The 57,340-nt window shown below is 54.5% G+C and carries 52 protein-coding genes, 1 tRNA gene and 1 other RNA gene (1 of these 54 cut by a window edge); 31 read left to right on the plus strand and 23 right to left on the minus strand.

Annotated elements, in window-relative coordinates:
- Positions 1-525: 525 nt before the first annotated feature.
- The 7 genes from nrfA to AC2A1E_RS17780 are packed head-to-tail and all read left to right on the plus strand — an operon-like array spanning position 526 to position 6,837.
- On the plus strand, positions 526-1,959 hold the full coding sequence (nrfA, locus tag AC2A1E_RS17750; RefSeq protein ID WP_484384845.1) for an ammonia-forming nitrite reductase cytochrome c552 subunit: 1,434 nt from the start codon (positions 526-528) through the stop codon (positions 1,957-1,959).
- A 42-nt stretch (positions 1,960-2,001) separates the two neighbouring features.
- Complete coding sequence (gene nrfB, locus AC2A1E_RS17755; protein WP_484384846.1) at positions 2,002-2,571, plus strand: cytochrome c nitrite reductase pentaheme subunit; 570 nt, start codon at positions 2,002-2,004, stop codon at positions 2,569-2,571.
- Positions 2,568-3,239, plus strand: a complete 672-nt coding sequence (gene nrfC, locus AC2A1E_RS17760; protein WP_484384847.1) for a cytochrome c nitrite reductase Fe-S protein — start codon at positions 2,568-2,570, stop codon at positions 3,237-3,239. Before nrfB ends, nrfC begins: the two co-directional genes overlap by 4 nt.
- Positions 3,236-4,183: a cytochrome c nitrite reductase subunit NrfD gene (nrfD, locus tag AC2A1E_RS17765; protein ID WP_484384848.1), complete on the plus strand. Its 948-nt coding sequence runs from the start codon at positions 3,236-3,238 to the stop codon at positions 4,181-4,183. The genes nrfC and nrfD overlap by 4 nt, the downstream gene beginning before the upstream one ends.
- A 31-nt stretch (positions 4,184-4,214) precedes the next feature.
- Entirely contained in the window at positions 4,215-5,900 is a 1,686-nt protein-coding gene (locus tag AC2A1E_RS17770; RefSeq protein ID WP_484384849.1) for a heme lyase CcmF/NrfE family subunit, read from the plus strand.
- Positions 5,888-6,274 (plus strand): heme lyase NrfEFG subunit NrfF, encoded by a 387-nt coding sequence (gene nrfF / locus AC2A1E_RS17775; protein ID WP_484384850.1) that lies wholly within the window; start codon positions 5,888-5,890, stop codon positions 6,272-6,274. The genes AC2A1E_RS17770 and nrfF overlap by 13 nt, the downstream gene beginning before the upstream one ends.
- Entirely contained in the window at positions 6,250-6,837 is a 588-nt protein-coding gene (locus AC2A1E_RS17780; RefSeq protein ID WP_484384851.1) for a TPR domain-containing protein, read from the plus strand. The genes nrfF and AC2A1E_RS17780 overlap by 25 nt, the downstream gene beginning before the upstream one ends.
- Before the next feature lie 6 nt (positions 6,838-6,843).
- Here AC2A1E_RS17780 and AC2A1E_RS17785 read toward each other — a convergent pair whose 3' ends face one another.
- The 8 genes from AC2A1E_RS17785 to AC2A1E_RS17820 form a co-directional block, all read right to left on the minus strand.
- A complete protein-coding gene (locus AC2A1E_RS17785) occupies positions 6,844-8,037 on the minus strand; it encodes an ABC transporter substrate-binding protein (RefSeq protein ID WP_484384852.1) in 1,194 nt (397 codons plus the stop codon).
- Complete coding sequence (locus AC2A1E_RS17790) at positions 8,034-9,074, minus strand: CobW family GTP-binding protein (protein ID WP_484384853.1); 1,041 nt, start codon at positions 9,072-9,074, stop codon at positions 8,034-8,036. The genes AC2A1E_RS17785 and AC2A1E_RS17790 overlap by 4 nt, the downstream gene beginning before the upstream one ends.
- The gene (locus AC2A1E_RS17795) at positions 9,071-9,382 is read right to left on the minus strand and encodes a hypothetical protein (RefSeq protein WP_484384854.1); all 312 of its coding nucleotides are present in this window, start codon (positions 9,380-9,382) and stop codon (positions 9,071-9,073) included. Before AC2A1E_RS17795 ends, AC2A1E_RS17790 begins: the two co-directional genes overlap by 4 nt.
- A 14-nt stretch (positions 9,383-9,396) precedes the next feature.
- A complete protein-coding gene (locus tag AC2A1E_RS17800; RefSeq protein WP_484384855.1) occupies positions 9,397-10,143 on the minus strand; it encodes an SDR family NAD(P)-dependent oxidoreductase in 747 nt (248 codons plus the stop codon).
- A gap of 19 nt (positions 10,144-10,162) precedes the next feature.
- A complete protein-coding gene (locus AC2A1E_RS17805) occupies positions 10,163-10,939 on the minus strand; it encodes an SDR family NAD(P)-dependent oxidoreductase (RefSeq protein WP_484384856.1) in 777 nt (258 codons plus the stop codon).
- Between the two features lie 49 nt (positions 10,940-10,988).
- Positions 10,989-12,329 carry an MFS transporter gene (locus AC2A1E_RS17810; protein ID WP_484384857.1) on the minus strand — a complete coding sequence of 447 codons (1,341 nt, stop codon included), beginning with the start codon at positions 12,327-12,329 and terminating at the stop codon, positions 10,989-10,991.
- Between the two features lie 35 nt (positions 12,330-12,364).
- Positions 12,365-13,246 carry a polysaccharide deacetylase family protein gene (locus tag AC2A1E_RS17815; protein WP_459402461.1) on the minus strand — a complete coding sequence of 294 codons (882 nt, stop codon included), beginning with the start codon at positions 13,244-13,246 and terminating at the stop codon, positions 12,365-12,367.
- Between the two features lie 96 nt (positions 13,247-13,342).
- Entirely contained in the window at positions 13,343-14,731 is a 1,389-nt protein-coding gene (locus AC2A1E_RS17820) for an amidase (RefSeq protein ID WP_484384858.1), read from the minus strand.
- Positions 14,732-15,088: 357 nt separating this feature from the next.
- On the opposite strand from AC2A1E_RS17820, the gene AC2A1E_RS17825 reads away from it, so the two are divergent.
- The 9 genes from AC2A1E_RS17825 to AC2A1E_RS17865 all read left to right on the plus strand — a co-directional run bounded on the left by AC2A1E_RS17825 (position 15,089) and on the right by AC2A1E_RS17865 (position 23,776).
- A complete protein-coding gene (locus tag AC2A1E_RS17825; protein ID WP_484384859.1) occupies positions 15,089-16,099 on the plus strand; it encodes a GntR family transcriptional regulator in 1,011 nt (336 codons plus the stop codon).
- Positions 16,100-16,202: 103 nt separating this feature from the next.
- Complete coding sequence (yhfZ, locus tag AC2A1E_RS17830) at positions 16,203-17,108, plus strand: GntR family transcriptional regulator YhfZ (RefSeq protein WP_484384860.1); 906 nt, start codon at positions 16,203-16,205, stop codon at positions 17,106-17,108.
- Between the two features lie 9 nt (positions 17,109-17,117).
- Positions 17,118-17,477: a PRD domain-containing protein gene (locus tag AC2A1E_RS17835; protein WP_484384861.1), complete on the plus strand. Its 360-nt coding sequence runs from the start codon at positions 17,118-17,120 to the stop codon at positions 17,475-17,477.
- A 75-nt stretch (positions 17,478-17,552) separates the two neighbouring features.
- Positions 17,553-18,728, plus strand: coding sequence for a YhfX family PLP-dependent enzyme (locus AC2A1E_RS17840; protein WP_484384862.1), 1,176 nt, complete (start codon positions 17,553-17,555; stop codon positions 18,726-18,728).
- Positions 18,721-19,956 (plus strand): phosphopentomutase, encoded by a 1,236-nt coding sequence (locus tag AC2A1E_RS17845; RefSeq protein ID WP_484384863.1) that lies wholly within the window; start codon positions 18,721-18,723, stop codon positions 19,954-19,956. The genes AC2A1E_RS17840 and AC2A1E_RS17845 overlap by 8 nt, the downstream gene beginning before the upstream one ends.
- Positions 19,953-20,855, plus strand: a complete 903-nt coding sequence (locus tag AC2A1E_RS17850) for a phosphotriesterase-related protein (RefSeq protein WP_484384864.1) — start codon at positions 19,953-19,955, stop codon at positions 20,853-20,855. The genes AC2A1E_RS17845 and AC2A1E_RS17850 overlap by 4 nt, the downstream gene beginning before the upstream one ends.
- A 78-nt stretch (positions 20,856-20,933) precedes the next feature.
- Positions 20,934-21,296 (plus strand): DUF2620 domain-containing protein, encoded by a 363-nt coding sequence (locus tag AC2A1E_RS17855; protein WP_484384865.1) that lies wholly within the window; start codon positions 20,934-20,936, stop codon positions 21,294-21,296.
- A gap of 10 nt (positions 21,297-21,306) precedes the next feature.
- The gene (locus AC2A1E_RS17860; protein ID WP_484384866.1) at positions 21,307-22,656 is read left to right on the plus strand and encodes a YhfT family protein; all 1,350 of its coding nucleotides are present in this window, start codon (positions 21,307-21,309) and stop codon (positions 22,654-22,656) included.
- Between the two features lie 22 nt (positions 22,657-22,678).
- Entirely contained in the window at positions 22,679-23,776 is a 1,098-nt protein-coding gene (locus tag AC2A1E_RS17865; RefSeq protein ID WP_484384910.1) for an aminotransferase class V-fold PLP-dependent enzyme, read from the plus strand.
- Between the two features lie 64 nt (positions 23,777-23,840).
- Here AC2A1E_RS17865 and AC2A1E_RS17870 read toward each other — a convergent pair.
- Both AC2A1E_RS17870 and AC2A1E_RS17875 read right to left on the minus strand, forming a co-directional pair.
- Positions 23,841-23,963, minus strand: a non-coding RNA gene (locus AC2A1E_RS17870) — RtT sRNA.
- A 215-nt stretch (positions 23,964-24,178) separates the two neighbouring features.
- Positions 24,179-24,268, minus strand: a tRNA-Ser gene (locus tag AC2A1E_RS17875).
- A 215-nt stretch (positions 24,269-24,483) separates the two neighbouring features.
- On the opposite strand from AC2A1E_RS17875, the gene ghrA reads away from it, so the two are divergent.
- The 3 genes from ghrA (at position 24,484) to AC2A1E_RS17890 (ending at position 26,881) form a co-directional block, all read left to right on the plus strand.
- Entirely contained in the window at positions 24,484-25,425 is a 942-nt protein-coding gene (gene ghrA, locus AC2A1E_RS17880; protein ID WP_484384867.1) for a glyoxylate/hydroxypyruvate reductase GhrA, read from the plus strand.
- Between the two features lie 98 nt (positions 25,426-25,523).
- Positions 25,524-26,261: a PHP domain-containing protein gene (locus AC2A1E_RS17885; protein ID WP_484384868.1), complete on the plus strand. Its 738-nt coding sequence runs from the start codon at positions 25,524-25,526 to the stop codon at positions 26,259-26,261.
- A gap of 41 nt (positions 26,262-26,302) precedes the next feature.
- Positions 26,303-26,881 carry a TorD/DmsD family molecular chaperone gene (locus AC2A1E_RS17890; RefSeq protein WP_484384869.1) on the plus strand — a complete coding sequence of 193 codons (579 nt, stop codon included), beginning with the start codon at positions 26,303-26,305 and terminating at the stop codon, positions 26,879-26,881.
- A gap of 43 nt (positions 26,882-26,924) precedes the next feature.
- Here AC2A1E_RS17890 and AC2A1E_RS17895 read toward each other — a convergent pair whose 3' ends face one another.
- The 3 genes from AC2A1E_RS17895 to mdtH all read right to left on the minus strand — a co-directional run bounded on the left by AC2A1E_RS17895 (position 26,925) and on the right by mdtH (position 29,762).
- The gene (locus tag AC2A1E_RS17895) at positions 26,925-27,488 is read right to left on the minus strand and encodes a lipoprotein (RefSeq protein WP_484384870.1); all 564 of its coding nucleotides are present in this window, start codon (positions 27,486-27,488) and stop codon (positions 26,925-26,927) included.
- A 191-nt stretch (positions 27,489-27,679) separates the two neighbouring features.
- Positions 27,680-28,327, minus strand: coding sequence for a glutaredoxin 2 (grxB, locus tag AC2A1E_RS17900; protein ID WP_484384871.1), 648 nt, complete (start codon positions 28,325-28,327; stop codon positions 27,680-27,682).
- Positions 28,328-28,553: 226 nt separating this feature from the next.
- Entirely contained in the window at positions 28,554-29,762 is a 1,209-nt protein-coding gene (gene mdtH, locus AC2A1E_RS17905; protein ID WP_484384872.1) for a multidrug efflux MFS transporter MdtH, read from the minus strand.
- 345 nt (positions 29,763-30,107) lie between these two features.
- On the opposite strand from mdtH, the gene rimJ reads away from it, so the two are divergent.
- From rimJ to murJ, 4 genes are all read left to right on the plus strand, one after another.
- On the plus strand, positions 30,108-30,695 hold the full coding sequence (gene rimJ, locus AC2A1E_RS17910; RefSeq protein WP_484384911.1) for a ribosomal protein S5-alanine N-acetyltransferase: 588 nt from the start codon (positions 30,108-30,110) through the stop codon (positions 30,693-30,695).
- 8 nt (positions 30,696-30,703) lie between these two features.
- Positions 30,704-31,348, plus strand: coding sequence for a YceH family protein (locus AC2A1E_RS17915; RefSeq protein WP_484384873.1), 645 nt, complete (start codon positions 30,704-30,706; stop codon positions 31,346-31,348).
- Positions 31,341-32,258, plus strand: a complete 918-nt coding sequence (locus AC2A1E_RS17920; protein WP_484384874.1) for a Gfo/Idh/MocA family protein — start codon at positions 31,341-31,343, stop codon at positions 32,256-32,258. The genes AC2A1E_RS17915 and AC2A1E_RS17920 overlap by 8 nt, the downstream gene beginning before the upstream one ends.
- 243 nt (positions 32,259-32,501) lie before the next feature.
- Complete coding sequence (murJ, locus tag AC2A1E_RS17925; RefSeq protein ID WP_484384875.1) at positions 32,502-34,037, plus strand: murein biosynthesis integral membrane protein MurJ; 1,536 nt, start codon at positions 32,502-32,504, stop codon at positions 34,035-34,037.
- 289 nt (positions 34,038-34,326) lie between these two features.
- On the opposite strand, the gene argS is transcribed toward murJ, so the two are convergent.
- Entirely contained in the window at positions 34,327-36,057 is a 1,731-nt protein-coding gene (gene argS, locus AC2A1E_RS17930) for an arginine--tRNA ligase (RefSeq protein WP_459402480.1), read from the minus strand.
- A gap of 748 nt (positions 36,058-36,805) precedes the next feature.
- Between argS and AC2A1E_RS17935 the strand changes: the two genes are divergently transcribed.
- A complete protein-coding gene (locus AC2A1E_RS17935) occupies positions 36,806-37,369 on the plus strand; it encodes a VOC family protein (RefSeq protein WP_484384876.1) in 564 nt (187 codons plus the stop codon).
- Here the strand turns inward: AC2A1E_RS17935 and AC2A1E_RS17940 are convergent.
- A complete protein-coding gene (locus AC2A1E_RS17940; RefSeq protein WP_484384877.1) occupies positions 37,366-38,508 on the minus strand; it encodes a MalY/PatB family protein in 1,143 nt (380 codons plus the stop codon). The two genes, AC2A1E_RS17935 and AC2A1E_RS17940, sit on opposite strands and share 4 nt — an antisense overlap.
- Positions 38,509-38,602: 94 nt before the next feature.
- Between AC2A1E_RS17940 and cutC the strand changes: the two genes are divergently transcribed.
- The 3 genes from cutC (at position 38,603) to AC2A1E_RS17955 (ending at position 42,821) form a co-directional block, all read left to right on the plus strand.
- Entirely contained in the window at positions 38,603-39,361 is a 759-nt protein-coding gene (cutC, locus tag AC2A1E_RS17945; protein ID WP_473187386.1) for a copper homeostasis protein CutC, read from the plus strand.
- A 918-nt stretch (positions 39,362-40,279) separates the two neighbouring features.
- Positions 40,280-41,635, plus strand: coding sequence for an aromatic acid/H+ symport family MFS transporter (locus AC2A1E_RS17950; protein ID WP_484384878.1), 1,356 nt, complete (start codon positions 40,280-40,282; stop codon positions 41,633-41,635).
- Between the two features lie 10 nt (positions 41,636-41,645).
- Positions 41,646-42,821 (plus strand): 4-hydroxybenzoate 3-monooxygenase, encoded by a 1,176-nt coding sequence (locus AC2A1E_RS17955; RefSeq protein WP_484384879.1) that lies wholly within the window; start codon positions 41,646-41,648, stop codon positions 42,819-42,821.
- Between the two features lie 38 nt (positions 42,822-42,859).
- Here the strand turns inward: AC2A1E_RS17955 and AC2A1E_RS17960 are convergent, their stop codons facing one another.
- The gene (locus tag AC2A1E_RS17960) at positions 42,860-43,693 is read right to left on the minus strand and encodes an IclR family transcriptional regulator domain-containing protein (protein ID WP_484384880.1); all 834 of its coding nucleotides are present in this window, start codon (positions 43,691-43,693) and stop codon (positions 42,860-42,862) included.
- Positions 43,694-43,937: 244 nt separating this feature from the next.
- Here AC2A1E_RS17960 and AC2A1E_RS17965 point away from each other — a divergent pair, with 244 nt between their 5' ends.
- Together AC2A1E_RS17965 and pcaC are read left to right on the plus strand one after the other, a co-directional pair.
- Positions 43,938-45,299: a 3-carboxy-cis,cis-muconate cycloisomerase gene (locus AC2A1E_RS17965; protein WP_484384912.1), complete on the plus strand. Its 1,362-nt coding sequence runs from the start codon at positions 43,938-43,940 to the stop codon at positions 45,297-45,299.
- A 9-nt stretch (positions 45,300-45,308) separates the two neighbouring features.
- A complete protein-coding gene (pcaC, locus tag AC2A1E_RS17970) occupies positions 45,309-45,698 on the plus strand; it encodes a 4-carboxymuconolactone decarboxylase (protein ID WP_459402490.1) in 390 nt (129 codons plus the stop codon).
- Between the two features lie 4 nt (positions 45,699-45,702).
- Here pcaC and AC2A1E_RS17975 read toward each other — a convergent pair whose 3' ends face one another.
- The 4 genes from AC2A1E_RS17975 to AC2A1E_RS17990 all read right to left on the minus strand — a co-directional run bounded on the left by AC2A1E_RS17975 (position 45,703) and on the right by AC2A1E_RS17990 (position 48,867).
- Positions 45,703-46,635, minus strand: a complete 933-nt coding sequence (locus AC2A1E_RS17975) for a LysR substrate-binding domain-containing protein (protein WP_484384913.1) — start codon at positions 46,633-46,635, stop codon at positions 45,703-45,705.
- An 81-nt stretch (positions 46,636-46,716) separates the two neighbouring features.
- The gene (pcaG, locus tag AC2A1E_RS17980; RefSeq protein ID WP_484384881.1) at positions 46,717-47,343 is read right to left on the minus strand and encodes a protocatechuate 3,4-dioxygenase subunit alpha; all 627 of its coding nucleotides are present in this window, start codon (positions 47,341-47,343) and stop codon (positions 46,717-46,719) included.
- Positions 47,343-48,068 (minus strand): protocatechuate 3,4-dioxygenase subunit beta, encoded by a 726-nt coding sequence (gene pcaH, locus AC2A1E_RS17985; RefSeq protein WP_484384882.1) that lies wholly within the window; start codon positions 48,066-48,068, stop codon positions 47,343-47,345. The genes pcaG and pcaH overlap by 1 nt, the downstream gene beginning before the upstream one ends.
- Positions 48,069-48,219: 151 nt before the next feature.
- A complete protein-coding gene (locus tag AC2A1E_RS17990) occupies positions 48,220-48,867 on the minus strand; it encodes a TetR/AcrR family transcriptional regulator (protein WP_459402493.1) in 648 nt (215 codons plus the stop codon).
- A 214-nt stretch (positions 48,868-49,081) separates the two neighbouring features.
- On the opposite strand from AC2A1E_RS17990, the gene AC2A1E_RS17995 reads away from it, so the two are divergent.
- On the plus strand, positions 49,082-50,944 hold the full coding sequence (locus tag AC2A1E_RS17995; RefSeq protein ID WP_484384883.1) for a bifunctional sugar phosphate isomerase/epimerase/4-hydroxyphenylpyruvate dioxygenase family protein: 1,863 nt from the start codon (positions 49,082-49,084) through the stop codon (positions 50,942-50,944).
- Here the strand turns inward: AC2A1E_RS17995 and AC2A1E_RS18000 are convergent.
- Positions 50,941-51,828, minus strand: a complete 888-nt coding sequence (locus AC2A1E_RS18000) for a shikimate dehydrogenase (RefSeq protein ID WP_484384884.1) — start codon at positions 51,826-51,828, stop codon at positions 50,941-50,943. The genes AC2A1E_RS17995 and AC2A1E_RS18000 overlap by 4 nt on opposite strands.
- A 481-nt stretch (positions 51,829-52,309) precedes the next feature.
- Between AC2A1E_RS18000 and AC2A1E_RS18005 the strand changes: the two genes are divergently transcribed.
- Positions 52,310-53,722 (plus strand): MFS transporter, encoded by a 1,413-nt coding sequence (locus tag AC2A1E_RS18005; RefSeq protein ID WP_484384914.1) that lies wholly within the window; start codon positions 52,310-52,312, stop codon positions 53,720-53,722.
- A 70-nt stretch (positions 53,723-53,792) separates the two neighbouring features.
- Here AC2A1E_RS18005 and AC2A1E_RS18010 read toward each other — a convergent pair whose 3' ends face one another.
- Entirely contained in the window at positions 53,793-56,066 is a 2,274-nt protein-coding gene (locus AC2A1E_RS18010; RefSeq protein ID WP_484384885.1) for a M60 family metallopeptidase, read from the minus strand.
- Positions 56,067-56,581: 515 nt separating this feature from the next.
- Positions 56,582-57,340 carry the 3' portion of a tRNA 5-methoxyuridine(34)/uridine 5-oxyacetic acid(34) synthase CmoB gene (gene cmoB / locus AC2A1E_RS18015; protein WP_484384886.1) on the minus strand. It continues 213 nt past the right edge of the window, so the window shows 759 of its 972 coding nt (coding positions 214-972); its start codon lies off the right edge, out of view; it ends in the stop codon at positions 56,582-56,584.

Raw genomic sequence — 57,340 nt, forward strand, 5'->3', positions numbered from 1 at the left:
AGAGGGGTTCGAACCCTCGATACACTTACGCGTATACACACTTTCCAGGCGTGCTCCTTCAGCCACTCAGACACCTCACCGTTTCGTTGCGCGTTACTCAGTGCAACGGGGCGCTACTATAGGGAGTGACGGTGATCCGGTCAAGAATATTTTCTCGGTTTTAGTATAGGTGGTTAAGCTGTGTTCGCATTGCTGCAAACTCAGGCGGAAATAGCCGCTAGCCAGAATCCGAGCGTCACAAGCCAATCCTCAGAACGCAACGTTAACCAAAACCTCTCAGCCGCGTACAGCTCATCATATAACTCTTATTAGGTATTTGATTTCCAAGCACGTTCAGCGGTTTTGCGTCACTTCGCAAAAATCAATCGAAGTTGCGAATTAGCCCCTCTTAACTTGATTAAAGACAACAATTTTTATGTGGTCTATGTTATCCCTAGCGAGCGTGCAATACCGATGATATGTCCTTCGTGGATCAAATAACTAATAAGCCGCTGCTACCAAGCAGGTTAAATGGATGGGATGCTTATGACTAAGGTAAGCAATATATTGGCACTCTTTCTGACAGGGATCTGGGCCGGTTTCGTCTCGTTTTCGCTACAAGCCGACGCAACCAATACCGCAGCACCGCAGAAGATCGAAGCCAAAAACGAAAAGTTCGCTACGCCTCACCCCGATCAATACCAATCATGGAAAGCAACATCAGAGCAGTCTGAACAGACTGATGCGTTGGCAGAAGACCCGCGCCTGGTGATTTTGTGGGCCGGATATCCTTTTGCTAAAGACTACAAAAAACCGCGCGGTCACTCCTATGCGCTGACGGATGTGCGTGAAACGCTGCGCACCGGTGCGCCAAAAACGGCCGAAGATGGGCCATTGCCGATGGCCTGCTGGAGCTGCAAAAGCCCAGACGTCGCCAGAATGATCACCGAACAGGGGGAAGAGGGCTACTTCCATGGCAAATGGGCGCGCGGCGGCCCGGAAATTGTCAACAATCTCGGCTGTGCGGATTGTCATAACACCGCTTCAGCGGAGTTCGCCGAGGGTAAACCGGCGTTGACGCTTTCCCGCCCTTATGCGGCCAGGGCGATGGAGGCGATCGGTAAACCCTTTGATAAAGCAGGGCGGCTCGATCAGCAAGCCATGGTGTGCGGGCAGTGCCACGTTGAATACTATTTTGATGGCAAAGATAAAGCGGTGAAATTCCCTTGGGATAAAGGGACCACCGTCGATGATATGGAAGTTTATTACGACAATATCGCTTTCTCCGACTGGACCAATCCACTGTCCAAAGCGCCGATGATCAAAGCCCAGCATCCAGAATATGAAACCTGGCGCGCAGGCATTCACGGCCAGAACAATGTGACCTGTATCGATTGCCACATGCCGAAAGTGCAAAACGCCCAGGGCAAAATCTATACCGATCATAAGATTGGCAACCCATTCGATAACTTCGAAAAAACCTGTGCCACCTGCCACACGCAGGATAAAGCCAGCCTGCAAGGGATCGTGGCCAAGCGTAAGCAAGATATCACTGAGATCAAACTGAAGGTGGAAGACCAACTGGTGCGTGCACACTTCGAGGCGAAAGCCGCGTGGGATGCCGGTGCAACAGAAGCAGAGATGAAACCGATCCTGATGGATATCCGCCATGCGCAGTGGCGCTGGGATTATGCGATTGCGTCGCACGGTATCCAAATGCATGCACCGGACGTTGCGCTGCGGGTGTTGGGCACCGCGCTCGATCAGGCCGCTCAGGCGCGCACCAAACTGGCGCGTTTGCTGGCCACCAAAGGTATCAGCCACGAAATCCCGTTGCCGGATATCTCCACCAAGCAAAAGGCGCAGTTGGCCTTAGGCATGGATATGCCACAGCTCAATGCGGAAAAGCAGGAATTCCTCAAAACGGTGGTACCGCAGTGGGATGAGCAGGCGCGCAAAGCCGGGCGGCTAAGCCAATAACCCCTCCGCCCCGTGCGCGGGGCGTAAAAACATGGAGTGAATATGAGCGTACTGCGTTCGTTATTAACTACCGGGGTGCTGGCCTGCAGCCTTTGGCTGACAGTGTTACCGGTATCAGCTCAGACTGATAGCCCCACGGTGCAACAGAAAACCGCTGACGTGGCGTTGCAGCGTAACCCCGATGATGCCTGTTTGCGCTGCCATAAGCCGCAGCAAAGTGCGATGCATGGCAAACATGAGGGTGCTATCAACCCGAATAATCAGTTGCCGGTCACCTGTACCAACTGCCACGGTAACCCTTCACCGCTGCACCGTGAAGGGGTGAAAGATGTTATGCGCTTTAATGAGCCGATGTATGGCGTGGAAGCACAAAATAGCGTCTGTATGTCTTGCCATCTGCCAGAGGCGTTGCAAAAAGCCTTTTGGCCGCACGATGTGCACTTGGCCAAAGTCACCTGTGCCAGTTGCCATCAGCTTCATCCTCAGCAGGATAAAATGCAGGGGCTGAGTGATAAAGGGCGGATACAGATCTGCGTGGATTGCCACCGTCAGCAACAGGATGATCCGGCGTTTAATCCAGCAGCCGTGCGGCTGGGTAAGGAGCAGCCATGAGCTGCTCACGTCGCCGTTTTATAACCGGTATCGGCGTTTTGGCGGTGACCTCGGTGGCCGTTGAAAAAGTGCTGGCGCGCACCATGAACGTGAATGGCGTGCGCTATGGCATGGTGCATGACGAGTCGCGCTGTATCGGTTGCACCGCCTGTATGGATGCCTGCCGGGAAGTCAATCAGGTGCCCGAGGGCGTTTCGCGCCTGACCATCATCCGCAGCGAGCCGATCGGCAGTTTCCCCGACGTGAAGTACCGGTTTTTCCGCCACTCCTGCCAGCATTGCGATGATGCACCCTGCGTAGATGTCTGCCCGACCGGCGCTTCATTCCGTGATGCGGCCAGCGGGATTGTGGACGTTAACCCCGATCTTTGCGTCGGTTGCCAGTACTGCATTGCCGCGTGCCCGTATCGGGTGCGATTTATTCACCCGATCAGCAAAACGGCAGATAAGTGCGATTTTTGCCGCAAGACCAACCTCAGTCAGGGCAAGCAGCCCGCTTGCGTGCTGTCCTGCCCGACTCAGGCGCTGACCTTTGGCAATCTCGACGATCCTGGCAGTGATATCTCGCGCCTGCTGAGGCAGACCACGACTTACCGCTACAAAATTGCGCTGGGTACCCGGCCCAAAGTGTATCGCGTGCCTTTTAAATATGGGGAGATAAGTCAATGACCTCTGCGTTTCATTTTGACTCTCTAGTCTGGGATTGGCCGATCGCGATTTACCTGTTTCTGATTGGGATCTCTGCCGGGCTGGTGACCCTGAGCATTCTGCTGCGTCGCTATCATCCGGCAGAAGGCACCTCCCACAGCCGCATCATGCGCACCACGCTGTTTATTGCCCCCAGTTCGATCGTGCTGGGGCTGGTGATCCTGATTTTCCATCTGACGCGCCCGTGGACCTTCTGGAAGCTGATGTTTCATTACAGTTTCACCTCGGTAATGTCGATGGGGGTGATGCTGTTTCAGGTGTATACGTTGGTGCTGGTGGTCTGGCTGGCGTTGATTTTCCGTGACGAAGTCGCTGCGCTACAGCAGCGCTGGCTGCCGAAGCTGACGCTGATCTCCACGCTGCTGGCGCGGCTTCTGCCGTTTCTGCGCCCGATTGAAACGCTGATGATGCTGCTGGCGGTACTGCTGGGGGCTTATACCGGGTTTCTGCTGTCTGCGTTGAAATCTTACCCGATGCTCAATAACCCGCTGTTACCGGCGCTGTTCCTGTTCTCGGGCGTTTCCTCCGGGATCGCGGTGGCGCTGTTAGCCTTTGTGTTCGGCCCCAAAGGCGATCTGCACAGCAAAGAAATGCATTTTCTGCACCGGGTAGAAACGCCGGTGGTCTGGCTGGAAATTTTCCTGCTGGCCGCCTTCTTTATCGGCCTGTGGCTGGGGGATGACGGCAAGTTACGCGCGCTGTCGGCGGCGCTGGGCGGTGGGTTCTGGGCCTGGTGGTTCTGGCTGGGCGTGGTCGGTGTCGGGCTGTTCCTGCCGCTGTTGTTGAAGGCGTTGGGCTGGGGCAAGGCGCATGTTCATATCCTGCTGATCAGCGGTAGCAGCCTGTGCGGGGTGTTGCTGTTGCGCTATTTCATTCTGTATGCCGGGCAAATGACGGTAGCCTGAATGACATTAGCAGCGAAATAAGGCGGTAAGCGTGCTGTTGTGGTTACCCGAATTGGGGTTTGGTGCACTGTTGTTGGCGTGTACGGCGTCATTGCTGATGTCTGGCGTGACGCTGTTCACGCGCCACCGGTTACCGCTGTTGCCGGTCCGTGGCTGGACCTTGGCGATATTTGCGCTGGTCGCGCTGGCATTCGTTATCCTGCTGCTGCTGTTTTTACGCGATGATTTTTCTGTGCTGTATGTTGCCCAGCACGGGCACCGCCAATTATCGGGCTTGCTTAAAGCTGGGGCATTGTGGGGCGGCCATGAAGGATCATTGTTGCTTTGGCTGCTGTGCCTGTCCGGCTGGGCCGCCGCTTTTGCCCTGCGCAGTAAAACAGAAGAGGCAACGGCTTCCATCACGCTGGCGATTCTGGCGCTGATCGTCGGTTGTTTTCTGATCTTCATTCTGTGCTTCTCCGATCCTTTTGTTCGGGTTTTCCCCCCAGCGGTTGAAGGGCGTGATTTGAACCCGATGCTGCAACATATCGGGCTGATCCTGCATCCTCCTCTGTTGTATCTCGGCTATGCCGGGTTTGCCGTCTGTAGCGCCTTGATGCTGGCCGCGTTACTCAACGGGGAATTCAACGCCCAGATTGCCGGGCAATGCCAGCGTTGGGCTGCTCCAGCATGGTGTTTTCTCACCGCCGGGATCATCCTGGGTTCCTGGTGGGCTTACAGCGAATTGGGCTGGGGCGGCTGGTGGTTCTGGGATCCGGTCGAGAATGCTTCTTTGCTACCCTGGTTGACCGCAACGGCATTGCTGCACAGCTTGGCCGCTAGCCAGCGTACCGGTGGGCTGCGGCACTGGTCGCTGCTGCTGACGTTGGGAACCTTTGTACTCAGCTTGCTGGGAACCCTGATCGTGCGTTCCGGTGTGCTGCTCTCGGTACATGCCTTCGCGCTGGACGAACAGCGGGCATTACCGTTATTCGTGCTGTTTGCCTTCCTGAGCGGGGCTTCTTTTTTGATTTACGCCCTGCGTGCGAACCGGGGTGAACAGCCGGTGCAACCCGCTAAACCCGTACTGCTTGTGACATTGCTGCTGTTCAGTTCGGCTGCGCTGATTGTGTTGATTGGCACGCTCTACCCGATGCTGTATCGGCTGATGGGGTGGGGGCAAATTTCTGTCGGTGCGCCTTACTTCAATCTGGTTCTGCTGCCTTTTGGGCTGTTGGCGCTGATCTTGATGTGTGTTGGTGGCTTTCGCCGCCAGCTTGCGCCGTGGATTGCGCATTCCGGCGTGCTGCTGGTCGCCTTGGGCATTCTGTGTTCATCGTTGCAACGGCATGAGGTCAGCCTGAATGTGGCCGTTGGGGAAAGCGTGACGCTGGCCGGTTACGAGTTCTCGTTCCGCTCGATCGAACTCCAGGCGCAGGGTAACTTCACCAGCGAGCAGGCGGTGATTGACGTTTCACGGCAAGGGAAGGTGGTGACGCAGCTTAGGCCGGAGCGGCGCTTTTACAGCGCGCGTCGGCAGCAGATGTTTGAACCGGGTATCGACTGGAACCTGCTGCATGACTGGTACGTGGTGATGGGCGAAAAGAGCGGCGAAAATCGCTACGCCATGCGGTTTTATGTGCAGACCGGTATCCGTTGGATCTGGTGGGGTGGCGCACTGATGATGATCGGCGTGCTGGTCGCCGGTTGGCAAAGGAGAAAACCATGCGCAGATTAGCCATTGTGCTGCTGTGGTGTACGCTGGCATGGCCGTTGCAGGCGCAGGTGGTGGATACCTGGGCATTTTCCTCGCCCGCGGTGCAAGAACAGGCCCTGTCGGTGGCAGCCAAAATACGCTGCCCGCAATGCCAGAATCAGAACCTGTTGGAGTCCAATGCGCCAGCGGCAGTGGCTATGCGTCACGAGGTATTTGCCATGACGGAGCAGGGCAAAACGGAAAGCGAAATCATGAATTTCATGACCGCGCGTTACGGCAATTTTGTGCGCTATCAACCCGCGTTAGAGGCTTCAACGGTGGTGCTTTGGGGGCTGCCGCCGCTGCTGTTGGTGCTGATCGGTATCGTGCTGTGGCGCGGCAGGAGCAAGCCATGACGCCGCGCCGTTTTCACCTGCTGTTGATCGGCTTGGTACTGACGATCGCAACTGGCCTGTATCTGGCTAGCGGCCGCCCGGCAAGCCTACTGGCCCAGCAGCAGGTGCAGAATTTAACCCTGGCACAGCAGGCCGATAACAGGCTGATGCGGCTACAGCAAAAACTTCGTCAGACTCCGCAGGACAGCGTGCTGTGGGCAGAATTGGGCGAATATTATCTCTACACCGATAATTTTGACTCAGCGCTACAAGCCTATCAGCAGGCGCTGGCGCTGCGGGGCAGCAATGCAGAGCTGTATTCTGCCTTGGCGACGGTGCTCTATTATCAGGCCGGGCAGCATCTTACGCCGCAGGCGGCAGGCTATATAGAACAAGCCTTGCAGATGGATAAAGACGAAGTCTCAGCCTTGATGCTGCTGGCAGCAGATGCCTTTATGCAGGCGGATTACCCGCGGGCGATCGGTCTGTGGCAGCGCCTGTTAGACAGCAATTCGCCACGCGTGAATCGCCAGCAGCTTATCGAGGCGATTAATATGGCTAACCTGCTGGTGCGGCAGCCATAAACCGCCTCAGGCCCGCAGAAAATCGTGCCAGCGGCGCACCAGATAATTATGCTCGTCCATCACGGAGTTCCAAACCGCGATATGGCTCATCCGCTGCTCATAGCTGCCACCATCGCGGGTTTCACCTTGTGGGATCAGCGGGTTGCCATAGGCATCCGGCAGATCTTCGCTGGCGGCTTTACCGGCGTACCAGTAGTCCCATTCGGCTGGCGACAGGTAAGGGCGGCTGCGCTGCGGGTTGGAAATGTAGTAGCCCTGTTTCGCCATCATGGCGCCCGGCCAGCCGGATTGCCACCAGTTGAGGTAGGCATAGGCGGCATCCAGCGTTCTACCGCTGGCGCAGCGAGATAAAGACAGCCCGCCATACCAGGCTCGGTAACCCTCGCGCGGGGTAGCCAATTTATAGCCCTTCTGTTGGTAATGATGGCGGAAATAGGTGGGTGCCCACAGGCTCTGAATGCTGATGCGTGGATCGTCGATCAATCGATAGGCTTCATCCTGGCTGGCCCAGAACGCGGCAAAATGCCCTTGGCGTTGCAAAGCTGAGAGCTCGTTGGTCAGATTATCAATCTCTTCCAGATTCAGATTGCCGACGTTGGCAAAGCGCATCAGCCCGGCCCCTTGCGCCGCCAGTGCCGCATCTAACCCCCCCATGGCGGCATCGTTTTGCAGTGCCACTTGCCCGCTAAAGCCGGGGTGCAACAGCCAGCCCCAGCTCTCTTCCTGATCGTGTAAGACCTGGGGCAAACGGGCGGTATGGTAGGCAAAGCTGTCGGCGTTATGCGTCAACGGCAACATACTGATGTGGTCGGTGGGGTGACTGCTCAGGCTGTGATCGTGCTGAACATACAGGCGTTCTACCGGCACGCTGCCGTCGCCCAACCGCCCGCCGGGGAACAGTGTGCCAAACTTGGGCAGATCGTTGATCTCATCCCAATAGCTCAGCCGTTTGATATCCAACGGCTGAATCGCCTGTGCTGGCCAGACGAAATCCACGTTGTGAAACCACTGATCGTAAAGATCGTAACGCTCAGGGTGCATCACGGCAATACGCTGTGCATCCTGCACATCGCAGATCTGGTATTCGATACGCAACCCAAGGTCTTGCTCTGCACGCTGGCGCAGAAGCTCCAGCAGAGTGACCGAGGTGCCCAAGACTCGCAGGGTGATCGGGTTTACAGCGGTAGCGCTTGATTTCATGGCGTTCTTGCTCCGGCAGCGGTGGTTTCTGTCGTGTAAGGTTGCAGAAAATGGCTAAAGGCATTTTGCAGGCATGAAGCGGAAATGCCACGCATGATAAACACTAATTGCGATTGTCGCCGCACTTCTGGCCAAGCCGAAAGATGAATTGGGGGATGCAGGCTGTGCTGCACCCCGTGGATCACCACCGGGGTGGCGCTCTCGGCTACGTTTAACAGCCCTTTGATGCGCAGTATAGACTGGCCATGGCAATGCAGCAGCATGGAGAGCCAGACGGCGAAGGCTGACCAGTTAATCTGCTGGTCAAACGTAATAACGCAGGTGGTGGTGGCCGGATGTTCCGCGTGGGTGGCGGGCGCCTTCATCGGCAGCGCTATTTCCCCCAGCCAACGCCGGAAGCGTTGCGGAGCCTGCGGATTGAATGGGGTAGCAAACAGGCTGAGATCGCCATCGGCCAACTCACGGCTATAGGCGATCTGCGCCAGCGGATTCAACCGTTGCAGATAGTCCCGCAGCGCGGGCAATTCCTCCGGCGGAATGCGATCGGTTTTACTCAGCAGCAGCCAGTCAGCCGCGGTGACCTGCGCTAACCATTCCGGCTGCTGTTCTGCCTGCTGCCAGCCGTGTTCGCTATCGACCAGTGTGACCAGCATCCCCTGAGAAAAATGGTGCTGAAGCTGTCGATCGTGCAGCAAGGTGGCGAGAATAGGGGCCGGATCTGCCAGCCCGGTGGTTTCCAGTATGACCTTGCTGAACGGTGGAAGCTGGCCGCGTTGGCGGCGCTCATACAAATCCAGCAGGGCCTGCTTCAACTCACCGCGAATGGCGCAGCACAGACAGCCCCCCGGCAGCAGGACAATATCGGGCGCCACCTCGTTCAGCAGCAGGTGATCGATACCCACTTCGCCGAACTCATTAACCAGCAGCGCCACATCGTGCAAATCCGGCCCGGCCAGTAAACGCTTTAGCAGCGTGGTTTTGCCGCTGCCGAGAAAGCCGCTCAGGACGTGTACCGGCAGTTTAGTTTCCTGAGTCATGGTGCCTCCGCAAGTTTCAGGGCGGCGAGATAGTCCGGGTCCAGAGGGTCGATCGGATGCTTCAGCAAGCGTTCTGCCTCAACCCACAGTTGCTCCAGGCGGGTGATCACCTGTTGCTGACCGGTGGGGCTCGCCAACAGCCATGCGCTGCCGTGCACATCACTCAGTTTTAACCTGAAGGGTGCCAAGGCTCGGTTTAACACCGCCAACTGTTGCAGCCGAAGCTGGCGCACTGGCAGGGACTGTTGCTGTAGCGGATCGCTCCACTGCGGTGCATCATTCAATAATCCACAAAGTCCGCACATCATCCGTGCTCCTCAAGTCAGGGCATGACATCACCGGAATTCGGGCCCAGCGTCTGGCCCACGTAGAGGTTGCCGCCCGGTTCACTGGCCAGCAGCAATGCCGTGGGGGCGATCTCGTCGGCATCGCCAAAACGGCCGAGCGGCAGTTCAGCGGCTTTGGCAGCCCTCCAGGCGCTGCTGATCCCGGCTACCAGCGGCGTCTCGATCGGCCCAGGGGCAATGGCGTTCACCAGCACGTTGTGGCTGGCGACTTCCAGCGCCAGTGATTTGGTAAAGCCGATCACGCCCGCTTTGGCCGCTGCGTAGTGGCAAAGCTCGGCACCGCCTTTGATCCCCAGTTGCGAGGCAATATTAATGATGCGCCCCCAGCGTTGTTGCAGCATGTAAGGCAAGGCGCGTTGTGCTGCGATAAAGACGCTGCGCAGGTCAACTGCCATCATCTCATCCCACATTTCCAGCGTCAGTTCGGTGCAGCGCGCCTGTGTCAGCATACCGGCATTATTCACCAGAATATCGATGCCACCCAGCAGATGTACACATTCATCCACGCCGCGCTGGGCACCCGCAGGGTCGCCAACGTCAGCGACTACCCCATAGCAGGTTGCGCCCAGCGAGCGGCAGTGGCTGACCATGGCCTCCAGCCCGCTGGCGTTATGGTCGCTCAGCACCAAGGCGCTGCCCTCGACAGCAAACAGGCGGGCAATGGCGGCACCAATACCGCTGGCCGCGCCGGTGATCAGCGTGCGACGATGTTGCAGTAACATTTTGGCTCCTTGGTGGTGGTTAGTCAGGCCAACGGATGGTCAAGCCACCGTCGATAATCAGGCTCTGGCCGGTAATGTAAGAGGCATCTTCGCTGCAAAGAAAACGGATCAGCCTGGCCACTTCTTCAGGCCGCCCGACTCGCCCTAACGGAATGCTGCGTGCGGCTTTGGCTAACCCCTCCGGGCCCAGTGAGTTCTGCTTGTCCAGCGATTGCGGGGTTTCGATCAGGCCGGGGATCACCGCATTACAGCGAATGCCGCGTGGTGCCAGTTCTACCGCCATGGAGCGGCAGATGCCGGGAACCCCAGCTTTGGCGGCGGCGTAGTGGGCATGATCCTGCCAGCCATAGACGCCCCCGGCGATCGAAGAGATCGCCACCATGCTGCCGGCCCTTGGCATATGGTTGGACGCGGCGCGGAACAGCCGCATCACGCCGCTTAAATCCACATTGAGCATTTCATTCCACTGATCGTCACTCATCTCACCGATCGGCGAGCGGCGCAGTAAACCGGCGTTGGCCACGGCGTAATCGATGCAACCAAAGTGTTCGGCTGCACGCTGGGTGAAAGCATTCACCGACGGGGTTGAGGTGACATCCAGCTCTAACCACAGCGCCTCACCGCCAATGGCTGCGACCTGAGCGGCGGCTTGCCGATAATCATGTGGATCCTGAGGGAAATAGCCTGCGGCGACGCGCACGCCACAGCGGGCGAACTCCAGCGCTAAGGCTAGGCCGATACCGCTGGCCGCACCGCTGATCAGTGCCACCGGGCGTGAGGTTGCATGTTCAATCATGATTAACTCCTTATCCATAAAGTAGGGGGAGCCAACTCCCCCGTGTGAACTATTTCACGCTGTGGGGGGCCACATGGCGGGCAAACAGCATAATGATGCCCGAGGCAAAGCAGGGGAGCGCGCCGAAGAACAGCGCGGCGCTCTGCCAGTTGCCGCCGTTGCTGAGAATGGTGGTGCTGCCAATCCCGGCAATAATGGCACCAACCGGCCCCATGGCACCGATCAAGGCACCGGCGGTGGCGCGGATAGCGGTCGGGAAGCTTTCACTGATAAAGAACAGGGCGGCGGCATAGGGCCCAATCAGGAAGAACAGGCCAACGCTGTACAGGATGACAATGATGGCGAAATTGCTCGGGCAAAACAGCATAGCGGCAAAGGCCAAGCCGCCCAGTATCCAGCCGACGGCAATGGTGTTGCGCCTGCCGAAGCGATCGCCCAACCAGCCATGCACCAGATAGCCGCAGTAGCCAACCAGGTTGGAGAGCACCAGAATCAACAGCGAGTTGGCAAAAGAGACGTTGTGAACTTTGGTGATCACCGTGGTGCCAAGCACGCTGAAAATCTGAATGGCAAACCAGTTGATCAGCACCGCACAGCCCAGCACCAAGGTGGCGCGTAGCGAAGTTCCGCGAAACGTCGCCGCCAGACCGGCGCTCTGATGATCGCCGTAATCGATATGGTAATCCTCCGCTACCTGCCGGGCTTTATCCGCCTGATTGGTGTTACGCAGCCGGTGAATATGCTGGTGGATTTGAAACTGCGGGGTTTCTTTCAGCTTTAGCGCCAGCAAGGCGATGATAAACGAAGGGATGGCGGCAAAGATAAAACTGCCTTGCCAGCCGATAAGCGGCATCAACAGCGCGGTCAGCGCCGAGGCGACTAACGCGCCGACCGGCCAGCCACCCTGCACCAGGCTGTAGATAAAGCCTTTGCGCCGGTTCAGCTTTGGGTCGTTGATGGCGGCATACAGCTCGGTGAGATAGGTCGCGTTTACGGTCTGTTCGGCATAACCTAACCCGGCCACCGAACGGATGCCGATCAAGGCTCCTTTGCCCCAGGCTCCCCCTACGGCGGTTAACAGCGAACAGACAGCGGCACCGGTGACGGTCACGATAATGCCGAGCCTGCGGCCCAGCCTGTCCACCAGCGGGCCGACGCCAAGGGCCACAACGGCACCGCCAACCGCCACCCAGGTTGCCAGCTTGGCCTGTTCAACTTCATTCCAGTTGAAATGATTACCGATCTCCGGCAGCAGCGTGCCGAACAGAATAAAGTCGTAAACGGCGAATACCCAGGCGAAGAACGCGATCCAGGTGGCGAATTTGACATCTTTCAAGGTTAATTGCTGTGGCTGCCAGCCATCGACCGTGGTTTTTTTATAGATGCTCATGTTTGCTGTCACTCATTCAATAGGGGGAGTCAGGATTAGACTTTGCGCGGTACGCGGCGCAGGTAGTCGTCAGCAATTTCATCAAAGGTCACGAAGCGCACGCCCTGATGGCTTTGGATGTGTTTGATCAACCGCTCCAGCATCAGTAACACCTGTGGGCGGCCGGACACGTCGGGATGGATGGTCATGGTAAACACCGCGTAGTCGTTCTCGCGGTACACCCAGTCAAACTGATCGCGCCACATCTCCTCCAGATGACGAGGGTTGACGAAGCCGTGGCTGTTAGGGGATTTTTTGATGAACATCATCGGCGGCAGATCGTCCAGGTACCAGTTGGCCGGGATCTCTACCAGGTCGGTTTCCTCGCCGCGCTGCAACGGTTTCATCCAACTGTCGGGGTGTTTGCTGTAGTCAATGCGGGTCCAACTGTCGCCAACGCGCACATAGTAAGGATGGAAATCGTTGTGCATCAGGCTGTGGTCATACTTGATGCCTTTCTTCAGCAACAGCTCGTTAGTGACGTTGCTGAACTCCCACCAGGGGGCGACATAACCGGTCGGGCGCTTACCCGCTAACTCGGTCACCAAATCGATGCAGCGATCCAGAATGGCCTCTTCCTGCGCGGGCGTCATGGCGATTGGGTTTTCGTGGCTGTAGCCATGCACGCCAATTTCGTGCCCGGCGGCGGCCACCGCCTGCATCTGCTCAGGGAAGGTTTCGATCGAGTGGCCCGGAATAAACCAGGTAGTGCGCAGGTTATGATCGGCAAACAGCTTCAGCAACCGTGGCGCGCCGACTTCACCGGCAAACAGACCGCGTGAAATATCGTCCGGTGAGTCTTCACCGCCATAGGATCCTAACCAGCCAGCAACGGCATCCACATCAACGCCAAACGCACAGAGTATTTCTTTAGCCATGATAATTGCTCCTAGGTTTGCGAGTTATCGCAGGTAAACCGGTGGCCAGATGGCCTGCCGGGGTGGTCAGGTGGCGATCAAGCAAGGAGTGCCACCTTATTCTTGTCGGGCCATGTGTTGTTCTATGTTGAGCGCCAGACTCAGCAGGCGTTGATCGTCCCCGTTGGGCAACGACAGCAGCAGGCTGGTGGCTAATCCGTTGGCATCCTGGCCGGTTGGCAGCGTGATGCCGGGCATATCCAGCAGGCTGCCCGGCATGGTCAGGCGTAAGGTCGCCAGATTGGTTTGAGCGAACAGTTCGGCATCGTTTTCCAGCGGAGCCAGAACAGGGGCGACGTGTGCGACGGTTGGAGTAACCAGCACCGCGCCGTTCAGCTCGGTGCGCATTTGCTGCTGCCAGCCGGCGCGTTGTTGTAAAAAGCGCGGCAGCAGATCGGCGGGTAACGCCTTGGCGGCCATCAGGCGGGTACGGACACGGGCGTCCATTTGTGCCGCCTGCGGACTTTCAAGCAACGTGTGGTGCAAGGTTAAGGCTTCAACGGCACCCGGCCAGCCCTCTTGGGCTATCCATTGCAGGCTGTGGTGCAATGCGGCAACCGGACGCCGGTCGATCAGCATGCCCGCCGCAGTGAGCTTGCCCAGCATATTCAGCAGATTTTGCCGCACGCTAGGCTCAACGCGATCGTCGTTGAGGATCTCATCATCAACCCGCAGCACCAGGCCACGCAGTGCTACCGCAGTTGGCGTTGAAGAAGCGCCGGTCAGCAGTTGATCCAGCGTGATAGCATCACGCACGCTGTGGCAGAGGGGGCCGAGGGTATCCAAGCTCTGTGCCAGTGGGAACACTCCGTGGCGGCTGTAACGCTGGCTGCTGCTGCGATAACCGACCAAACCGTTGAATGCGGCCGGGATACGGATGGAGCCAGCGGTATCGGTACCCAACGCGATAGGGACGACGCCGCGCGCGACGGCGCAGGCCGATCCGCTGGAGGAACCGCCCGGCGCGTGCGCTATGCCGTGACGATCGTAAGTTGCCGGAGTACCGAAATGTGGGTTAAGGCCCAGCCCGGAATAGGCGAGCTCGCTGAGGTTGGTTTTGCCCAGGCTGACCATTCCGGCTGCCTGTAGCCGGGCTACGAGGGCGGCATCCAGCGTGGCTAATGGGGAATCGAGGCGCGTCGCGGAACCGGCAGTGGTGAGCGAACCGGCCAGATCAAACAGATCTTTCCAGGCGATAGGAATGCCATCCAGTGGGCTTAACGGGGCTCTGCATTGCCAGCGCCGTGTCGCTTCAACCGCTTCACGGCGTGCGCGCTCGGGGGTTAGGCTGATAAAAACCTCGGGCATCGACTCTGCCAGAGCTAATGCTTGCTCAGTCAGTTCGCTTGGGGTCAAGGTTCCCTGGTGGAAGCGTTCGGCAAAATAGTGGGCATCGCGAATGTTGCCATCGTGATTACCAGAGGATTTCAACAGCTTGTTGTCCATAACGCCTCTAAAATGTATTTTTTATTTAAATATACATTTTAAACTAGCAACAGAGATGCCAACCTTCCAGCCCTGTAGGTTATTTTTTATGCTTTTATGTGATCGATATGCTTATTAAATGTTAAATAAAGGAGGGGTTAAATCAAAGTTATGTGACTTGCATAAAGAAAATGGCGTAGGAATAACCCGGTAAAATGAATTTTATCTAAAATAATTCATTGGTGGGCAGGGGAAATGACAATTTGCACCGCTGAAGGGCAAAGTGGCGAGCACGGGTGGTGGCTGCATCAACTTAGCGGCCGCGATGTGTAATAATAACCTTCATTCAGCTGAGAACGGTTGCAGAGTTACATGCAGATGGAAAAAACGATCGCGGATAAGAACAGCGGCGAAATGCGCGTTGGTGCGCGTTATGAAATGATCAGGCAGGTACTGGAAGACGCGATCCAATCTGGTGCAGTCCCTACGGGGTTAGTGTTGCTGGAGGGGCCACTGGCGGAGGTTTTTGGTACCAGCCGGGTGCCGGTTCGTCGGGCACTAGGGCTGCTGCATGAAAAAGGGGTGATTGCACGTTTTGAAGGGCGCGGTTTCATCGTTGCTGCCGAAGGACAAGACGTAGAACCGCAGCGTTTACCTCTCAACCGTTCCGTGTTGGGCTTGCGCCAGCGTGAAGAACTGGTGGATACGCGTAGCGCCGGTGAAAAGGTGCTTGGCTATTTGCAGGAGGCGCTCTCTACCTGCATGGTATTTGGTCACTATCAGGTCAATGAAGGCGCAGCCGCAGAATTTCACAACGTGAGCCGCAATATTATCCGTGAATCACTGATGCGCCTGCGCGATCGCGGCTTGGTGGAAAAAGAGTCCTATGCCCAGTGGCTGGTGGGGCCTTTGACAGCACGTGAAATTGCCGATCATTATGAAATCCGCGCCAGCCTGGAACCGGTTGCTCTGCGTAAAGCCGCACCTTATCTGCCTCGCCAACTGTTGTTGGATAGCCTGGATCGGCTGATGCAGTTGGAAAATAGCGGTTTTTCACTGGCTGCCCTGGAGCAGGCGGAAGAAGATCTGCATATCCATTGCCTGGAGCCATCGGGTAATAAAGCCATGCAGGCCGTGCTGCGACAAAGCCAGTCTCCTCTTATCGTCACGCGGATTTTCTACGACATGTTGGGGATTAAGGTGGATGAAATGATGCTGAATGAGCACCGGATGGTGTTGCAGATGCTGCTGCAAGGGGCTTATGACTCTGCGGCATTTGGCTTACGGGATCATCTCAACCGTTCCCAAGCCCGTACGCTGCAACGGCTGAAAGTCATTTCTGTACTGCCTGAACCTGAACTGCCCCCCTATTTATTGCGTTTGAGCTAACAAACGACGTAGATGTGACACCTCTCTAGTTTTTACTTTTCTTGCGTTGATCTTTATATTCATTTTTATGAATATAAAAACCAGTGAAGCGACGAAGTGCAAAATGAACCATAAATTTATAAAAAAAGAGGGGATTGCCCAGTCGTTTTTGGCCCGCTATCTGTTGACAGAGCAGATAGGCAGCAGGCTGAAAACCATTGACGCCCTGGCGAAAGAGAGTGGTTTATCCGTGGGGTTGATGCAGGGGGCGTTAAAAAGCCTTGAGCAGACGGGCGCTATTGACGTAGAGCGCCGTGGGCGTAATGGCAGTTTTATCATCGCCGCCGACCATAAGGCACTGCTCAAACACGCCAATATCGGCAATGTGGTGTGCGCGATGCCGCTGCCTTATACCCGGATGTATGAAGGGCTGGCTAGCGGACTAAAAGCTCAGTTTGTGGAGATTCCCTTTTATTTTGCCCATATGCGGGGGTCGGATATCCGGATTGAGTGCTTGCTGAACGGCCTCTACGATCTGGCAGTGACATCAAGACTGGCGGCGGAAAGTTACGTGAAACAGCACCAGGTGCAGATCGCGCTGTCGCTTGGGGAGCATAGCTACACCGAGCAGCACCGGCTGATTTATCGTCTTGGTGAACGGGATCGCATACGCAAGGTGGGGATAGACAGCGCCTCTGCGGATCAGAAAATTATGACTTCTGTCTTTTTTGCCGGGCAGGCCATCACCTTGGTTGAGATCTCTTACCATGAATGCCTGAAACAGATTATCTGCGGTGACATTGATGCAGCCATCTGGAACGTGAGCGACGATGAAGAATTGGCCCGCCTGGGGTTGATGACGGAATCCCTCAGCGGCGATGATTGTTTTATCAGTGCGTCGGAGGCGGTGATCCTGACCCGTCACCATGATGCACAGGCACAGCAGTTGTTACACACCATGGTGGATCGTCAGAGCCTGTTGCTCCACCAGCAACGCGTCGTTGCCGGTGAGATAAGGCCGGTTTATTGAGGGATGAATATGGAACAAAGATTGCACCTGCTCTGCCAAGGCGGCGTGATTGATAGCGAAGTGCGTGATGGCATGCTGAGAGTGCTTGATGCGCTGGATAACCGCTGGTCTATTCCGGTGCGCAATGAGCAGGGCGTGATGGCATTGACCCACATGGCCAGTGCGCTGATGCGCTCAAAGCAAAATATCGTTATTCAGGCCTTGGATGAAGAGCTGCAACGCGAGGTCTGCGAGGCAGACATTTATCCGCAACTTTTGCAGATTCATCAGGATCTGTTGCAGGTATCTGGCCATCAAACCCATCCCAATGAAGAAGGGTACCTGCTGGCTAATCTCTATAGTTTGCTACAGAGACCAAGCCAGCACTGATGCGTTATTTCATGGCTTAAATATTCATATTACTGAAGATATAGAGATCTTCGTCAGGGCGGCAGAAGAGAAGATATGTTTATTAACGCACTGCAAAAGCAAAACCCCAAGATGATTGGTGTCGCCAGGGAGTTATGGGCCCTAGGGCTTATCCTGCCGGACACTTATATTATTGATGTTGATAGGGTTATTTCCAATGCCCGCCTGCTGTTGCAGGTCGCTCAGGCATGCGGTATTGAGCTCTACCTGATGACCAAGCAGATTGGCCGTAACCCTTGGCTGGCCGAGCGTTTGGTTGCGCTGGGTTACCGTGGCGTGGTGGCGGTGGATTTTCGCGAGGCCCAGAGCCTTGCCGCGGCTGGGATCCCGTTGTGCCACGTCGGGCATCTTGTCCAGATCCCGGATAAATTGATCCCGCAGATAGTGGCGCAGCGGCCAGAGGTCATCACCGTTTTCTCCCTGGAGAAGGCCGCAAAAATTGCTGAACATGCACAGCGGTTAGGCTACGTGCAACCGGTGATGCTGAAAGTGTTTGCGCCGGGCGATCTGCTCTATCCCGGCCAAGAGGCGGGTTTTGTACTGGAGCAACTGCCTGAGATTGCGGCGAAAATCGCTGCCATGCCGGGGCTGTTGCTACAAGGCTTGACTCATTTCCCATGTTTACTCTGGGATCCACAGCAGCAACAAACCTTACCTACGCATAACTTACAGACGCTGTTGCAGGCCAGCCAACAGCTACGGCAACGCGGTTGGGAGATCCGGCAAATCAATGCCCCTTCGGCGGCCAGTTGTACCACGCTGCCGCTGCTGGCGCAGCATGGTGCTACCCATACTGAACCTGGCCATGCTCTAACCGGCACCATGCCAGCCAATATCGCGGGTGACCAGCCGGAGCAGATTGCCATGCTCTATCTCACCGAGGTTTCCCATCATTTCGCCGGTAACAGCTATTGCTATGGTGGCGGTTATTATCGCCGGGGCCATGTCCTTCATGCGCTGGTTGCCGCAGAGAAGGGGGGGCCACTGTTGACCGCAAGCGTTCAGCCGCAGAATGAATCCAGTATCGATTATCACATTGGTTTGCACGGGATATATCCCGTGGGTAGCCCGGTGTTCATGTGCTTCCGCACCCAGATTTTTGTTACCCGCAGCGATGTGGCACTGGTATCCGGCATTGCCACCGGTGAACCCAAGTTGGAAGGGATTTATGACAGCCAGGGCCGTGTGAAAAAAGGGGGCTGCAATGGCTAAGTTTCTGGTACTGGTGATCGACAGTTTTGGCGTTGGTGCGATGGATGACGTGGCGCAGAAGCGGCCTCAGGACCTGGGCGCCAATACCTGCGGCCATATTTTGCAGGCTTACCCTGAAGTACGTCTACCGGCGCTGGAACGGCTTGGGCTGATCAATGCCTTGGGGTATCAAGCCAATATCATGAAACCTTCGGCCAGCGCGGTGTTTGGCACCGTCAACCTCCAGCATGAAGGTGGCGATACCTTTATGGGGCACCAGGAAATCATGGGTACTGAGCCACAAACGCCGGTGTGTATTCCCTTTTCATCGGTGATTGATGAGGTGGAGGCGGCCTTGAAACGAGCGGGCTACCCAGTGACGCGCATGGGGGACGGTTTGCAATACCTGTGGGTGAATGATGCGGTAGCGGTGGGGGACAATATCGAGGCCGATCTGGGGCTGGTATTTAACGTTACCGCCAATCTGACGCAGATCCCTTTCGACGAGGTCAAGAAAATTGGCCGCATCGTGCGCGAGCAGGTCAAGGTGGCGCGAGTGATCGCCTTTGGTGGGTTGATTGGCGATAGCCAGCGTATTCACCAGGCGGCAGAAAGCAGGCTGGATAAGTACATCGGCATTAACGCTCCTGCGTCCGGTGCCTATGAAAACGGCTTTCAGGTGCAGCACATGGGGTATGGCGTGAATGCCGCCGTACAGGTGCCACAGCAGTTGCATCAGATGGGCATCAGCACGGTCCTGATCGGCAAAGTTGCCGATATTGTGGAGAACCCGCATGGCACCCGCTACCAGGATTTGGTGGATAGCCAGACTATTTTGGATATCACCTTAAGCGAATTGCAAAAGCCGGGGGCGAGCTTCATCTGCACCAATATTCAGGAGACCGATCTGGCTGGCCATGCCCAGAGTACGGAGCGTTATCTCGATCGCCTGCAACTGGTGGATCGCAACCTGGAGAAAATCTTACGCAGTTTGGCTGCGGAGGATTGCCTGATCGTCACCGCCGATCACGGTAATGATCCAACGATTGGTCACAGCAAACATACGCGGGAAAAGGTACCGCTGCTGGTTTATCTCCCAGGCGCGCCTGCGGGGGATTTGGGATTACGCAGCACGCTGTCGGATATCGGTGCCACCGTATGCGATTTCTTTCACGCCCCCGCACCGCAGAATGGCCGTTCATTTATTCCCCTAATCAGGCCGCATAACCCGCATTGGAGCACGCTATGACAAGCGCGAAACCGCTTACCCGCTGGATTGATGACTCCGGTTACACCTATGTGCATGAGCATCTGCATGTCGATCTCTCCGGGGGAAAAAACGATATCGACTGCAAGTTGGATCAATATGATCTGATCTGCCAGGAAATGCGAGAACTGTTCGCGCTTGGGGTGCGCAACATTGTGGAGATGACCAACCGCTATATGGGGCGCAATGCCGAATTTTTGCAGGCGCTGATGCGCGATAGCGGGATGAACATCATCGCTTCCACCGGTTATTACCAGCAGGCGTTCTATCCCGCCCACCTTGCCCAGCTCAGCGAAGCCCAAATTGCGGCGGAGATGTGCAGCGAAATTGAACAAGGCATTGATGGCACGACGATGAAAGCGGGAGTGATTGCCGAGATTGGCTCCAGCCGGGGGAAAATCACTGACGATGAGCGCCGGGTGTTTGCCGCTGCCGCTTTGGCCCATCAGCGCACCGGCAGGCCGATCTCGACCCATACCACCCTCAGCACCATGGGCTACGAGCAGCTACGGCTGTTGCAAAGTTTTGGCGTGCCTGCGGAGCATATTGTCATCGGGCACTGCGATCTGACCGATAACCTTGACACCATTTTGCCGATCTTGGATCAGGGCGCTTGGGTGCAGTTCGATACCATCGGCAAAAACAACTATTACCCCGACAGCAAACGGGTCGCGATGTTGCGAGCGATTGCGGATCGCAAGCAGCTTGGGCAGGTGATGCTCTCAATGGATATTACCCGGCGCTCCCATTTAAAAGCCAACGGCGGGATCGGTTTTGCCTATCTGCTGAACACCTTCGTGCCGATGTTGCTTGAGGCTGGTTTGTCTCAACGTGATGTGGATCTGATGCTGCGCAATAACCCAGCGCGATTTTTTAACTGATACCTACCCTGCGTTATGCAAGCCGTAACGGACATTTTTTAGGACACTGCTAGTTAACTGAATAAAAAGGAAAAAAAGATGAAATTTGTTATTGGTGGCCAGATCGAAAAAGAAAAAATTGCTGACGCTGTGCGCCGCCTGGCTGGCGAGAAAGCAACGTCTATCAACATTATGAATGATATCGAGGCCGCGATGAGCATCAAAAGCGGCCAGGCCGATATCTATCTGGGTGCCTGCAATACCGGTGGTGGCGGCGCGCTTGCCATGGCCATTGCCATTATCGGCATGGATAAATGCGCCACCGTGGGCATGCCTGGCAAGATCCTGTCCGACGACGAGATCGCCGCCTGCATCAAAGCGGGCAAGATCGCCTTCGGCTTTACCGGGCAGGACATTGATATGGTGGTACCGGTGATCATTAACACGTTGTTCTCTCTGTGAGGCTGTTGCCATGGAACATTCATTCTTAATGCGATTGCTTGAGATCGACCCCACGAAGGCCGGGTTATTGGCACTGATCGGGGCGATTTCCGCCATGATGGCTAACCGAGGGATTGCGGTCTTTCATGACGGGTTACGCCCGCTGATGCCTGAATATCTGGAAGGGCGCATGAGCCGCAAGGCGCTTGGCGCAACCAGCTTCGCTCTGAGTTTCGGGTTGATTATCGGTTTCGGGCTGCCTTTTTCCCTCACTGCGCCGATTATTCTGGTGCACAGTTTATTGCTGGGCACCGACGTGATCGGCGTTTGGAGTGCCGACAGCCGCAAGGGTTTGGTGCTGTCTGGTGTGATCGGCGCGCTGTATGCGATCGCCCTGCTGACCGGGCTACGTTCGGTGGTCGAGCTGTTCAGCCATATGCCGGTAAACTTTATGAGTAATTTGGGGAAAGTGGGCGATCCTATTGTGGCTTGCTTTGCTCTCTTCCCAGCTATTGTGGTGGGCTATCAATATGGTTACCGCAAAGGGATCTGGGTGCTGGTCGCAACGCTAGTGGGATATCTCGCCACCCAGGCTGTCGGCAACCTCAGCTTTGGGGGTTTGCTCGCCACACCGGTCAAACTTGATCCCAATGGCAGTGCGCTGTTGCTTTCCATGATCGCCATGTTCTACTTTGCCATGCAAGAGCGCCCGGCACCGTCAACCAACGGCCAGCAGCCGGGGGCGAATGAAATGCTGGTGGGGCTGTTTTCCAGCCGTATCGAGCGTATCCAGAAGAATAAATGGTTGCTGGTGTTAAGCGGCGGGCTGACGGCGGTGGCGGCAACCATGTCTTTCAGCCTGTTGGCAGAAGGCCCGGTTTCACTGCAACTGATGGCTCATGGTGAACAAACCAGCGCCATGTTGGTGGCGCTGGCGCGTGCCATCAGCTTTGTGCCATTGGTGGGCATGACGGCCATTGCGACCGGTGTTTACAGCCCGGACGGCATGAAGTTTGTGTTCGTTGCCGGCCTGGCCACCAATAACCCGTGGATAGCCTTTATCGCGGGTTGCGTCATCATGCTGATGGAGATCCAATTACTGACCAAAATCGCGATCGGGTTGGATAAATACCCTGGCGTCAAAGCCTGTGGTGACCACATTCGTACCGCGATCACCCGGATGCTGGAAGTGTCGCTGCTGGTTGGGGGAATGATCGCCTCGAATGCCATCTTGCCGGGAATGGGCTTTATGGTGGTGGCGGGGCTTTACCTGCTCAACCGTACATCGAAACGACCACTGGTTGAGATGGCTATCGGCCCGATCGCGACCATTGTGGTGGGGATATTGGCCAACATTATTCAGATTGTCGGCATTGGCTGATACCGCTGTGGGGTGAACCATGATCAGAACTTTTCCACTTGCCAGCATGGATATGGAGCAGGCCCAGCAGGCTCAATTCCGGCTGGTGGATACTATCTGCCGTCATTTCCCTGGCGCTGAGTTTTTGACTCAGGGGGATTTGGGGCTCTCTCCGGGGCTTAATCAGCCGCGAATTACCCGTCAGGTTGAGGCGGTTATCGCTCAGTTTTTTTCCGCCGAAGCGGCCGCGCTGGTGAGTGGTGCGGGGACGGGGGCGATCCGTTGTGGGCTGGCTGAGTTGCTCAAATGCGGCGAGAGCCTGTTGATCCACGATGCGCCGATTTATCCCACCAGCAAGGTGATTGCTGAACAAATGGGATTACGCTTGATTCGTGCAGATTTCAATCAGCCGGAACAGATTGCCCAAGCGGTACGTGAGCACCGTCCAGTGGCGGCATTGGTGCAACATACCCGCCAGAAAATTGATGATAGTTATGATTTGGGCGCGGTTATCCACCAGTTGAACCAACTGGCCATTCCGTCGCTAGTCGATGATAACTACGCGGTGATGAAAGTAGCGAAGATAGGCTGTGAGCAGGGGGCAACATTATCAACCTTCTCCAGCTTTAAGCTGTTTGGCCCGGAGGGCGTTGGCGTGGTAGTCGGTAAGCAGCAGGCAATCAGCGCCATTCGCAGCAGCATGTATTCTGGCGGTAGCCAGATCCAGGGTTTTCAGGCGATGGCGGTATTGCGTGGGCTGACGTTTGCTCCGGTCATGCACGCGGTTCAGGCGCGGGTGAATGAGGAGTTGGTGCGCCGCTTGAATCAGGGCGAGATAGCGCAGATAAAGCAGGTGTTACTGGCTAATGCGCAATCCAAAGTGCTGCTGGTGGAGTTTCATCAACCGATCGCTGAGGCGGTGTTGTTGCAGGCGCAGGCATTAGGGGCATTGCCTTATCCGGTTGGCGCTGAATCCAAGTATGAGATCCCACCGCTGTTCTACCGCGTTTCCGGCACCTTCCGCCAGGCGGATCCCAGCCTGGAACAGCGTATGATCAGGATAAACCCTAATCGCAGCGGTGCAGACAGCATTATCCGTATACTGCGGGAAAGCTGCCTGGCGGTTAGCGCGGGCCGGTAGCTCAGGGTGCGGGGAATGTAAAAGCAAAAAAGCCTGAACGTGAATTCAGGCTTTCTCTCGAATATGGCGGTGAGGGAGGGCTTGATTCGCTGCGCTCACCCTTCGGGCGGCCTGCGGCCGTCCAAAATGGCAGGCCATTTTGTCGAACCCTGTCGAGGATTCTCACCCCTCCCTGAGCGGGGAATATAAAAGCAAAAAAGCCTGAGTGTGAATTCAGGCTTTCTCTTTGAATATGGCGGTGAGGTCGGGCTTGATTCGCTGCGCTCACCCTTCGGGCGGCCTGCGGCCGTCCAAAATGGCAGGCCATTTTGTCGAACCCTGTCGAGGATTCTCGCCCCTCCCTGTGCGGGGAATGTAAAAGCAAAAAAGCCTGAACGTGAATTCAGGCTTTCTCTTCGAATATGGCGGTGAGGGAGGGGTTCGAACCCTCGATACACTTACGCGTATACACACTTTCCAGGCGTGCTCCTTCAGCCACTCAGACACCTCACCATATTGTTATCGGCAACGCTTTACGCTGCCAATGGGCGCTAATGTAGGAGAATCTATTCCCAGCGTCAATACTCTTCTTACATCGCCGAGCGCGTTTAGTTAAACTTGCAGCAATCTGCTGATTTGACGAACGATCATCTGTAATTTGACCCGCCCAACAGAGCGCAGGGCTCTCTGGATGAAGAAAATAAACAGCAATAATTAAAGGACAGGCAATGAATATTATCTTTTACCATCCATTCTTCGCGGCTGAAGATTGGCTGGCGGGAATGGCGCAGCGTTTACCGCAGGCTAACATTCGGGCATGGCAGCCAGGAGATAACGCTCAGGCAGATTACGCGCTGGTATGGCGGCCGCCGTATGAGATGCTGGTCAACCGCCACGATCTGAAAGGCGTATTCGCCTTGGGGGCTGGGGTTGATGCCATCCTTGAGCAGGAACGCCAGCACCCTGGCACCTTGCCAACCGGCGTGCCACTGATGCGGTTGGAAGACAGCGGTATGGCCCAGCAGATGCAGGAATATGCGCTGGCTTGCGTATTGCGCTATTTCCGCCGTTTCGATGAGTATCAGGTGCAGCAACAGCAGCAACGCTGGTTGCCACTGGCACCCCATCAGCAGAGTGATTTCACTATCGGCATTCTCGGTGCGGGTGTGCTGGGTAAAAGCGTGGCGCAAAAACTGGTCGAGTTTGGTTTTAACGTGCGTTGCTGGAGCCGTAGCGCCAAGCAGATCCACGGCGTGCAGAGCTTTGCTGGCAACGGGCAGCAGGCCGCGTTTCTGCATGGCACACGTTTACTGATCAATCTGTTGCCTAATACGCCGGAAACTGCCGGGATCCTCAACCGCCAACTGTTTGCCCAGCTTGCCCCGAAGGCTTACTTGCTCAACCTGGCCCGCGGTGCGCATCTGGTGGAAGACGATCTGCTACAGGCGCTTGAACAAGGGCAAATCGCTGCGGCAACGCTCGATGTGTTCGTCAACGAACCCTTACCACAGGCGCATCCGTTCTGGCGTCATCCGCGAGTCACTATCACCCCGCATATTTCTGCCATTACCTTACCCGAGCAGGCAATGGATCAAATTGCTGCTAATATTCTGGCGCTTGAAGCGGGTAAAGCACCCACCGGCCTGGTGGATATCCAGCTCGGCTATTGATGACGCAGCACTGCTGATGGCAGCGTTAACTGCTATCATGAAACATGTCGGCTTACCGTGCCTCATATGGCATGGGTAGGCACATAAAAGGAGAAATAATGTACCCCGTTGATTTACATATGCATACCGTCGCCAGTACTCATGCTTACAGTACTCTGCACGACTATATTGCAGAGGCGAAACAAAAAGGCATCACGTTGTTTGCCATCACCGACCATGGGCCGGATATGGCCGATGCCCCCCATTACTGGCACTTTATGAATATGCGAGTCTGGCCACGTCTGGTAGATGGGGTCGGTATCCTGCGAGGCATTGAAGCCAATATCAAAAATCTGGCGGGTGATATCGACTGCACCGGCCCGATGCTTAATGAGATCGACCTGATTATTGCCGGATTCCATGAGCCGGTATTTGCCCCACAGGGCAAGGCCGCTAATACCGAGGCCATGATTGCCGCTATGGCGCAGGGGGATGTGCACATCATCAGCCATCCTGGTAACCCTAAATATCCTATCGATATTGCTGCGGTGGCTGCTGCTGCCGCGAAGTATCAGGTGGCGTTGGAGCTGAATAACTCCTCGTTCACCCATTCGCGTAAGGGCAGTGAGGCCAACTGCCGGGCAGTAGCGGCAGCGGTGCGTGATGCCGGGGGCTGGCTGGCGCTGGGTTCTGACTCACATATTGCTTTCTCCCTTGGCAATTTGGAGAACTGTGAACGCATTATCAAAGAGGTGGATTTCCCACCGGAGCGTATTTTGAATGTGTCACCGCGTCGCTTGCTGGATTTTCTTGAGCAGCGTGGCAAGCCGGCGATTGCGGAACTGGCCGATCTGTGACATCGTCACGGCAAATTTTCCGTATTGAATAGGGCTTGATTATGAATGAGTTTTCCGTTGTCTGCCGGGTGCTGGGGACGCTGTTTTACCGCCAGCCGCAGGATCCGTTGTTGGTGCCGCTGTTTACCCTGATCAAAGAGGGCAAGCTTCAGCAGCATTGGCCACTGGAGCAGGACGAACTGCTGGCGCGCTTGCAGCAGCAGTGTGAGGCTCATCTGCTGGCCGCTGATTTCAACGCGATGTTTGTCGGCAGTGAGTGCAGCGTACCGCCGTTCCGTTCTGCCTACGTTGAAGGGCGCACCGAAGCTGAAGTGCGCGTTTTCCTGCAACAGCGCGGGATGCCGCTGAGTGAAGCGCCAGCCGATCATTTCGGTTCGTTGCTGCTGGCGGCCTCATGGCTGGAAGATCAGTCGCAGGAGGATGAAGCTCAGGCGCAAATTACCTTGTTTGATGAATTCCTGCTGCCATGGTGTGGGCGTTTTCTGGGCAAGGTTGAAGCTCATGCCACCAGCGGTTTCTACCGTACTCTGGCATTGATTACCCGTGATGCCATTGCGGCGATGCGTGATGAGTTGGCGGAGTATGAGCAGGAAGAAGCCGGGCCGGACGCAGAAGAGTAAGTTTTAGAGGGCGCAGTCAAGGTTACTACTGCGCCCAATAAGGTCAGTCGGTAAACGGGATCACCAATTGGCCGGGCTTCACTTCCAACCCTTTCGCCAGTTTGCGCGCCAGCGCTTCTGTTTTACTGTTATCCGGGTTCAGGACATAAACCGGTTGCAGTTCGAAATAGGCTTTCAGCGATTGATTCAGATAAGGCGTTAGCGCTTTCATCACCGTATCCATTTTCTCCGGCTGAACTTTATAGTCCACCAGTTCCATTTCTTTCAGGAAGATAGCGCCTTTTTCGCGGTCATAAACCGGCTGCGCCTTCAGCGTCAGTTGCAGTTCGGCGGCCTGCGGGCCAAGAATCGAGGTGATATTGACTTTGGCATTGCCAGAAAGCATCACTTTGCCCGGCTCACTGCGGCCAATCTGGCTTTGCAACTGCGTTAAAACGATATTGGCATCGACCAACCCAGGCACACCGATCTGTTTCTGATAATCGTTGTGCTTTTGCAGATAATCATTCACTTCTTGTTCACTGACGCTGTATTGAGTCAGTTGGTTACAACCGGCAAGCATACCGGCAAGTATCAGGGCAGTAACGCCCAGCAGGATCTTCTTCATTCGTGCCTCGTAAAACTGCTAACGGAAATGCTACAGATAATAATGATAAACAACTGACTGTCAGCAAAGAAATGTTTGCTCAGGCGGCAGGATAGCAGATGATGCGGCAAAAAGGGCGGGCGACCTATCGGATAACGCTGAAACCTAGCGCAAAAAGGCATGCCAAAATGCTGGCATGCCTGAGAGATGGACTACTGTTCCATATCGAGCAACAGCGGGATATCACAGCGCTGCGCCATACGGTTACGGTAAGCCTCGACGTTGTCTGGCAATGTGACGCCAGCGACGATCGACAGCGAACGCAACAGCGGGAACAGGTGGATATCATCGGTAGAGAGAGTGCCATTAACCGCATCAGGCGACTGGATCAGCGTAGCAAGCTTTTCCAGATCGCTTTCCAACTGAGCAATTAAATCCGCACTGTCTGCCAGATGGGTGGCGAAGTCGCCTATCGCTACCTGTTTTTTATCGCTGAAATAACGGCGCGCATTGTCAGTGGCGAACTCTTCGAAATCGGCATTGGCAAAACGCGGCAGCAACAGTTTGCCGGTATAGCTGTTGGCTTGCTGCAACCAGTCGGCAATTGCCGGGTTGGTGTTGCCGGTCAGCAGCGGTTTCCCCTCAAGATTATCGACGTAGTGCACAATATCCATGCTTTCTGGCATGTAGCTTCCGTCGTCCTTTTGCAGGATTGGTGCCATTTTCTTGCCGATCATACTGATGGGCGTAGCTTCGTCATCGCTGAGCAGGGTAACCAGACGTACTGATAAATTTTTCAGGCCGAAAATCATGCGGGCCTTCACGCAGAATGGGCAATGATCATAAATAAACAGTTTCATGCTTGCTCCCGTTATCAGGTTTTAACAGCAATAGTTATCACAGCCTAGGTAGGCTGCCGCGCAAAGTTCTTGTTATATACCCTTCATACTTCAAGTTGCTTGGGTGTTGGCTGCACTCTGTCGCCTACAAGCCACTCGGATTATTTTGGGTAAATAATGCATTGATATGCACTTTCTTGCGCTCGTTTTTGCACTACCAGGACAACCGCCACTGTTGAGTTATGAGTTAGCCCTCATTCACGCTGGGTGCCGGAGCAATGGCGCGCGGGTTGAACTGCCAGTATAAGGCAAACAGCGTGATGAATCCCACCAACCCCAGCAGGAACCAGGGCAATTCCGGCCGGCCTAGTGCATGGCCGGTATCATACATCCAGCCACCGCCGGTATAACCCAGCGCACCGCCCAAAGCCAGACCTAAGCGGCTGAAACCCATATAACTGCCACGCGCCCGTGGATCGGCCAGCGAAGCGCTCAGGGTTTCACGCGCGGGTTCGGCAATGATCGAACCCAGATAGAAACAGCAAATCAGGGTAAAGACGGCCTGCAAACTGGTTGCCAGCCCCACCGGTATCAGGCTGAGGGTCATCAGCAACAAACCGGCCATCAGGCGCTGTTCCAGCCGGAAGTGTTTTTCGCTCCAGCGCGCCAAAGGATAAAGCAGCGACAGCGACAGCGCCGCTTCAATGGCATACATCCATTTCACCGCCGCCGGTGAACCAGCAATTTCATTCACAATGATTGGCAGCATCAGCATAACCTGTACCGACAGCATGTAATAACCGGTCAGGGTCAGTACATAGGTCAGGAAACGGCGGTCACGCAACACGCGCATCATGCCCTCTTTCATTGGCGCACGAATGGTGGAGATGCGATAGGCGGGCAGTAACCAGGCATTCCAACCGGCGGCCAGTACGAAAATACCGGCACCCGTCCAGCAAACAAAGTGGAAGTCGTATTGCAGCAACCAACTGCCGATCAGTGCACCGACCACCGCACCGGCGCTGTCTTGCATCATCAGCAGGGAATAGAAACGGCTACGCTCGTGCGGACGGGTTAATTTGATCACCAGCGCGGTACGCGGCGGATCGAACAGCGTGCCGCCAATCGCCGAAAGCGCACAGGAAAACCACAGCAGCCAAGGCTGATCCGCCATCGCCATGGTGGCAAAGCCCGCGGCGCGCAACAGCATACCGGTGACAATCATCGGTTTGGCACCGAAACGATCGGCAATGGCACCGCCAAAAATCCCCAGCCCTTGTTGCACCAGTTGGCGCAGGCCCAGCGCGATGCCCACCACCACGGCTGCCCAGCCAAGCTGATCGACAAAGCGGATAGAAATCAGTGGGAAGACCACGAAAAAGCCTAAAACCACTAACAGATTATCAAACAATAAGAAATATTTACCCAAGCTCCGAGCTTGCGATACCAGTGACATGCTTCACCACGAGCAATTAAGAGGAGAAAACTACAACTCATTCATTCTCCGCTCAATATTCCCATTCTGATAGAGGGTGAATAGATAATATTTTTTTATCGTCAATACGTTACGTGAGTGGCAAAACTGGCCAAAAAAACGGACAAAATGGTTGATTGCTTATTTACTGAACGACAGGGGTTTTACCTGTGGGGCAGGCTACGGTTATATTAAACACGGGGAAGTGCGGTTCTGCGTTGGCTGTTGAACATTAATGGCACCGGCGGTGAAGACAAGAACGGTAATAATTCAGACGCTCACCCAATCAATACTTCTTATCGAACCGTCCTGACCGCGGGGGAAATGATGTTTGGCTATCGCTCTGCATCACCAAAAGTACGCCTTACCACTGACCGGCTGGTCGTCCGACTCGTTCATGAGCGTGATGCCTATCGCCTGGCGGAATACTACGCTGCCAATCGTGTGTTCCTCAAACCTTGGGAACCGCTGCGGGATGAAAGCCACTGCTATCCTTCCGGCTGGCAGGCGCGGTTAAGCATGATTATGGATCTGCAAAAGCAGGGCAGTGCCTACTATTTTATCCTGCTGGATCCTGAGGAACATGAAGTGCGCGGCGTGGCCAATTTCAGCAATGTGCTGCGCGGTTCGTTCCACGCCTGTTTTCTGGGGTATTCCCTGGGGGAAAAATGGCAAGGGCAAGGGCTGATGTATGAAGCGCTGCAAACTGCCATCCGTTATATGCTGCGTCAGCAGCGGATACACCGCATCATGGCCAACTATATGCCGCATAACCAGCGCAGCGGTGCGCTGCTTGCCCGGCTCGGTTTTGAACGCGAAGGTTATGCTAAAGATTATCTGCTGATCGACGGAAAATGGCAGGATCACGTTCTCACCGCATTAACCAATAAAGAATGGCTACCATCGCCACACTGAGGCCATAAATGAAATATGAATTGAGTGCTAAAGAAGCCCGAGTGATTGGTTGCCTGCTGGAAAAACAGGTCACTACGCCCGATCAATATCCGCTTTCCCTGAATGCCATCACCTTGGCGTGCAACCAGAAAACTAACCGCGAGCCGGTTATGGACCTGCCGGAAAGCGAAGTTCAGCAGATCCTTGATTTGCTGCTGAGAAAACACTTTTTGCGTACGCTGAGCGGTTTCGGTAACCGGGTGGTGAAATATGAACACCGCTTCTGCAATTCGGAGTTCGGCCAACTGAAACTCTCCCCGGCCGAGTTGGCAGTGATTGCAACGCTATTACTGCGGGGTGCGCAGACGCCAGGCGAACTGCGTACCCGCACCAACCGTATGCACGAATTCAGCGATGTTAGCGAGGTTGAAGATGTTTTACAGCAACTGACCGTGCGTGAGGATGGCCCGTTTGTGGTGCGTTTGCCGCGTGAACCCGGCAAGCGTGAAAGCCGGTTTATGCACTTATTCAGCGGCCAGATCGAAGAAGCGCCCGCCGAGATTGAACCCGCTACTGGCGCTGAGCTGGGCGAGCGGGTGGCTGTTTTGGAAGCTGAAGTGGCCGAACTGAAACAGCAATTGGCACAGCTGCTGGCGCGGGGGCAACATGAGTAAATTACGTATCGGTGTCGTTGGGCTTGGGGGGATCGCGCAAAAAGCCTATCTGCCGATCCTCAGCCATGCGGTGGACTGGCAACTGGTCGGCGGTTTTTCACCGAATCAGCAAAAGGCGCAGCCGGTGTGCGATAGCTATCGTATGGCCTGCTTTTCACGGCTCGACAGCCTGGCCCGGCAATGTGACGCGGTGTTTGTACACAGCAGCACCGCCAGCCATTTTGCCGTGGTGACTGAGCTACTTGAACTTGGCGTCCATGTCTATGTGGATAAACCGCTGGCAGAAACGTTGGAACAGGCGGAACAACTGATCGCGCTGGCTGACAAACGTGGCAAAGCCCTGATGGTCGGTTTTAACCGGCGTTTTGCGCCGCTGTATCGCCAACTGAAACAGCAAATGCATCTGCCAGCCTCGATCCGCATGGACAAACACCGTGCGGACAGCGTCGGGCCACAGGATCTGCGCTTTACCCTGTTGGATGATTATCTGCACGTGGTGGATACGGCGCTGTGGTTGAGTGGCGGCACGGGGAATCTACTGAGCGGCAGCCTGCGCGCCAACGAAGCCGGTGCCATGCTTTATGCTGAGCATCACTTTGCCTGCGGGGAAACGCTGGTCACCACCAGTATGCACCGCCGTGCCGGTAGCCAGCGCGAAAGCGTGCAGGCGGTGAGCGACGGGGCGGTTTATCAGGTGAATGATATGCGCCAGTGGCTGCGTGAGGATCCGCAGGGCGTGGTTGAGCAACCGGCAGCGGGTTGGCAGACCACGCTCGCTCAGCGCGGTTTTACCGGTGCCGTGCAGCACTTTATTCAGTCGGTTAGCAATCAGACTACCCCGGAAACTGCGGGTGAGCAGGCGATCTACGCGCAGCGCCTGATCGAGCAAATGCTGCGTGATGTCGGATAACCCCCTGTAACCTATGGCGGTAGCTATTATTTCTGTGGATCCGTAGACTATACCCAACGTACTTGGCGTTGCAGGTAGGCGGCAACTGAGAGAACCCGATGAGCTTACTTAAGTAAGTGATTCGGGTGAGTGAAGGCAGCCAACACCCCTGCAGCTTCAAGTAATAAGGGGATATCGCGATTCAACTGACGCCTGCTGTTGCAGGCGTTGATATTTACACATCGTACTCATCAGAAAAACCACATGAATCTACTGAAATCACTGGCAGCCGTTAGTTCGATGACCATGTTCTCGCGGGTGCTGGGCTTTGTGCGTGATGCCATAGTGGCACGCGTTTTTGGGGCTGGGATGGCCACGGATGCCTTCTTTGTGGCGTTCAAATTGCCGAACCTGCTGCGGCGCATTTTCGCCGAAGGGGCATTCTCTCAGGCGTTTGTGCCTATTTTGGCCGAGTACAAAAGCCAGCAGGGGGAAGAGGCGACGCGCACCTTTGTGGCTTATGTGTCCGGCTTGCTGACGCTGGTGTTGGCGGTAGTCACCGTGCTGGGGATGCTGGCCGCGCCGTGGGTGATCGTCATCACCGCGCCGGGCTTTACCGACACGCCGGATAAGTTCGCTTTGACCTCAGCGCTGCTGCGTATTACGTTCCCCTATATTCTGTTGATCTCGCTGGCATCGCTGGTGGGGGCGATCCTCAACACCTGGAACCGTTTCTCTATTCCGGCTTTTGCGCCAACGCTGCTGAACGTCAGCATGATCGGCTTTGCGCTGTTTGCCGCACCTTATTTCCATCCGCCGGTGCTGGCATTGGCCTGGGCGGTGGTGGTCGGCGGCGTGCTGCAACTGGGTTATCAGCTACCGCACCTCAAAAAGATCGGCATGCTGGTGCTGCCGCGCCTGAAGCTGGGTGACGCAGGGGTTTGGCGAGTAATGCGCCAGATGGGCCCGGCGATCCTCGGGGTGTCGGTCAGTCAGATCTCGCTGATTATCAATACCATTTTTGCCTCATTCCTGGTGTCTGGCTCGGTGTCATGGATGTATTATGCCGATCGTCTGATGGAATTTCCTTCCGGTGTGCTGGGCGTGGCGCTGGGAACCATCCTGCTGCCTTCACTGGCGAAAAGCTTCTCCAGCGGTAATCAGGATGAATACAATCGCCTGATGGATTGGGGCCTGCGTCTTTGCTTTGTTTTGGCGCTGCCGAGTGCGATTGCGCTTGGGATCTTGGCCAAGCCATTGACCGTTTCTCTGTTCCAGTACGGTAAATTCACCGCCTTCGACGCGGCGATGACGCAACGGGCGTTGGTAGCCTATTCCGTTGGCCTGATGGGGTTGATCGTGGTGAAAGTATTGGCACCGGGTTTCTATTCCCGCCAGGACATCAAAACCCCGGTCAAGATTGCCATCATTACCCTGATCATGACGCAGGTGATGAACCTGATGTTTATTGGGCCGCTGAAGCATGCCGGGCTTTCACTGTCGATCGGTCTGGGTGCCTGCCTGAACGCCTCACTGCTGTATTGGCAATTGCGTAAACAGAAAATCTTCCAGCCGCAGCCGGGATGGGCGATGTTCCTGATCAAGCTGGTGGTAGCTGTGCTGGCGATGTCCGTGGTGTTGTTGGGGATTATGTGGCTGATGCCCGCCTGGGATCAGGGCAATATGCTGGCTCGTTTGCTGCGGTTGGCAGTGGTGGTCGTGGCAGGCGTAGTGACCTATTTTGCGGTGTTGGGGGTACTGGGTTTCCGGCCGCGAGATTTTGTCCGCCGGGTAGCGTAATTCTCCCTCTCGGGTTGTAAATAAAAAAGGTCGCTAACGAAAAGCGACCTTTGAGGTTGATTTTAAGCCCGAGATACTCTGGCCTAGCGCACCGAGGGGCTATGATGGGACACATCCTTGTGTCCCACCCTGCGGGCCGACTTAACGTCGTTCAAATTTGCTCCCGGCAAATTTGTCGGCGGCTTACGCCGCTACGACCCCTTCGGCACGCTCTCCCTAATATCTGGCTTTGTCAGCAGTCTGAAAGGTCGCTAACGAAAAGCGACCTTTTTTGCATTCTGCATCTGGCTTACATGCGTTCGACGGTTTCGATCCCTAGGGTTTCCAGGCCGGTTTTCAGCGTTTTGGCGGTCAGCAGCGCCAACTTCAGGCGGCTTTGACGGGCCTCCTCGCTCTCGGCGTTCAGGATCTGGCAATGCTCGTAGAAACCGGAGAACAACCCGGCCAGATCGTACAGGTAAGTACACATCACGTGCGGTGTGCCTTCACGAGCTACCACGGTGAGGGTTTCTTCGAACTGCAACAGGCGAGTCGCCAGCGCAATTTCACGCTCTTCGGTCATTACCAGCGGCAGAGTCAGATCACTTTCATCGACGCCAGCGCGTTTGAACACCGAAGCCACGCGGGTATAGGCATATTGCATATAAGGGGCGGTGTTGCCTTCGAAGGCCAACATGCTGTCCCAATCGAAGATGTAATCGGTGGTGCGGCTTTTCGACAGGTCGGCATATTTCACCGCGCCGATGCCGACGATATTCGCCACATTTTGCATTTCGTCAGCCGACATGTCCGGGTTCTTGTCAGCAATCAGCTTACTGGCGCGCTCAATGGCTTCATCCAGCAGATCCGACAGTTTGATGGTGCCGCCAGCGCGGGTCTTGAACGGCTTACCGTCTTTACCCAGCATCATGCCGAACATGTGATGTTCCAGCGTTACCGCATCTGGCACGTAACCGGCTTTACGCACGATCGTCCAGGCTTGCATCAGGTGCTGATGCTGGCGCGAATCGATGTAATACAGCACGCGATCGGCACCCAGCGTTTCATAGCGATATTTGGCACAGGCAATATCGGTGGTGGTATACAGATAGCCGCCGTCTTTTTTCTGGATGATGACGCCCATCGGGTCACCGTCTTTATTTTTGTATTCGTCGAGGAAGACCACGGTGGCGCCTTCGCTCTCTACCGCCAGCCCTTTGGCTTTGAGATCGGCGACGATGTTTGGCAGCATGGCGTTGTACAGGCTTTCACCCATCACATCATCTTCGGTCAGAGTGACGTTCAGACGATCGTAGGTGATCTGGTTTTGCGCCATGGTGATGTCCACCAGTTTGCGCCACATCTTCAGGCAGTAGTCGTCACCGCCTTGCAGTTTCACCACGTAGCCACGGGCGCGCAGGGCGAAATCTTCGTCTTCGTCGTAGTTTTTCTTCGCTTCACGATAGAATTGCTCGAGATCGGACAGGCCCATCTCGCTGGCATGCTCGTTCTGCATTTTTTCCAGATAGGCGATCAGCATACCGAACTGGGTGCCCCAGTCGCCGACGTGGTTGGCGCGGATCACATTATGACCAAGGAATTCCTGGGTGCGGGCTGCGGCATCACCGATGATGGTGGAGCGCAAGTGGCCAACGTGCATCTCTTTCGCCACGTTTGGCGCAGAGTAATCGATAACAATGGTCTGCTGCTCAACCGGGGCAACGCCGAGTTTGGGCGCGCTCAGAACCCAATCGGTCTGACGGGCAACCCAGTCACTGTTCAGGAAAATATTGATAAAACCGGGGCCTGCGATCTCGACTTTGTTGGCGATATCACCCAGTTCCAGCAGTTGCACCACTTTTTCTGCCAACTGCCGTGGTGGCATGCCGAGTTTTTTCGCCACGGACATGACACCGTTAGCCTGATAATCACCAAACTGCGCTTTCGCTGACTGACGAACCTGAGCTTCGCAATCGGCAGGTGCGCCTGCGGCAATCAGCGCCTGGCTGACTTTATCTGATAGAAGAGCCTGAATATTCACCGGGTTACCTTAATACAAACGAGGGCCGTGCAACACGTCCCTCCGGATTCAAAGGTGGTTTTTGTGCCAACCCGCGGGCGGATGGCTAACCACAAAACAGCCCGTAATTGTATCTGATTAGAGGCGCCGCGTCAGCAGTTGACGCGGGCAGGGGGAACGAAAAACGAGGAAAAACGAAGCTGTGAATACTCTAAAAGTGGTTAACGTCTTTTATTGTGACGACCTGAGCGCAGCATGCCGCTTCGACGTGTCTTGTAATGACGATAGATGGCATAACCTGCGATAATTATCAGAACAATAGCGATGCCTAGAAGAATCATATTTACCTACTCGCAGTTAAATACGCGTTCACGTTATCGCAATAAATTAGTACAGGCAATTAAACCTATAATGATTAAGATAAACCCTACAATAAATTCAGTTTTTTCATGATGAAATCATCGCGATAATTTTTATGTTATCAAAATTGAGGAGGTAATATTCAATCATCTTGTTGTATAGGATAAGACAAAATTTCTATTAAATAAATTTAACAATCTTGTTATTTATAAACGAAGATTAAACAAGAAAAACCGATTTTTTGTTAGCGTGAAATAATGCATGTTTTTAATAAAATAAAACTCTGTGTCAAAAAAGATCATGAATCATCGATTTCCGCGGTTTTTTACTGTGCAAGCCATAGCCTGTGTTGCATCCGACGTGTAAATTATCGCACCCCTTACCCGTATTTGGAGAAGTTGAGCATCCTATGGTCCCTTTGTCATCCATCACCGAACTTAACGATCTGGCGCAGGATTTACCGCGCTTTGAGCAGGCGCTGAACCAGTTGGCGGAAAAACTGCATCTCGATCTGTCACAATTCAGCGCCGACCATATTTCGGTGCGTTGCCATCAGAACAGTACGGCCGATCGCTGGCGCCTGGGATTATTGCAATGCGGTGCATTACTGTCGGAGTCGGTGATCAACGGTCGGCCAATTTGCCTGTTCGATCTGGCAGTGCCATTAAAGATCGGCCCGTGGCTCATCGACTGTGTTGAACTGCCTTATCCGGGTGAAAAGCGTTATCCGCATGAAGGCTGGGAGCATGTTGAACTGGTGCTGAGTGGCGATCCGGCCACCCTTTATGCGCGAGCGCTGAGCTGCTTGGCGGATGAAGCACTGCTGCTGCCGGGGATCAAACTGAAGCAGAGTGCGCCAAAAGGCGAGGGCGAACGTCTGCCGAACCCGACGCTGGCACTGACGGATGGCAATATCACCATCAAATTTCATCCGTATCATATCCGCGATATTGTGGCCAGCGAGCGGGGTTAACCCGCACTGATCGCCTGCGCCATGCGATCCAGCGCTTCAGTCAGCAGTTCGCGTCGGCAGCCAAAGTTAAGGCGCACAAAACGGCGGTCGCCAAAGTCCAGCCCAGGGCTCAGGCCAACACCGGCCTGCTCAAAGAAAGCGTGCGGGTTGTCTACCGCCAAACCGCTACAGTCGATCCAGGCCAGGTAGGTGGCTTCCACCGGATGCAATTGCAAGCCGGGCATCTGGTTAATACGCCCGATCACCAAATCACGATTGGCGCGTAAGTAATCCAGCTGTTCGTCCAGCCACTGTTGCCCACCGCTGTAGGCTGCCTGCGCGGCAACCAGCGCCAGGATGTCCACTTCCGGCACAATGCCACTGCGCGCCCGGCATAGCTGCAAGCGCAATTCGTTGTCAGGGATGATGGCCAGCGAAGCCCCCAATCCAGCGATGTTGAAGGTCTTGGAGGGGGACATCAGCGTGATACTGCGCTGCGCCGCATCGTCATTCAGGCTGGCAAACGGAATGTGCTGCAAGCCGGGCTCCAACAACAGATCGCAATGGATCTCGTCCGAACAGACGATCAGATCGTGACGGCGGGCGAACTCGTGCTGCTCCAACAGTTCCTCACGCCGATACACGGTGCCGCCTGGATTCTGCGGGTTGCACAGCATCAGTAGTCGCTCATTACCTTCAAGCAACGGCTCTGCGCTATTGAGGTCCAGCACCCAACGCTGATTTTCCAGCCGTAGCGGGATTTGCCGTTGCGCGCGGCCAGCGAATTTCGCAGCTTTACGAAAAGGGGGATAAATCGGTGAGGGTGCGAGGGTACCTTGGCCTTCAGCGGTAAAAGCACGTACGCATAAGTTCAGTCCGCAGATTAGGCCCGGCAGGAAAACCAGCCATTCCGGCCGAATGTGCCAGCCATAGCGCTCTGCCATGCGCTCGGTAAAAATCTTGCCAAGCTCAGGGGACGGATAGCCGTAGCCGAAAACGCCATGTGCAACGCGCTGTTGCAGTGCGTCGATCACCGAAGGCGGAGAAAGAAAGTCGGTGTCTGCCACCCAGAGTGGAATAACGTCGCGATCACGATATTTGGCCCACTTAACGCTGTCACTGTGACTGCGGTCTATCCATTGATCAAAATTGAATGCCATAGTTAGCCCCTTGAGCCTATGCGATAAATCCTGTAACTATAGCGACTTGTATAACAACTGCTGTAGCATTTTTAGCCGTTCTCTGGGGGTAACAATGATAAAACTGGAAGTTTGTTGCTATAGCGTCGATTGTGCAATGACGGCTGAACAGGCAGGTGCCGATCGTATCGAACTGTGCGCCAGCCAGAGTGAAGGGGGATTAACCCCCAGTTCTGGCTCACTGCTGCTGGCTCGGGAACGGGTGAATATTCCCGTTCACCCGATCGTTCGCCCGCGCGGTGGGGATTTCTGTTACAGCGCGGTCGATTTCGAGATCATGAAAAACGACATTGCTCATATTCGCGATCTGGGATTTGCCGGCGTGGTGGTGGGGATGTTGGATGACGAAGGGCATATTGATCTGCCGCGCATGCGCGAAGTAATGCAATTGAGCGGTGAGATGGCGGTGACTTTCCACCGCGCGTTCGATATGTGTCAAAACCCGCTGGTGGCACTGGATCAATTGACGCAATTAGGGGTGGCGCGCATTCTGACTTCCGGGCAACAGCAAAACGCTGAATTGGGGTTACCGCTGCTGCGCAATCTGCTGCAAGCCAGCCAAGGGCCGGTGATCATGGCCGGGGCTGGGGTGCGGTTAAGCAATCTGCACAAGTTTGTTGATATCGGTATTCAGGAATTGCATAGCTCTTCCGGGCATACGGTGCCATCAACCATGCGTTACCGCAAAGCGGGGGTGACCATGTGTGCTGACAGTGAGTTTGATGAGTTCAGCCATTACTGTGTGGATGGTGAAATGGTAGAGGCAATGAAGAATGCGCTGGCCTTGGTGGATCCCATGACCAAGAGTGCCTGAGTACGCTGCGTGATATCTCGGTTTTCCATTGTCAGGCCCCGATTAGTCGGGGCTTTTTAATTTCAACCACCGAAAATAAAAGCCTATAACGAACAGACAAAAAAAGGCCCTGTTCAGGGATGATCGTACAGGGCGAGGCGTATTAAAGTAGTCAATTATTATTATGTTGGGCGTTACCAACACTTAGAGCTTAGTTTAGAAAAATGTATCTTGTTGGTGCTGCGGATTAAGAATTTTCCGAAAATAAATACGCAGGCTAATGGTATCACTCGGTCGTTCGCCACAAGCTACAGTCTGCTGTTGGTGTGTAGCAGGCTGGCGTAAGCAAGCGGTGACTTTTATTTCATTACAATGGGTTGGCGAGTTTGCTCGCACATCAAAAAAAGCCCTGAGCAGGGTAGAGGTGCTCAGGGCGAAGTTATCAAACTTTCACTGGTGTTGGCGCGATACCAACACTTTTATTTTAGTTAATAATTTGCTAATGCTTATGTTTTAATGTTGCATTAATGTAACTATTGGTTGCGCACGAGAAAATTGAGTGACGTTGTCACTTATTAGGCCTCTAAACCCTTCCTTTGATAAAGCTATCAGCAAGACACTCCGCGTTGAATGGATAGCCACTGAGCTCAATGATTAATGAAATGTTAATTGAATCACATAAGCTCGATGTCTATTTCTATGTCTTGATTTTATAATAATTTGATTTTAAATGAAATTATCAAATCACCAATGCGCATGTGTTCGGTGTTCGCACAGTAATTAATTTAACAATATTGAAACTTTTCAGTGTCGGTGTTTTCCTTTAAAGGCGATTGACGCACTTTCGTCCGATTATCGCACATTAAAGAAGGGATTCTCAGGTTCTTGCCTCGCGTTCCCTTATGGTCACAGTAGCTCAGCCAACCAAGGAAGCGCTCTATGCCACATGAAAACACGATTGATGTTCAAGCACTGATCAATAACAGCCGGTTCTCACCCTATCAGTGGTGGATACTGGCGATGTGCTTTTTAACGGTTGCTCTGGACGGTTTTGACACGGCGATCGTCGGTTATATTGCGGCTTCGCTAGTGCAGGAATGGGGGATTGAAAAAACCTCGCTGGGCCCGGTGATGAGCGCGGCATTGGTTGGCCTTGCCGTCGGTGCATTAACCGCCGGGCCATTGGCGGATCGTATTGGCCGCCGAAAAGTATTGATTCTCTCGCTGCTGGTCTTTGGTGGCTTCAGCCTGCTGACCGCCTTTGCCACCAATCTATCGATGCTGACCTTACTCCGTTTCCTCACCGGATTGGGGTTGGGGGCTGCCATGCCTAACGCTGCGACGTTGATGTCGGAATATGCTCCCGAACGCCGCCGTGCCCTACTGGTGAATCTGATGTTCTGCGGCTTCCCCTTGGGATCTTCACTGGGCGGCTTCGTTTCTGCCTGGTTGATCCCGCATTTTGGCTGGCAAAGCGTGTTTATCCTGGGCGGTGTGGCCCCATTGCTGTTGGCGCTGGTGCTAATTGCCGCATTGCCCGAGTCGGTGCGCTTTATGGTGCTGCACGGTTATGCCGCTGAACGCATTACCGCCGTGCTGCGCCGCATCTCACCGCAACAGTGGATGGCACCGCTGCGTTTTACGCTGAATGAACAGGGCGAAAAAACGGATAAATCCGCGCTGCGAGTGATCTTTTCCCCGCATTACCTGCGCGGCACTCTGATGCTGTGCCTGACCTACTTTATGGGGCTGATGATTTTCTATCTGTTGACCAGTTGGTTGCCGCTGCTGATCCGTGAGACGGGCGCTTCTCTGCGTCAGGCGTCGGTGATTACGGCGTTATTCCCACTAGGGGGCGGTATTGGGGTGTTGGCAATGGGCTGGCTGATGGACCGGATGAATCCACACAAGGTGGTGGCCGTCGGTTATCTCCTCACCGCGCTGTTCGTCTTTGCTATCGGCTTTGTTAATACCAACCCGCTGCTGATGGGGGGCGTGGTGTTTATTGCTGGCGTTTGCATGAACGGTGCGCAGTCATCCATGCCCGCACTGGCCGCCGGTTTTTATCCGACCAACGGCCGTGCCACCGGGGTGGCCTGGATGCTGGGCATTGGGCGCTTTGGCGGCATTCTCGGCGCGATGAGCGGGGGCTTACTGATGCAACTGCAACTGTCGTTCAGCGTGATCTTTACCCTGCTGGCGATCCCGGCACTGCTCGCCGCGCTGGCGTTGATGGTTAAACATTTTTCCCTCAGGGAACCTGCATTGCTGGGCTCTCTGAACAAGGCTCAATAAGGAGAACGTTGTGCATAGACAAACACAAGTAGGGATTGTCGGGGCCGGGCCAGCTGGCCTGATGCTTTCTCATCTGTTGCACTTGCAAGGGATCGAATCTGTGGTGATAGAAACACGCAGCCAGCAAGCGGTTGAGTCAACCATTCGCGCCGGCGTGTTGGAACAGGGAACGGTCGACTTGCTCAACCAGACGGGCCTGGGGGCACGCTTGGCGCGTGAAGGGGCCAAGCATCAAGGTATTCGGCTGGCATTTGACGGGGAACAACACCGTATTGATTTGACTGAACTGACCGACAGAGAAATAACCGTTTACGCCCAGCATGAAGTGTTGAAAGACCTGATCGCCGCACGTCAGGCGGCACAGGGGCAACTGCTGTTTGAAGTGGAACAGGTATCGTTGCAGCAACTGGAGAGCGAACGTCCACAGATCCACTATCGTCATCTTGACGAAGACCACATCATTAGCTGCGATTTTGTCATCGGCTGTGACGGTTTTCACGGCATCTGCCGGGCCGCGATGCCAGGAGGATTGCGTAAGGATTACACCCGCGTCTATCCCTTTGGTTGGTTTGGCATTTTGGTGGAAGCGCCACCTTCCTGCGAAGAGCTGATCTATGCCCGCCATGCGCGTGGTTTTGCTCTGATCAGCACGCGCTCTGCGCAGGTGCAACGCATGTATTTTCAGTGTGATCCGCAGGAGAAGGTAGAAGATTGGTCTGATGACCGGATCTGGAGCGAGCTGGAAGCCCGGTTGGAAAATCGTGATGGCTGGTCGTTACAGCAGGGTAAGATCTTCCAGAGGAACGTGGTGGGCATGCGCAGTTTTGTGACCGAACCGATGCGCTATAAGCGTCTGTTGCTGGCCGGGGATGCCGCGCACATTGTGCCGCCAACCGGAGCGAAAGGGTTAAACCTGGCCATGGCCGATGTACGCCTGCTGGCTCAGGCGCTAGAAAGCCTGTATCGCCAGCGCAACTGGTCGCATCTGGATGCGTACAGCGAACAGGCACTGCAACGGGTATGGCGCGCTGAGCATTTTTCCTGGTGGATGACCAATATGCTGCATACCCAAGGGGAAAGCAGCTCGTTCCAGCAGCGTTTGCAACTGTCTGAACTGCAATATATGGTTAAATCACGCAGCGCTATGACCATGCTGGCAGAAAACTATGTCGGTTTGCCCTTTTAATCACCCACCGCAGCCCGCAAGGGCTGCGATATTTGAAGCTAGGATAACAGTAGCGACAGTTCCTGTGCCCCGTCGCGCAACGCTGGCAGAATGCGCGCGGTCAATTCGCTGACCGGCACCAACCCAGCCTGCACCCCGACGTTCAATGCGGCACCTACGCTGCCGTCTGCTGCCAGGATCGGTACGGCAATCGAACGCAGGCCAATCTCCAACTCCTGATCGTTGATGGCGTAACCTTGCGCCCGCACTTTTTTCAGCTCTTCTTTCAGGTTGCTGATGTTGGCAACGGTGTACTGCGTGTAACGCACCAGGCTGACGCGTTTGAGATAATTATTCAGCGCCTCCGGCGGCAAATGGGCGATCAGTACGCGCCCCATCGAGGTGGCAAAGGCGGGTAACCGGCTGCCGATATCCAGATCGATGCTCATAATGCGTGAGCTAGAAGCGCGGGCAATATACAGAATGTCGTCGCCGTCCAGCGTGGCGATTGAGCAAGACTCATTGAGCATCTGGCTGATGTGTTTCAACACCGGCTGAGTGGCCTTGGCCAGCGGAGTCGAAGCCAGATAAGGGTGACCGAGCGTCAGAATGCGCGGGCGTAGTTCGAAGTTCTTGCCGTCCTGCGCGTAGACAAACCCCAATTTAGTCAGCGTATACAGGCAACGGCGCACCGCGGCGCGCGGGATGCCGGTTTTCTGGCTGATTTGCGAGATCGACATCAACCGCCGCTGCGGCGTAAACGCCTGGATCACCTCCAGGCCGCGCGCCAGCGAAGTCATAAAATTTGGGTCGCCCTTGAACGGATCGTTGCTGCTGCCAGCGACAAAACTGTGCTCTTCGGTGGAGGTGTCGGGGGAGGCGTTGCGCGTCATGGTCAGTTCCCTGTCGGTATCTGCGGATTTCGCACAGTGTATCCGATAATCGCCCACTTCGCGTTGCAGGCAGTAAGTTAGCGCGTGAAAACCGTGTTCTGATCACAGAATCTGATGGCAAATCAATCGGGCTCCAATTGTGTGCGATATACGCACACTATAACGATTATCGCCCTTGACGCTGTTTGGTCAGCAAGGCTAACGTTGACGGGTTGCCCAGAGTGAATAGAGAACAGGAGAGATGATGGAATTATTGACACCGTTGCTACGGCCTTCCGCGATCAATAGCTGCTTTAGCGACGCGGCGGTTTTGCAAGGGATGCTGGATTTCGAGGCGGCATTGGCGCAGGCGCAGGCTGAAGCCGGTGTGATCCCCCCCTCGGCAGCAGAGACCATTGCTCGCTGTTGTCAAAGCGAGCTGTTGGATGCGGGTTCACTGGCGAATGCTGCGGCACTGGCGGGCAATCTGGCGATCCCTTTGGTGCGCCAACTGACCGCGCGGGTGGCCGAACAGGATCCGCAGGCGGCGCGTTTTGTGCATTGGGGCGCAACCAGCCAGGATGCGATTGATACCGGGCTGGTGCTGCAACTGCGCAGCGCATTAACGCAGACCGATAGCCAGTTGACGCAGCTGATCGCGGCGCTGGTGTGCCAGATTGAAATTCACCACGAAACGCTAATGGTGGGGCGAACCTGGATGCAGCAGGCATTGCCGACCACTCTGGGGTTAAAGCTGGCAGGCACGTTGGATGCATTGCTGCGTTATCGCCAGCGGTTGGCACAGATGCTGCCGCGCGTGCTGGTGCTGCAATTTGGCGGTGCCGCCGGTACGCTCAATTCACTGGGGTCAAAGGGCAAAGCGGTGTCGGCTCTGTTGGCGCAGCGCTTGCAGTTGACGGAAGCCGACACCCCTTGGCACAGCCAGCGTGACCGCTTGTTAGAAGTGGCAGGTTGGTATGCCGGGCTGGCAGGAACACTGGGTAAGCTGGCGCGGGATATTTCACTGCTGTGCCAGACCGAAATCGCTGAGGTTGCCGAACCGCAGGCCGAGGGGCGCGGGGGGTCTTCAACCATGCCACACAAACGCAATCCGGTGTCCTGTGCGGTGATTTTGGCGGCGGCCATGCGCGCACCCGCGCTGGTGAGCGGCCTGTATCAGGCGATGCTGCAAGAGCACGAACGCGGCCTGGGTGGCTGGCACGCCGAATGGGAAAGCCTGCCGGAACTGATGATGCTCAGCGCCGGGGCGCTGGCGGCCAGCGTGCCGCTGATTGATGGATTGCAGGTTTTCCCGGCCCGCATGGCGGATAATCTGGCGTTGACCGGCGGGCTGATTCTGGCTGAAGCGGTCACCATGGCGCTGGGTGAACCCATGGGCCGCCTGAATGCTCACCGGCACATTGAGCAAGCCTGCCAACGCGCGCAGGCAGAGAATCTGTCTTTGCTGGCGGTGCTGGAACAGGATGAGCAGGTGCTGAAGTGGCTCGAACGTTCACAGCTGGCCGAACTGCTCGATCCGGCCAACGCGCTGGGCAGCGCATCGGTGTTTATCCAACAGGTTTTGGTACGCGCCAAAGCCACAACATCAACAACCGCTTATAACTGAGGAACAAGCATGGATGATAAACAGCGTTACCAGCAAGGGATCGCGGTGCGTCGCGAAGTGCTGGGGGATGCCCACGTTGATCGCACGCTGAGCAATCTGACGCCGCTCAACCAGGAGTTTCAGGATTTCATCAGCCGTTACGCCTGGGGGGAGATCTGGACTCGCCCCGGTTTAGCGCGCCATACCCGCAGCTTGATCACCATCGCGATGCTGATCGCCCTCAACCGTGAAGCGGAATTGCGCATGCACCTGAAGGCAGCATTCAACAACGGCGTCACCCGCGAAGAACTTAAAGAGGTGTTGATGCAAAGTGCGTTGTATTGCGGTTTACCCGCCGCCAACGCGGCGTTTCATTTGGCCGAAGCGGTATTCGCCGAAATGGATGCGGCAGCAGGCTGAACGGCTAGGGGCGTATTGCCAATGCTTCGCGGCGCACCGCAGCGATAAAGTCTTGCAACGCGCCGCCGGAGTGCTCCTGATTACGCACGATGATCCCCACCGGTTCTGAGGTTCCTGGCCCACTGAACGGCAGCGGCAGCAACCTGCCAGCGGTGAGATCGTCCTGCACCGCGCCGGAAGGCACGAACCACAGATAGTCGTATTGCAGCGTCAGCCGCCGCGCCAGCGAAGGTGACAGGGTTTCTACCCGTTGGGCCGGTAGGGAAAGGCCGCTGGCGGCCAGCAGCGCTTCGGCGTTCTGGCGCGGCACGGTGCCTTTGGGGGCAACAACCAACGGGTAGCGCAAGGCATTTTCCAGCGTCAGGGTTTCACGCAGCAGCGGGTGGGCGGGTTGCGCCACCACCTGCAACTCTTCTAGAAACAGCAATTCAAACAGCAGGCCGCTCATCATCTGTGGATCGGCCATGCGGCCAATCGCCAGATCCAGTTCGCCATTTTGTAACTGTGCCAGCAGCGCCGTATTGTGCGCGGTGGTGACCTGGATGCGCAGATGGGGGTGAAGCTGCTGAAAATGGGCAATTACCGGCGGCAATACGCCCAGCGCGGCAGTGGGCAGAGCACCCACGCGCAGCGGCGGCGGCAGAGCATGGGCCTGCTGCGCCAGCACGTCTCCAGCGTCGGCCAGCGCCGCCATAATGCGCTGCGCATGGGCCAGGAACACCTCGCCCTGCGCGGTCAGCCGTGCGCCGTGGCGGCCGCGATCGAACAGGGTGACGCCGGTCAGGGCTTCTAACTCGCTGAGGGTTTTCGACAGTGCCGGTTGGCTCAGATTCAGGCGTTCCGCCGCCCGGTGTAGGAAGCCTTCCCGGGCGACGGCAACAAAGCAGTGGATATGACGCAGGCGAATACGCTGGGTAAAAACGCTGTTGTTATCTATCACGCGGCCACTCCGTCATCAAGGTTACGGCAGAGTAACTCATCTCTCTGCCGTTATGAACGGGATTGGCCGATCTCTGGATTACAAATCGAAAAATACCGTTTCATTCTCCCCCTGCAGCACAATATCGAACTGATAGAGGGAGCCGTCTGCGGTGCTTTTTTTGTGACCAATCAGCGTATTACGCCGTACTTCCTGTTCGACCAGATTGAGCACCGGATCGGCCTGGTTAGCACTTTCCTCATCGGAAAAATACATGCGGGTATGCAGACCCAGGTTGATGCCACGCGCCACGATCCACAGGTTGACATGCGGTGCCATCAGCCTGCCATCGCGCCCAATGACCGCGCCGGGCTTGATGGTGTCGAAGGTATAAACACCGCTGGTGAAATCGGAGCAGGCTCGCCCCCAACCGCGAAAGTTAGGGTCCAGACTTTTGTCATGCTGGCGATCCTGCGGGTGTTGATAGCGCCCAGCCGCATTGGCCTGCCACATTTCCAGCAGGACGTCACGCAGCGGTGTACCGCTGCCGTCGAACACCCGGCCTTCAATACGGATACGTTCGCCGCGGGTTTCGGCGTTGGTCAGCACCGGGCCGAAGTTGTTTTCGAAAATGTCAAAACCGGCGGCATGGGGGGCCAGGCCGATATGCACGTAGGGGCCAGCGGTTTGTGAAGGCGTTTCCAGCAGATAGGTATCTTTCAACATTAGGCTTTCCCCTGTAAGCGGTTTTCAAACAGCGTGGCGCGATGCCCACGCAGCACCAGATCAAAGCGATAAGCCAGGCTGTCGAGCTGCACGGAGGCGGATTTATCAAGGACCGAGATCAGTGAGCGCACTGCGTCATCGTCATTGATGGAACACACGATCGGGCAGTGTGCAATCAGCGGGTCCCCTTCGAAATACATCTGGGTGATCAAGCGTTGTGCAAAGGCATCGCCGGAGAGAGAGAAGTGGATATGCGCCGGGCGCCAGTCATTGACACGGTTGCGCCAAGGGTAGGGGCCGGGCTTAATGGTGCGGAAAACGTAGTAGCCCTTGTCGTCGGTGAGCATGCGCCCACAGCCGCCAAAGTTGGGGTCGATCGGTGCCAGATACTGATCTTTTTTGTGGCGGTAACGGCCACCGGCGTTGGCCTGCCACACTTCAACCAGCGTATTGCGCATTGGTTGGCCGTTTTCATCTCGCACATAACCATGCACGATAATCCGCTCGCCAATCGGCATACCTTGCTTGGCGTAATTCAGGATCAGATCGTTGTCTAACGCCCCGAGTTCGCTGCTGGAAAATACCGGGCCGGTGATCTCGGAAAGCGAATTCTGCAATGAGATCGGCGCATTACGCGGCGAGCGCAACACACTGCTTTTGTATTCCGGCGAGTAGGCTGGCGGATGGCGATCGCGATTACGTTGATACAGCTCGCTGCTGCTCATAGAGCACTCCTTATCGATAAGGTGAGGGGAATAGGCTTGACCCTCGGCAGTGTATAAGTGGCGAGTTGTTACAATAAAGTGAAATTTACATCTGGTTTACATAGCTAAAAGTAATGTAATGCTACTGTAGCCGGGTAAACGTTAGTGCGACTTACCGCGCCAAATAGCGGGTTGTAGCGACGACCGCCATTTTCCGGTGATGGGTGATCTGTTCTTCTGGCGATTGATTACTTTCAAAAAGCGTATTGAAAGTGTACTGGTTGGAGACGTGGTGGAAACACAGGCTGCTGATCAGACGGTGGACGTCATGGGCGCTCACTTCGTCATTAAACAGTTGCTTGGCTTTGCCACGTGCAAGGATATCTTCCAGCAGCGTCAGGGCACTCTGGTTGAGCGCTCGGATATGCGGGGATTGGCTGATGTATTTACCGCGCATCATGTTTTCCATGCAGATCAACCGAATAAAGTCAGGATGCGTGACGTGGTAATTAAAGCTCTCTTCCACCAGCCTGACGATGGCTTCCGCAGGTGGCAGGGTATCTAAAGCTAACCCAGACTCATGATCGCGGATGTGTTGGTAGACGTGCTCCAGCACCGCCAGATACAGCGTTTCCTTGTTCTTGAAGTGGTAGACCACCATGCGTTTGGTGGTTTCCGCCTGTTGGGCAATATTTTCCAGGCGTGCGCCTTTGAGGCCGTATTCGGCAAATTCCAGCAGTGCACTGGTAAAAATGCGCAGTTTCAAACCCTGGGGATCGTTTTTACGTTTGCCGCTTGGTGAGTCGATAGGATTTAACATCAAGAGGTTGGCAGTTGAGGGAACACCCGACAAGAGTAACTGCCGGACTCTTCCAATACAACCTTCGCTTTCCGGTTGTTTTGTGATCGCTGTTAAAGAGTTGTTACTGCCGCTTTGAACCTGTTTGACAAAATGAACCTTTTGGTACAAAAAAGAGTGGCACCGTGTTTTGCCCGGTGCAGGAGAGTGTCTGGGTTATCAATAGGGGAGTCTCATGCTGCGTTCAATTGCCACGGTATCCATTGCGGGTACCTTACCGGAAAAGCTGGCAGCTATTGCTGCCGCTGGCTTTGATGGTGTAGAAATTTTCGAAAATGATCTGCTCTACTTTCCGGGTAAACCGGCAGAAATACGCCAGCGAGCACAGGATTTGGGCTTAGCCATTACCCTGTATCAGCCGTTTCGCGATTTTGAAGGCGCACCACGTTCACTGATGGCGGGCAATCTGGAACGCGCGCGGCGCAAATTTGCGCTGATGCAGGAGTTAGGGTGCGATCGCATGCTGCTGTGCAGCAATGTGTCGCCAGACAGCTGTGGCCAATTCGAGCAGCAGGTCGAGGATCTGGCGCAGTTGGCTGCCTTGGCGCAGCAGCAGCAGATCGTGGTGGCCTATGAAGCACTGGCCTGGGGCCAGCATGTCAACCGCTATCGGCAGGCCTGGGAGCGGGTGCGGGCGGTTGACAGCCCCGCATTGGGCTTGGCATTGGACAGTTTTCACATCTTAGCGCTGGGCGATAACCTGGATCAGTTGGATGATATTCCACTGGAAAAGATCGCCTTTCTGCAACTGGCAGATGCTCCGTGGTTGAACATGGAGGTGATCGAATGGAGCCGCCATTTCCGCTGCTTCCCCGGTCAAGGGGCGTTACCGCTGGTGGAGTTTGCCGCTGCGCTGTTACGCAAAGGATATCGTGGCCCGTGGTCGCTGGAAGTGTTCAACGATGGTTTCCGCGCAGCACCCAGTGCCGCAACGGCGCAGGATGGCCTGCGCTCGCTATTGCTGTTGGAAGAGCAGGCACAGGCCGCGCTGGGGCAAGTCGAGCGCGGATTGTTCAGCAGTGCCCTGTTGCCACAGCGTCAGGCGATCGAGTTTCTGGAGTTTGCCGTTAATGCCGCAGAAGCTGATGAACTGGCGCGCTGGCTTGGGCAACTGGGGTTCAGCCACTGTGGCGATCATCGCTCCAAGCGCGTGGCACTTTACCAGAATGGTGGGGTCAGAGTCGTGCTTAACCAGCAACCAGACTCCTTTGCCGCTGGTTACCGTGAGCAACACGGCGCGTCGTTGTGCGCTCTGGCCTGCCGCAGCGATCGCCCACAGGCATTGTTACAGCGAGCCAGAGATTTTGCCTATCCGTCTTATCAGGGGCAGGTTGGACCTAATGAGCATGAGATCCCGGCGCTTTGCGCGCCGGATGGCAGCCTGATTTACCTGTTTGGCGAGCAGACCAGCGATGTGTATCAGGATGATTTTCATCTGCAACCACCGGTTGATATTTCAGGGCCGCAGTTGCAGGGGATCGATCATCTGGCCTTGGCGATGCCTGCCGGTTCGCTGGAGAACTGGGTGATGTTCCTGCGCAGCGTTTTAGGGATGCAGGCGGATGGCGAGCAGTTGCTGCCCGATCCTTACGGGCTGGTACGCAGCAAGGCGTTGCATACGCCTTGCTACGGTATCCGTTTACCGCTAAACGTTTCGCAAAGCCTGGGAACGCTTAGTGCGCGCACCGTGGAGGCTTATCATGGCAGCGGGTTGCAGCACGTGGCTTTCTCCACGGCCGATATTTTTCAGGCGGTGGCTAGCGCCAGGCAAAATGGCGTAGCGCTGCTGACCATCTCAGATAACTACTACGACGATCTGGCAACCCGGTTTAGCCTGGATGCGGGATTTGTTGCTCGCCTGCGGCAGCACCATATTCTTTACGATCGCGATCCGGCGGGGGGAGAACTGCTGCATGTTTACACCCAACCGTTTACCGGCGGGTGTTTCTTCTTTGAACTGCTGGAAAGGCGCGGTGGCTATAGCCAGTACGGCGCGGCCAATGGTGCAGCACGCCTTGCGGCGATGCGCCAGGGTTAGCCTTGGTTCACGCAGACCTGCTGAAAAATCTCTAGCATATGTTCGCGGTCTGGTTGCAGGCCGGTGTAAAGCTCAAACGCTTGGGCGGCCTGGAATACCACCATACCGTCGCCGCCAATCGCCTGGCAGCCTTTGGCGCGCGCGCGCAGGACCAACTCCGTTTCCCGTGGAACGTAAATCACATCAGCCACCCAGTGGCGCGGTGTTAACCAATCAATATCGATCGGCATGCCGGGGTGGCCGCTCATGCCGATCGGCGTTGCTTGCACCAGGCCGCTGCTGTTGGCTAATGCCTGCTGCGGGTTGTCAGTAATGCTGACGCGATCGGAGCCAAAATGCAGTAACAACTGCTGGTACAGTGCTTCACTGCGTGCCGTATCGCGATCGTACAACGCCAGATGTTTGACGCCATATTCCAACAGGCCGTAGGCACTGGCGCTGCCTGCGCCGCCAGCGCCAACCTGCAACACGCGCTCAATATTCACGTCCGGCAGATTGCGGCGGAAATGGCTAATAAAACCGGGGCAGTCGGTATTGTGACCGATACGCTGGCCGTGGCGAAACAGGACGGTATTGACCGCACCAATCGCGCTAGCCTGCGGTGAGAGTTGATCCAGATAAGGGATGATTTGCTGTTTGAACGGATGAGTGACGTTACAACCGGTAAAACCGAGGGTTTCCAGGCTGCGCAACACATCCGGCAGGGCTTCTGCGCCCCAGTCACGCTGGGTAAAGTCCAGTAGTTGGTAACTGCAACGCAAGCCTTGGCGACGGGCTTCGTGTTCGTACAACTGGGGGGAAAGAGAGCCTTGAATATCTTTACCTAACAGGGCCAGCAGATAAAGCGGTGGGCGCGAGGCTGCAAAAGTAGTGTTCGCATTCATGATGAGCTCCGATTGTCTCAAGGTGTGGCTAGGTTGCCATTGTCATTATAAAATGAACCATATGGTTCTTTGTGTAAACGTTTGGTATGAGATTTGTGACAGTTGTCAAAGGTGATGCAGAGGTGTGGACTAAGCTGCAAGCCTCTGGATATGATGAACTTCACATATTTGCAACAATATTTTTACCCTTTGAGTAAGTGATAAACAGTGTGAGTAAGATGTTTTATTTCATTTAATTTCAATCTATTAGCTGGGTATTCAGTCGTAAAGCACGCTGAGTTAACCGGAAATAAACGTACCAAACAGTTCGATAACCGCCCAAATTATCGCATTGCCCCATTGCTGGCGCCCGTGCGAATTCTTACATTCTAGGTACGATATACGAATCATCGGGCGATAATCGCCCACTTTATCGTTGTTGTTGCCATCGTTCGCAGGTGTATGACTCGACGACGCGGAGATAGATTCTCCCGTGTTCATGATGAGCAACGCCTGCGGCATAGCCGAATGTACGGAGGGAAATATTGTGGCTGCAAACGAGATAGACGTGAGGGAATTGATTAATCAGCGTCCCTTGGGGCGTTTTCAAAAGCTGATTATCTGCTTGGGATTTATTGTGATTGCCCTGGATGGCTTCGATATTACCCTGATGGGGTTTATTGCGCCGGAGCTGAAAGTGCAATGGGGTGTCGCTAACCAACAGTTGGGTTGGGTGATCAGCGCCGCGCTGGTCGGGTTAACACTCGGGGCGCTGCTCTCTGGCCCGCTGGCGGATCGGCTAGGCCGCCGGGTAATTATTATCAATAGCGTATTTTTCTTCGGGTTCTGGACCATCGTTACAGCCTTTTCGCAGAATATCGATCAGATGATCTTTTTCCGCTTTATGACCGGGCTGGGCATGGGCGCGGCGATGCCCAATGTTGGTACGCTGATCTCCGAATACGCGCCGGAGAAAAAACGGTCGTTCCTGATCACCGTGGTGTTCTGCGGCTTTACCTTTGGTGCGGCGATCGGTGGATTTGCCGCTTCCTGGCTGATCCCGCGCTTCGGTTGGCATTCTCTGCTGCTGTTAGGCGGGATTTTGCCGTTGTTGAGCGTGCCATTGTTGCTGCTGAAATTGCCGGAATCGGTGCGCTTTCTGGTCACTAAACGCGCCAGCGCAAACCGTATTCGCAAAATTGTTGAAAAACTGGCGCCGGGCAGCACCCACCCAGAAACCCGCTTTACGCTACCGCCGCTGGTGGGTGAGGGCAAAGGAGCGGTGCGGATTGTTGTCTCACGTGATTATCGTTTCGGTAGCGTCATGCTGTGGATCGGTTATTTCATGGCGCTGTTTTTGGTCTATCTGTTGGGCAGTTGGTTGCCGACGCTGGTGAAAGAGATCGGCCTTAGCGTTGCACAGGCGGCGGTGATCACGGCGTTGTATCAGGCGGGTGGGACTTTCGGTTCTCTGTTTGCCGGTTGGATGATGGATCGGGTTAACCCGCATCGGGCGCTGGGGTGTATTTATCTGGTGGGAGCGGCCTTTACCTTGTCGATTGGCTTGGCTTCACACAGCGAGATCTTGCTGGGGTTGCTGGCCCTCGGTTGCGGTTTTTGCCTCAACGGTGCCAATACCGGCATGAACGCACTTTCTGCTGGGTATTACCCTACCGAAGCGCGTGCCACCGGTTCCAGTTGGATGCACGGCATTGGCCGTATCGGTGCCATACTGAGCGCCTTTGCCGGAGCGCAAATGTTGGCGCTGGAGTGGGAGTTTTCTCAGGTGTTTGCCATCATTGCGATTCCAGCGTTGATCACCGCCTGTGCCATTTTCGCTAAAGGGATATGGGGATATAACCGGCAACCGGTTATGCCCCAAGAAGAACGGGTGCAGCAGTCAACGGTAGCCTAAGGCAGGCAGCACAGGCGTTGCGTCTGTGCTGCCTTTAGTTTGCGCCAACTGTAAACAGTATTTAAAGCATTTAATTAAAGACTTTCTTTAACAATAATTTTCTCATCTCATAGACATCTTCAGACATGCCAGGTGAGCCTGGTACTACATAGAGTAATATTTCATCTTTTGGGTTTAGAGAAATATTTCTGGTTATTTTTACAATGTTCGGATTAGTGTTTGTTACTATTACCGAATACGCTTTACCTTGCTGAAACTCGCCTAGATACTGCCCATTTTTAGTAAGCACTACTCGGTGATCGCTATAAAACAGGTCGGACGGTAGCGAAACTGTAAAACCTGTTGCAGTCCAATCGAGAGAAATGTTATCCAAAGAAATATCGTCAAACTTTTCTGGCGTAGCCGGTGCTGTTAGCTCTTGCGAAGCCAACAGTACTCCCTCTGATATATTAGTTCGTTCTCCAGGCTGCCCTGGTATTTTATATATCTCTATTTTATCGCCATCATATAATGGATTGCGATTAAAGGTGGTGAGCTTTTGGTTAGTCTTGCTATTGGCAAGATAGTAACTAACGCCATTGTATGTTTCGCCTAGGTACTTGCCGTTATATAAGAAGAGGATTCTTGTTTTACTATTGAATAAACCAATATCCATTGTGCTTTCAAAGCCAGCATCACTGACGTTTAAGCTTATATCACCGGTATGAATTTTGGATATTAAGTGAGTGCTCGCAGAGAAATCAATTGGCTGCCCTGGTGTTCCAGGAACCAGATAGACATCTATCTTATCACCATAAGAGGGTTTGTTTTTTACATACACCACAGTGGTTACATAAGGGTTGGAAGTGTCTTTCTGAGAATAATACTGTTTACCCGCATATGTCTCAAAAGCATATTGACCGTTATGGTAAACAACAAATCGTTGGTTACTGGAGAAAACTTCATTACTCATGGTTAAACTGATTTTATCACCCTGTATACGTAAAGAAGGAACGATCACAGGGTTAGAGTCTGTACTTTTCCAAATTTCTTGTGTCAATATGTCCAGATTCAGTTTTTTAATTTCAGCTTTCGTATCATTAGAGGGCAATAATCCCCACATTGCAAAGAAAGGAGTCAAGTCGTAGCCTGATACTTTTGATGCCATATAGATAAATATTTGTTCTTTGCCATAGATATTGATATCAGTTCGGGGTTTTTCTCGATACTCACGGTGTAAACGTGGATAGAATTGGTCCCCGAAGCTTAATGTCAACTGATGTAACATCCCTAACTTCACGAATAGGTCTTCAATCTGGATATAGTCTTTATCTTGCTGAGGGCGGTCTAAATATTCGAATATTCTAGCGTAAATATCTTCGCTTTCTAATCTCGATATCTGGCCAAGAACTTTTTCTGCAGCTAAACTATAAATATTGACCGTAACTTCACTCATCCCATTGAATTTCATTGCAAAAATTTGCTGCTGATGCCCATTTTCATGCATTGGGCCCCAGGCTTTTGAGAAAAACCCATCTAACACGGCATTTATAGCACTATTTACATAGGCTGTACGGTATATGGTTGCATACATATATAAACTACTTTTTGTATCTTGAATCATATGCCGGTAATGGTGATCTTGTTTGTTTGGGCCATCCTGTTCATCATAGCCAGCGGTATGATCTTGAGCAGCTAAAACAATATCAAGCCTTTCCAGTAAAGTTACCGGGTCGGTTGCATTCCTTTGTAAATAGTATTCGGCGACAGCACCGTAGGTTGCGGTAATTAATCCACGCTCGCTAATAAATTCGACATAAGGAGCATTTTTATATTTATCTAACATGGCTATCAAGTCAGACATTGAGTGATGATATTTTTCGAAGACGGGAATGTGGGAACCCCCCTGTACTGAGATAGAAACATCCCCTGTTTTCTCTTCATTAGAAAGATACAAAATCCCACCTTTTGGTGATGATATTATGTTCTTACCGGGTTGTAGTTTAAATGCCTTTTCATCCCAAGAACTTGCTGTGCCATATAAGGCATAGGATTGAACATAAGCAAATACATTTGCTTTTGATGAAACGTTAATGGTTAATGTTTCATTTTCTTTGACATAGATACCCGTTGGTTCATATCTGCTCCACGTGGCTCCCGAACCACGTAAATTAGAACTCGCTACTTCAGAGGCATTACCTTTGCCTTTTATTTGAAAGTCTCTTTGCTCATAAATATGTGGAACGGGCCAAATAGCCTCATTAGGTTCTAAAGCAGCTGCATTCGCATTTAGAGGTAATATAATATTTAAAACCATTCCCAATACTGAAAAAACGAGTAGCTTTAATATATTCATAACACGCATTATTTCAATTCCTTTTATTGTTCTTGATAAAAGTATCACTTCCACAGGTCACGCTGTAGAGATATGTATTCTTTATTTGTATGTTTGTGATTTCCTTATATGATTTGTTTGTGGTTTAATTCAGTCATTGAGAGTTAGTTGCATTGCCCGACCCTAAAAGATTGAATAATCCTCTGAGGATTAGCTATGTCAGCGCTTTTCTACAACTCTAATTATTCAAGGTGTGAATGAGTTTTAACTTCAGCATAAAATTATTACATTTACATACAGCATGAAGCATCTTGAGTATAAATAATTGGATAAGAACAATCCAAGTAAAAATAGCTTCTATGTGAAAAATACATCAATAAATGTTCTGTATGTAAAGTGCTACTTCTATATGTTGGATAATTTGAATTGCAGAAAGGTGCGGCGTCGTGCAGCGATTTGAACCGCCTACAGAGCGAGCCTCAATAATGAGGCTCGCAGTCGACAGGAGTTTACGGGGGTCTTAACTGGCCGGAGAAAACCCTTGTTCAGGGCTTTCTCGCGGTTAATACCGCACGCAGTGGCGCTGGGTAGCCTTCGATGGTCTTGCTGCGATCGTTTGGATCAAGGAATTCAGCCAAGGATTCGCTGGTCATCCAACCGGTACGGCGCTGCTCTTCGGTGCTGGTGATACACATATCAGCAATCTTGACGTCGACAAAACCACATTTCTCCAGCCAGCATTTCAGCGCTTCTGCGGAAGGGATAAAGTAAACGTTACGCATCTGCGCATAGCGATCGCCCGGTACCAATACCTGATGGCGATCGCCTTCTACCACCAGCGTTTCCAGCACCAGTTCCCCTTCGGCGACCAGCTGGTTTTTCAACTGATACAGATGATCCAGCGGCGAGCGGCGATGATACAGCACGCCCATAGAGAACACGGTATCGAACGCTGCCAGTTCCGGCAGTTGTTCAATACCAAGCGGCAGGACATGAGCGCGTTGATCGCCACCCAACAGTTTGCGCACGGCCTCAAACTGGCAGAGGAATAACTGCATCGGGTCGATACCCACCGCCAGATGCGCACCTTCGCCGATCATCCGCCACAGGTGATAACCACTGCCGCAGCCAACATCGAGAATGGTGCGACCGGCCAGCGGAGCAATGTGGGGCAGAACGCGATCCCATTTCCAGTCGGAATGCCATTCGGTATCGATATCAATGCCATACAGAGAAAATGGCCCTTTGCGCCACGGCATCAGGGTACGCAGCATCTTCTCGATGCCTTCGAGCTGACCAGGCGA

The sequence above is a fragment of the Serratia sp. HNCC26DJ206 genome, from assembly GCF_057180605.1.

Coding starts and splice junctions, on each gene's coding strand:
- nrfA (WP_484384845.1), top strand. CDS start 526: ATGACTAAGGTAAGCAATATATTGGCACTCTTTCTGACAGGGATCTGG.
- nrfB (WP_484384846.1), top strand. CDS start 2,002: ATGAGCGTACTGCGTTCGTTATTAACTACCGGGGTGCTGGCCTGCAGC.
- nrfC (WP_484384847.1), top strand. CDS start 2,568: ATGAGCTGCTCACGTCGCCGTTTTATAACCGGTATCGGCGTTTTGGCG.
- nrfD (WP_484384848.1), top strand. CDS start 3,236: ATGACCTCTGCGTTTCATTTTGACTCTCTAGTCTGGGATTGGCCGATC.
- nrfF (WP_484384850.1), top strand. CDS start 5,888: ATGCGCAGATTAGCCATTGTGCTGCTGTGGTGTACGCTGGCATGGCCG.
- AC2A1E_RS17785 (WP_484384852.1), bottom strand. CDS start 8,037: ATGAAATCAAGCGCTACCGCTGTAAACCCGATCACCCTGCGAGTCTTG.
- AC2A1E_RS17790 (WP_484384853.1), bottom strand. CDS start 9,074: ATGACTCAGGAAACTAAACTGCCGGTACACGTCCTGAGCGGCTTTCTC.
- AC2A1E_RS17795 (WP_484384854.1), bottom strand. CDS start 9,382: ATGATGTGCGGACTTTGTGGATTATTGAATGATGCACCGCAGTGGAGC.
- AC2A1E_RS17800 (WP_484384855.1), bottom strand. CDS start 10,143: ATGTTACTGCAACATCGTCGCACGCTGATCACCGGCGCGGCCAGCGGT.
- AC2A1E_RS17805 (WP_484384856.1), bottom strand. CDS start 10,939: ATGATTGAACATGCAACCTCACGCCCGGTGGCACTGATCAGCGGTGCG.
- AC2A1E_RS17810 (WP_484384857.1), bottom strand. CDS start 12,329: ATGAGCATCTATAAAAAAACCACGGTCGATGGCTGGCAGCCACAGCAA.
- AC2A1E_RS17815 (WP_459402461.1), bottom strand. CDS start 13,246: ATGGCTAAAGAAATACTCTGTGCGTTTGGCGTTGATGTGGATGCCGTT.
- AC2A1E_RS17820 (WP_484384858.1), bottom strand. CDS start 14,731: ATGGACAACAAGCTGTTGAAATCCTCTGGTAATCACGATGGCAACATT.
- AC2A1E_RS17825 (WP_484384859.1), top strand. CDS start 15,089: ATGGAAAAAACGATCGCGGATAAGAACAGCGGCGAAATGCGCGTTGGT.
- yhfZ (WP_484384860.1), top strand. CDS start 16,203: ATGAACCATAAATTTATAAAAAAAGAGGGGATTGCCCAGTCGTTTTTG.
- AC2A1E_RS17835 (WP_484384861.1), top strand. CDS start 17,118: ATGGAACAAAGATTGCACCTGCTCTGCCAAGGCGGCGTGATTGATAGC.
- AC2A1E_RS17840 (WP_484384862.1), top strand. CDS start 17,553: ATGTTTATTAACGCACTGCAAAAGCAAAACCCCAAGATGATTGGTGTC.
- AC2A1E_RS17845 (WP_484384863.1), top strand. CDS start 18,721: ATGGCTAAGTTTCTGGTACTGGTGATCGACAGTTTTGGCGTTGGTGCG.
- AC2A1E_RS17850 (WP_484384864.1), top strand. CDS start 19,953: ATGACAAGCGCGAAACCGCTTACCCGCTGGATTGATGACTCCGGTTAC.
- AC2A1E_RS17855 (WP_484384865.1), top strand. CDS start 20,934: ATGAAATTTGTTATTGGTGGCCAGATCGAAAAAGAAAAAATTGCTGAC.
- AC2A1E_RS17860 (WP_484384866.1), top strand. CDS start 21,307: ATGGAACATTCATTCTTAATGCGATTGCTTGAGATCGACCCCACGAAG.
- ghrA (WP_484384867.1), top strand. CDS start 24,484: ATGAATATTATCTTTTACCATCCATTCTTCGCGGCTGAAGATTGGCTG.
- AC2A1E_RS17885 (WP_484384868.1), top strand. CDS start 25,524: ATGTACCCCGTTGATTTACATATGCATACCGTCGCCAGTACTCATGCT.
- AC2A1E_RS17890 (WP_484384869.1), top strand. CDS start 26,303: ATGAATGAGTTTTCCGTTGTCTGCCGGGTGCTGGGGACGCTGTTTTAC.
- AC2A1E_RS17895 (WP_484384870.1), bottom strand. CDS start 27,488: ATGAAGAAGATCCTGCTGGGCGTTACTGCCCTGATACTTGCCGGTATG.
- grxB (WP_484384871.1), bottom strand. CDS start 28,327: ATGAAACTGTTTATTTATGATCATTGCCCATTCTGCGTGAAGGCCCGC.
- mdtH (WP_484384872.1), bottom strand. CDS start 29,762: ATGTCACTGGTATCGCAAGCTCGGAGCTTGGGTAAATATTTCTTATTG.
- rimJ (WP_484384911.1), top strand. CDS start 30,108: ATGTTTGGCTATCGCTCTGCATCACCAAAAGTACGCCTTACCACTGAC.
- AC2A1E_RS17915 (WP_484384873.1), top strand. CDS start 30,704: ATGAAATATGAATTGAGTGCTAAAGAAGCCCGAGTGATTGGTTGCCTG.
- AC2A1E_RS17920 (WP_484384874.1), top strand. CDS start 31,341: ATGAGTAAATTACGTATCGGTGTCGTTGGGCTTGGGGGGATCGCGCAA.
- murJ (WP_484384875.1), top strand. CDS start 32,502: ATGAATCTACTGAAATCACTGGCAGCCGTTAGTTCGATGACCATGTTC.
- AC2A1E_RS17935 (WP_484384876.1), top strand. CDS start 36,806: ATGGTCCCTTTGTCATCCATCACCGAACTTAACGATCTGGCGCAGGAT.
- AC2A1E_RS17940 (WP_484384877.1), bottom strand. CDS start 38,508: ATGGCATTCAATTTTGATCAATGGATAGACCGCAGTCACAGTGACAGC.
- cutC (WP_473187386.1), top strand. CDS start 38,603: ATGATAAAACTGGAAGTTTGTTGCTATAGCGTCGATTGTGCAATGACG.
- AC2A1E_RS17950 (WP_484384878.1), top strand. CDS start 40,280: ATGCCACATGAAAACACGATTGATGTTCAAGCACTGATCAATAACAGC.
- AC2A1E_RS17960 (WP_484384880.1), bottom strand. CDS start 43,693: ATGACGCGCAACGCCTCCCCCGACACCTCCACCGAAGAGCACAGTTTT.
- AC2A1E_RS17965 (WP_484384912.1), top strand. CDS start 43,938: ATGGAATTATTGACACCGTTGCTACGGCCTTCCGCGATCAATAGCTGC.
- pcaC (WP_459402490.1), top strand. CDS start 45,309: ATGGATGATAAACAGCGTTACCAGCAAGGGATCGCGGTGCGTCGCGAA.
- pcaG (WP_484384881.1), bottom strand. CDS start 47,343: ATGTTGAAAGATACCTATCTGCTGGAAACGCCTTCACAAACCGCTGGC.
- pcaH (WP_484384882.1), bottom strand. CDS start 48,068: ATGAGCAGCAGCGAGCTGTATCAACGTAATCGCGATCGCCATCCGCCA.
- AC2A1E_RS17990 (WP_459402493.1), bottom strand. CDS start 48,867: ATGTTAAATCCTATCGACTCACCAAGCGGCAAACGTAAAAACGATCCC.
- AC2A1E_RS17995 (WP_484384883.1), top strand. CDS start 49,082: ATGCTGCGTTCAATTGCCACGGTATCCATTGCGGGTACCTTACCGGAA.
- AC2A1E_RS18000 (WP_484384884.1), bottom strand. CDS start 51,828: ATGAATGCGAACACTACTTTTGCAGCCTCGCGCCCACCGCTTTATCTG.
- AC2A1E_RS18005 (WP_484384914.1), top strand. CDS start 52,310: ATGAGCAACGCCTGCGGCATAGCCGAATGTACGGAGGGAAATATTGTG.
- AC2A1E_RS18010 (WP_484384885.1), bottom strand. CDS start 56,066: ATGCGTGTTATGAATATATTAAAGCTACTCGTTTTTTCAGTATTGGGA.